Here is a 57671-nt window from a genome sequence, read left to right as displayed (position 1 = left end):
TAGAATACTTGTGAAGATCTGTCGCCAGGCCAGTAATAACCGAAAGTTCCAGACAACCCGTATCATAAAATTCATTTTCCAGAAGGCGAATCCAGTTATTCATAAACAAAACTGCATTAGCAGCATCTTTCGGACATATTCTGGTTGCAAGATATTCCAGTAACGTTACATACCACATAGAAGACAAATATCTGACTAAAAAATAATGTAATATCACACTTTTTTATTAAAAAAAATGCTATGCTTTTTTGATGGTCAGACAAGATATTTTTAAGGCTGCAATCTCTGTTAGCATTTCTGAACTTCTTTTGATTCCTAAAACGAAATGTCAACAGCCCCTAAAAAATAAATAAAATTTCACTTAAAATTTATAGAATTATTGACGGCAAATAAATTCCTGATATACTTCGCTTCCATTGATTGGAGAGATGGCCGAGTGGTCGAAGGCGCTCCCCTGCTAAGGGAGTATGGGAGAAATCCCATCGAGGGTTCGAATCCCTCTCTCTCCGCCAATCAACGCGCCCGTAGCTCAGTTGGATAGAGTATTTGGCTACGAACCAAAGGGTCGGAGGTTCGAATCCTTCCGGGCGCGCCATTTCAAATTACAAAGCTACTCGATACCTTGCACAAAGAACTCATAAACGGCGTCCCCACAGCACGAATTACCTCATGTATTTTACGCATTAAATCATGCTTTGTGCCGCAACAAAAATTCCGCTCCTTAACAGTCGCGGCTCGGTTTCCGGTGCACGATGAAGTATATACAAACGCACGGAAACCGAGCCGCGACCGTCAGGAAGCGGAACAGTTTAGACTGGCAGGAACTGTATTTCTGTCTTGAACCCTGGCTCCCTCGGACAAACCGAGGGAGCCAGATAGTGTTCTCAAAGGGCTGGTGCTTCAAGCCAGTTTCCCGGTTGCGAGCAACCGGGCTACATCGCTATTCAAGTTATTGCCTCGCATACCCCTTGCTGAATCTGCTCTTTTGTATGTTTTATCAATTCAGCCGGATTGTCCATGATTGAAACCTGCTGTAACTGATTTTCGGTAATAAAATGTTCTTCCGAACAAGTTCTTAGAAAATGAAATAAGTGATTGTAATACCCATTAATGTTCAGAAAACCCAATGGTTTGTCATGAATACCTATTTTCTTGGCACTCCAAACTTCAAACAGCTCTTCAAAAGTACCTAAACCACCCGGAAAAAATACAAAAGCATCTGCTAACTCAGACATTAACGCTTTTCTATCCTGCATGGATTCAACGACATGCAATTTGGTGAGTTGATCGTGATGCAATTCGCTGGCTAGAGAAGTTGGCATAACACCAATGGCTTTTCCTCCGGCATCTAACACAGCATCCGCGAGTACACCCATTAAACCATTACGAGCGCCACCATAAACCAGTGTACAATTCTGTTTTGCCAGTTCCAATCCTAATAATCTGGCATTGGAACGATAAACAGGACTCTTCCCTTCTTTTGCTCCCAAAAAAACGCAGATATATGTGGTTTCACTCATTTTTAAATCCTATACATTTAATATATGCTTTGTGTTAGAACATAGTATGAATAATTAAGCTTTACCGCCAGCATCGAGAATGGTACCTTCATAAATCAGTACTAATATTTCGCCTTGATGGTTCTCAATAGATAGGCCATTGTTTTTTGATAATCGTTACTGTCTTGCTCGGGTAAATGTATAAACGCTGTGTCCTGCAATCTGCTTGCAGCCAGGATCGAAGTGGAACCATCCCGGCTGCAAGCAGACCGGGCTACGCACTAAATCAGGCTCTGTCCTCAGCAAAAATTCCGCTTCCTGACGGTCGCGGCTCGGTTTTCGGTGCACGATGAAGTCAATACGAACGCACGAAAACCGAGCCGCGACCGTCAGGAAGCGGAACAGTTATGCTGGCAGGAACTGTGTTCTGCCCTCAAATTAGTCGGGCTTTACGGTTGTATCAATGCATATCGAAACGTATAAATCGTTTAAACGTCATTGGTGCTATCCAATTGGGACAAATTTCTGAAACGATTGCATCACAAGTTGATTGGGTCAGAGAAGTATTAATGATAGTTCTCCTGGCATCTATAGTAAGGTCTCGCTTACTATAGATGCGCAAAAGAACTAAATTGGAAGAACGTGATCCCCTGATTCGAATTAGTTAAATCGACGATACCTTGATGATGATAAAATCTCTCCTTTTTTTTCAGAGAAATTAAGAAAAAGTGGGAACTTAATTTCTCCGAACAAATGTGATTTAAGCATAATCAAATGGTAAGAAACCGAGGCAACTAATTTGCATACGAAAGAATGCTTTGTCTCCATAGGATTATTGGGTTCTGTCATAGAAATCTGGAAACTTTGATATGGTTTCCTGTCTTTAACAGAACCGCATATAAAGCTCAGACAGCAAATGCAAAATTCTGCTTTTTGTGAGCCCAATAATCATCGTCTTTTTGAATATCCTTAAACATTGCCCACATACTTCAAGCCAATGTAAGGGCCAGATGCTGCAAAATTAGTTTCGCCCAATACAGGGTCAATACTACCAGCCGCTACAGTTGTATGTAATGCATTAAAGTAGTTAAACCACATGTAACCAGCATCCAGGGTTAAATCTCCCTGAGCCATTGCATAGATATAGTTAATACCTAACTTGGCTTCAACCTCAGGTGTGATTGAATTTTTGGAACCATAGCTTGTTGGACGAGCTACACCAGCTACTGAGGCCACACCATCATTAAATTTGCTGGTGCCAACTAGAATAGCTGCTGCTCCTTTGGCATAGATACCAAAACCATTACCGAATACGTAATTCATATCCAGACCGGTACGTGGGCCAAAACCGCTGAATTCAGAAGAGAAACTATCAGCAAATGTTGTGCCTACATAATTGCTTACGTCAGTTTTGATACGAGCATATTGCACGCCGCCATGAAAACGCATTTTTTTGTTAGCGCTGAAATCTACGAATTGTCCCAATTCAACGTTAACAGCATCCCATTTATTGTTATGAACAAATCTTGCCTCAGGATCTTCAACAATAAAATAAGGCCCCTTTGTATCTGCATCCAGATGATACCAGCTAACGGTAAGATCATTACCAGTGTTAAAGTGGTATGAGCCTTCCACATTGAAACCCCAGTTCCAATCAAGATCCCAATCATAGTAATGATTTAATCCATTTAAAGGAGCTACGCTGTGATAGCCAGCAGCAGCGCTGTATTGGGGTTGTAAATAAAGTGCGCTAACACCTATATCCCATGCACTTCTTTCACAAGGTACAGTCACATTTCCCGGAGTACACACAGGTCCCATCGTACCTGCAAATACGGTACCACTTCCTAAAACAAGTACTGCTACGGCTGTTTTTTTTAAAAAAAACATTTTTTGGCCTCCACTAGATTCTTATTTGTTCCATTTATTTATAACTCATGCTTTGAGTTGTTAAATAAAGATGCTTGCATCGTTCAAACTGAACAATACGTACTGATAGTATTACCAGTGTTTTTGCATGTGTCAAGAATGATAGAAAATGAATATTTTCATGAAGATATATTTCATGATCAATATCTGCTTAGTGCTGTATGTGCTGTCACAAACATAAGTCGATAGTGACAGCAAATCCGGCATTATTACATGCAGTTTATTGCCAACCTGCTGTTTTTACTGTAAAAAGATCTTTTACTTTATCATGAGGATACTGTATGTACTTATTTGATGGTTCATTACAAAAAGGAATATTGCTTTTTTTATTAGCATCTAGCAGCTATGCTGCTGTGGATAAGTCAAAAGATGGCAATATAGAAAATAAAGTCAGTTCTTCCTGGCAATTCGATGCTGGAATCCGTTATTGGCTTAGTACCAGCAAATATGTATTTAATTTACATGATTTTACGGATCAGTTGATATCGAGAATAACTTATAGCGATGCAACAAGTAATGCTGCGGAGGGATTTTGGCGACTCAGTCATGAACAGGGCTTTTTTTTGAAGGGATATTTTGGCGGTGGTTCGATTAATAAGGGTTCGACAAGAGATGAAGATTTTCCTGTTGATATTTCCTATTCAGATACTTTAGGCCAACAGAAAAGTGGCGTCCTTAATTACGTAACTGTGGATTTAGGATATAATTTTTTAAATTATCAAAATTGGCAAGCTGGCGGCTTTATTGGGTATTTTCACTGGATGGAGCACTATAATGATTATGGCTGTTACCAGACAGCTGGGGGTGATTTCTGTGTGCCATCTATAGCTTCCGAAGTAAATGGAATGAACAATACTGCTGAATGGGATGCTTTACGTTTAGGTATAAACAGTACGATACATTTAACAGATAAGCATGCATTAAATACTGATGTAGCTTATATACGTAGTAATTTACGCGGCAATGACTATCATAATTTGCGTCCTGATATTCGCGGTTTTTTAAATGACGGCAAGGGCAATGGCGTACAACTGGATGCGATTTTAAATTGGAGCGTCACTCAGGACCTGGCGCTAGGTATAGGAGCACGCTGGTGGTATATTTTTACGAATGGATTTGCCCATTTTGAGGAAACTGCTGCTTTTGCGGGACAGGCACAACCTATAGATGTAAAGCAATATAGATACGGCCTCATATTGCAGGCAAATTATACATTTAATAACAATCCTGTTATAGCGGATACTAAAGATCCTGCCAATTTCTCCTGGACAGGATTTTATATTGGCGCGAACGCAGGCTATGGAACTAATTATGACATAGTGTCGATTGCCCCTGTATCATTCGCCGCCCAGGCATTACAAGACTTCACTCCTAATGCTTTAAATTTACAGAGAAGAGGTTTTATTGGTGGCGGTCAACTCGGATATAATTGGCAGAAAGACAGAGTTGTCGCGGGGATAGAGTCTGATTTAAGTTATGCACATATCAGTGGTTCAAATGGTGTGTCTTTAATCGTTGATTCCGATCCCGACTATTATAGCCAAATAACAACCAGTACAGATATAAATATCAGCCGCATGATGACCTTAAGAGGCCGTCTTGGAAAATTGGCCTGGAATGACTTTTTAATTTATGTTACTGCGGGCCCGGCCTGGGGTAAAACCAAATTTGCTTTTGATCAGAGGGAGATTTTTGGTGATTGTGATTCTGTCTGGTGTACACGAGCGAATTACAATAAAAATAAGTTTGGTTGGTCAGGCGGTGTGGGTTTGGAATATGCAGTAGATCAGCACGTCTCTTTTAAAGCAGAATACCTTTATGTTGATTTAGGCGCTATTAATATGGATTCAATCGGCAGATCCTATCTGGGTGCGCCAGTAAATTATCGAATTAATTCCCGTGTCAGTAGTAACATAATAAGAGCAGGCCTGAATTATAATTTTTAATTCTGGTTGAGCATAACAGGAATAATTATTTGATATAAAAACAGGTCAATGATAAGGTAATCAATTCTTAATAAAGTATTTTTTATAAATTATTTACATTATCAATAAACAAGGAGAGGATATGTCTGCTTTAAAGAAAACAACACTTAGTATTTTGGTCTTAAGCAACATAGGCACTATACAAATGGCGTGGGCAGGTGAAGCCTATGATAAGCATAAAGCAGACAAAGGGTATTTCATTGGAATTGATGCATTATATTTGCAACCACGTAATGGCGATTTGGATTTTGCATATGCCTTGCGTACCAGTCCAACTTCATATGCCGCATCAACAATCAATATAAATCCGGATTATAGCTGGGGGTTCAATCTTTTCGGTGGAATGAGTTTCAGCAATGATAATGAAATACGCCTTTCCTGGCAGCGTCTTCATACTAAAGATGCAAACAGCACTCCATTTGAAAGCGAACCCAGATGGGTTCCTGCTGATTGGCCATTTGTTAATGGACGTGTCAATTTTGATTATGATGAAGTGTCCGGCGTGTTTGCTCACACCCATATGGTGTCTGACAAATGGCGGGTAAGATACGGTGCGGGTATCAACTACGCTGAAATTAATTCAGATCTTACTGTTGCTGGCTTTCCAATACCAAACCGCTGGTACGAACGCACTGGCCATAGTGCTTTTCGAGGCGTTGGACCACGCGTTGAAGCGAATATATTTTATGATTTGACTCAGCATTTTACCTTATTTGCGGATGGAAACACGGCCTTACTTATTGGAAACAGAGATGTTTCTTTAGAGTCAACTGACTTTTCTTATACTTTTGCTGATCGGCATGTTACAGTCCCCAAGCTGGGCTTGCGACTTGGAATCAATTATACGAATAAAATGGGGCTTATTGGCGGAGAAGGAAGCACAACACTTTTTACTCTTGAAACTGGCTGGCAGGCTGAAACATATATTCATGCGATTGAGCGTCCCTTGCTTGTGGGGTCAGTAGGCGGCGAAGGTTTTGCAACGGCTAATGTGCTCTCTCAAAGCAGTAATTTTAGCAATCAAGGGCCATTTTTAGGTGTTAAAATGTTGACTGATTGCCTTTAATATTTTCTTCCACCAGAGCCAATACAGGCTTCTGGTGGACGTACCTCAATTTGTATCTCATAGAATGAACATAACATGAAAAACTTATTTCCTATCTCCATGCGCAGCACCATTCCGGGAATTGTTTGGCCAGAGATAATCAGTCCTATGGCTGCTCAACTTTATTACCAATTAGCCCATTTTGATGTAACCGAAAAACTGCCTGAGGCTAATATTAAGGAGTTCCAATTCAGGCAACTTACAACACTATTTAATTTTGCCCGCCAATTTGTTCCTTATTACCAGGAAAAATTCGCGCATTTGCCCTTTATCTCTGATTGGCACGATTTGGCAAACCTATGGGAAGAGTTGCCTATTTTAACTCGAACAGACATACAACAAGCAGATTCTGCCCTGTTTGCAGAAAAGGTTCCCCCTGGGCATGAACCATCCGAATTACTCTCTACCAGTGGATCCACCGGGCATCCTGTAACAATAAAAGGGAATGTTGCCACACAATTTTTCTGGAATGCGATTTCATTAAGAAATCATTTATGGCATAAAGATGAATTTAATAAATCGTTCGCAACAATTCGTTATGGTTTCTATGAAACGGCAAAAGATAATCCCGCGGCACCTCCACAGGGTACAAGTTATCAACATTGGAGTCCCGCTACATATGCTTTTGGCGAAACAGGAACATGCTATCATTTGTCTTTTTGTTCTGTTGAAGAGGAGGCAGAGTGGTTGTTGCGAGTCAATCCAGATTATTTAAATTGTAATCCATCAACCTTAAAAGCAATTATCGGTTATTTTGCCCAACATGGGAAAAAACCAGATAAATTAAAAAAAGTTCACACACACAGTGAAATTGTAGAGCCATCATTGCGTACCTTGGTGAAAGAGATTCTTGGGATCTCTCTCATTGATAACTATTCAGCGAAAGAAACAGGATATATCGCATTGCAATGTCCTGAAAGCGATCATTATCACATCCAGTCAGAAAATATTTTGGTAGAAATTCTCAATGATCAAGGTAAGCCCTGCGCGGTAAATGAGCCAGGAAAAGTGATTGTAACTCCATTACATAATTTTTCTTCACCACTAATACGTTATCAAATTGGGGATTATGCAATACCAGGCGAACCTTGCGTCTGCGGACGCACTTTACCCATCTTAAAACAGGTTTTGGGAAGACAGCGTAATATGCTCCACCTTCCTGATGGCAGACAGGTTTGGCCCTCTTTTGCCAACAATGGCGTACGCCTTATGGATTTATTTTCCAACAGGCAATTCCAGGTTGTTCAAAAATCACTAATGGAACTTGAAGTAAATCTTACTGGAAAGCATTTTACCTCACTCGAAGAAGATCAATTAAGAGAAAAACTGATGATGATTTTTGAACATCCATTTAATTTCATATTTAATTATGTCAATGAAATTCCTCGAAGCACAGGCGGCAAGTTCGAAGATTTTAAATCGGAATGCTGAATATGATGACTTTGGCAGATTATAAAAGCATTCAGGGTTTCGTGACACAATTAGAAACAATAATTAAGCTTTGCCGCCAGCATCGGTAATGGTACCTTCATAAATCAGTACTAATACTTCACCTTGATGGTTCTTAATTTCGACTTGCTCTGACACGGTTCGATTATAACAAGAGTTGTTACCGGGAAAAGTGAGTGGGCTGTTGTTTAGTTCCCATTTCAGGCCTTTGGAAGACACTATAGCAGCAGGAATTCCTAATAATGATATTTTTGTATGCTCTGTTAGCGAAAGGCTGATGCGCTTTTTCTCGTTCAAGACAAAGCCTTTTAATGGTGGCGCATATAAAAGGCAATTGCCGCCCATAAAAATATTAATGTTATTCAAAACGTGATCCAGATAGCCTCCATTTATTCCCACGATGATGCTGGGTAATAAATTGTTTTCATGCAGATAGGCCATTGTTTTTTGATAGTCGTTACTGTTTTGCTCGGGTAAATGTATAAACGCTGTGTCCTGCAATAAAGAAGGCAGAACTGAATCAAGATCACCAATAATAATATGAGGTTTAATGCCTAGCACATGCAAACTGTTTGCGGCGCCATCTGCAGCGACCACTGGCAGGTTTGTCGCTTTAAAAAAGCGGGCTTCGGGCAATTCGCCATTGAGACAGAGAATGGATTTATATCCTTTAAAGCTGGACAGTTCGAGAGTCATAGCGTCTTTTCAATATAATTAATAATAAACTTATAATCAGCCCTACTACATTAGAGCTTAAAACAAAAAAGGAATCGGTACTGCCGCCATAGACAATCCAGGCCAGAGAGCAGATCAGATAATTAATTAGCATGATCATGGAAATGTCCTGCGTGGATTTGGTTTTTATTGCCTTAAAAATTTGCGGCAGCAAACCTATGAAGGAAGTAATGAAGGCAATAGTGCCAGATATAAAAATCAGTGTCACAAGTTCTTCCTCAGAGAGTATCATTTTTTATATTTTAACATAATTATACGTTCTTGATGAATTATGCTAAATCAGGAACAACTCCTATAATTAAGGGATACAAATCAAAGTGCAATAATAATGGATCACTATCGTATCGAAACAATGAGTAAAGGGGAAGTGCAAACAGCTGTTGACTGGGCTGCCAGAGAGGGATGGAATCCAGGCTTGCAAGATGCTTATTGCTTTTACCAGACTGATCCTCATGGCTTTTTTGCAGGGAAACTCAATGGCCAAATCATTGCTGTTGGTTCTGCCGTTGTCTATGACGATGATTTTGCTTTTTGCGGCTTTTATATTGTTGATAAAGCCTATAGGGATAAGGGTTATGGATTGGAATTAACGGAACACAGGCTGGAGTATATAGGGCGCAGGAATGCAGGCATTGATGGCGTGATGACTATGTTGGATAAATATGCTCGTATTGGTTACCAATTTGCCCATAATAATGCCCGTTATCAACTGGATAGCCTGGATGAACCTGTTTTAGCTGACCCACATATTGTGCCACTTGATACAATTGATTTTAGCCAGCTATCCGCTTATGACCGATTGCATTTTCCTACATTGCGCCCCCAGTTTTTAAAGTGCTGGATACATCAAAAGCAAGGCCTGGCACTGGGCTATGTTGCAGAGAATCAGCTTAAGGGATATGGCGTAATCAGAGCCTGTCAGCAAGGCTTTAAAATTGGACCTTTATTTGCTGATAGCCCCAAAATCGCTAATATTCTGTTGAGTAATCTTGCTCATTACAGTAAAAGTAATGTGATTTTTCTGGATATTCCCGAGAATAATCCATCAGCGGTTGATTTGGTAAATCACTATAAAATGACTAAAGTGTTTGCCACTGCACGGATGTATCTCAAGGAAGAACCACGATTAGCCATAAAACAGATTTATGGCATCACTTCTTTTGAATTGGGATGATGAATGACCCGCGATCTCAAAGGATATGGATCTCATCCGCCACAAATTGAATGGCCCAATAAAGCCAGAATAGCCATTAATTTTGTTATCAATTATGAAGAGGGTTCCGAGCTATCTCCTGTCAATGGCGATTCAGAAGCAGAAACCTATGGCAGTGATTTTCCCTTTAGCAAAAAGCCCAAAGGGGAACGTAATTACAGCATGGAATCATTTTATGAGTATGGCAGTCGCGTGGGCATATGGCGCCTGCTGCGTTTGTTTGATTCCCATTATCTTCCCTTAACCTTTTTTGCCACTGGTTATGCTCTGACTCTTAATCCGGAATTTTCTGCCTATCTGACCGATTCCCGGCATGAGGTGGCAGGACATGGCTGGCGTTGGATCAATTATGACAAAGTACCCAGGTCTACAGAAAAAAAGCATATATACCGCTGCATTGACACTATAGAGCAATTAACAAACCAAAGACCCATAGGCTGGTATACAGGACGGCGCAGTAAACATACGCGTGATTTATTATTGGAAATTGGCGGTTTTCTTTATGATTCAGACAGTTATGCTGATGATTTGCCTTATAAAATAGGCCAGCATTTGGTTATCCCCTATTCGCTGGATTGCAATGATTTTCGTTTTACTACGTCCCCAGGTTTTGCCTCCGGTAATGACTTTTATCAGCATTTAAAAAGCACTTTTGATTATCTGTATCAGGAAAATCGCACTGCCATAATGACTATTGGGTTGCATCCCAGACTTAGCGGAAAAGCGGGAAATTGCATGGCCTTAAGTCAGTTTATAGCTTATATAATGCAATTCCAGAATATCTGGATAGCCAGACGTATGGATATAGCTCGGTATTGGTTGGAGAGTCGTCCGGAAGAACCATAGCCCGATCCCCGTCATCCTGAGCGCGTCTTTTTGCGTGAAGGATCTCCACACTGGCACCATGCCGCTTTCAGGAGATCCTTCGCGCAAAAAGACGCGCTCAGGACGACGTGGATCGAGGAATGGCTATGTACTCCATTTCAAAAAAAGCATAAAATGCTTTCGATGTTCCATTCGGGACTGTTCAAATCACACTATGGATATCTAAATGAGTCACTTGCTGGATCTGTCGCTGCTTAAAAAGAATCGCGATTTTCGCTTGCTTTATTTGGGGCAGTTCATCTCCTTTGCGGGCACGATGATTAGTTATGTTGCCCTTCCCTATCAGATATATCACATCACCCAGTCGACCATGATGGTGGGCTTACTCAGTTTGGTTCAACTGCTTCCTCTGTTGTTTACTGCATTGGTTGGCGGGGTAATGGCTGATCGTTACAACAGACGTGGGCTGATTATTCTGAGTGAATTATTACTGGCGGTAGGTTGTCTGGTATTGGCACTTAACTCCTTAACAGATGCTCCCAATGTCTATGTGATTTTCGCTGTAGCCATGCTGCTTTCAGCGATTACCGGATTACATCGCCCTGCTCTTGACAGTATTGTCCAACAAATAGTGAAACCAAAGGATTACAAAAACGTAGGTGCTCTTACCAGTTTTAAATTCAGCTTTTGTATGATTGTTGGCCCTGCAATTGCCGGTTTAATCATTGCACAACATGGGATCGTTATCACGTATCTTATTGATTTAACAACCTTTCTTATATCAATACTCTGTGTATGCCTCATGCACTCCATTCCTAAACCGGTTGTTGAAGAGCATCCATCTATTATGTCTTCTCTAAAAGAAGGTGTGCGTTTTGCCTTTAGCCGTCAGGAATTAATTGGCAGCTATTTTGTTGATTTCATTGCTATGGTTTTCGCTATGCCTAATGCGCTCCTACCCGCTATTGCACAGGTTTATGGTGGGGCGCAAACCTTAGGATTGCTCTATTCAGCACCCGCAGTGGGCTCACTGATTGTTTCTTTTGTCAGCGGCTGGACTTCAAAAGTTACCCAGGATGGAAAAGCAATCGCTATTGCTGCAGCGTTATGGGGAGCTTCTATCATTGGTTTTGGCCTGTCAAACTCCCTTTGGTTAGCTCTCTTTTTCCTGGCTTTATCAGGTGCTTTTGATGCAATTAGTGGGATTTTCAGGGTTGCATTATGGAATAGTACAATTCCTGTAGAATTACGTGGGCGTTTGGCTGGAATTGAAATGCTGAGTTATTTGAGTGGCCCACGGTTGGGCGATGCCAGAGCGGGATTTGTTGCTGCCGGATTCGGTATCAGTACGGCACTGATTTCAGGTGGGATTCTTTGTATTATTGGTGTTGGTTTGTCTTGTTATGCGTTGCCGAAATTCTGGAGTTATAAGAGCAGGTAATATTTTATCCCGGTTGCTTGCAACCGGGATGGAACGGGCTAGGGCTAATCCCCAATAATGCTTTCTTTTTTGTGATGGAGTGCCAGAGTCTCATCGAGGCTGGCTGCTTCTGTTAATGCCGCCACGTTTTCTTTGGTGAAAAAGCCATCAAAGCCGTGGCAACGCTCTACATATTCTGTAATTAACAAAGAATATTGGGAGTGTTTGGAAAAGATCTGTTTCAAATCAGGGGTGTCTGTACAGGCGCCAAATACTTGAGCCAGAAATTCAATATTCATATCATCCCGCAGAGTTTCTACGACATAATCTATGTTTTTTTTCCCAGAAGCATGATCACCGTCTTTTACTTCGTAGGCTATATGGTGCATTCTCCTGCCGTAATTGCGGACGAAGGTTTCTGTGGGCATGGGGAGGTTCTCAAAGGAATTCACCATAAAGGGGGTATTATTCGCAGTAAAGACTTTAGCTGGTGATCTGATGTCATGGCCATGCGGGTTGCGATTTACATTGGTTGATGAATTCATGTCATAAATATTATAAGCGCCCCAGAAATAATAGCGTGAGAGGCAGAGAAACTCTAAAATGGCGTCTTCACGTTCACCCGCCAGAATTCGGGTTGCCATGTGATCAATGCCTTTGAGCAAGCTTCTGGTACCATTATCATGACTGATTTTATCCTCTGCATCCAAAATGCGTTCTTGTTCTTTAGTCAGGTAAAAGCGCTGGCCAAGTTCAAGGCTATCGTAATCAAAAATGGAAGCGTCCATGTAACCGACACTGTTGTACGTAAAGTCAGATAAGCGGGTGAAATGAATGGCTTTACTGCAATAAAATTTGTTTTCAGTCATTCCTGGATCGGCAAAATAAAAATTATGTGAGGTTAAAATTTTGCGAATTTCATCTTTGTGTTTGCAATGGTAAATTTCCCCTACATAACGCGCATTAAATTTCTCTCTTGAATTAGGGTACATTTTGTTTAAACGCGTGATGTCATCACGAAAATTAGGGTCTAATGGTTCAAGGATGATGAAAGCTGGTGAATCTTTTGTATTTTCCAGACAGTAGAATTTATGCGTATCGCTAATGTAGCTTCGAGCGTAACGATAGGGAGTCATGTAATAGAGTTCTTTGAGATAATTAATCGCATCGCCGGTCTGTACTTGCACCAGCACCGCGCACATATCTCCATATAACTCTTCGAGTCCTGAGGCCAGGCGTCGTTCCAGAATTTTTGTTTTGTATTCATGAAAATATTCGGAATTCTGTTTATCACCTTTGGGTTTATATTTTAAGGGGTTAATCATGGTGTTCTCCGAAAACTTGCATTGGGTGAAGTCACTATTATTAATTATACACATTAACGTAAGTTCTGGATGAACTAACATTGTTGTATTTGCGAAATCCGTTCGTGCTGAGGCGGCGTGGCCTTTTTGCTCAGCCTCGAAGCATTGCAAAGTTTTTTGCCCTGAGTATGCTTCGAGACGGGGTTCCCACCCCTCCTCAGCACGAACGGGCCGGTGAGTGGGAGGGGCTAATAAAACCCTTATTTCCAATTCACATCTGTTCTGAACAACACCATAACTTTTTTTGCACTCGCACAATCCGTTCGTGCTGAGGAGGCGCGGCTTTTTGCGCCGTCTCGAAGCATTGGCACAGATTTTTTGCCTTGTGCCTGCTTCGAGACGGGGTTTCCACCCCTCCTCAGCACGAACGGGCCGGTGAGTGGGAGGGGCTAATAAAACCCTTATTTCCAATTCACATCTGTTCTGAACAACACCATAACTTTTTTTGCACTCGCACAATCCGTTCGTGCTGAGGAGGCGCGGCTTTTTGCGCCGTCTCGAAGCATTGGCAGAGGATTTTTGCCCTGAGTATGCTTCGAGACGGGGTTACCACCTGAGTGATCCTCTCATATTGAGTACCACTCAGACCTATGCAGGATCGCCTTCCCCTCTCCGGGGGAAGGTGCCCGACAGGGCGGATGGGGGGATCAAAAAAGGAGTTTCTATCAAATAGACCCTGTTATTTTAGACCTTTCTACCTTAAATAAGTTCTCTTTTTGATCCCCCCACCCGCCCTGTCGGGCACCCTCCCCCGGAGGTGGAGGGGCTACTTGCGATGATCATCCTGCTTATTTGCATCTTTTTACAGGTTAAAATTATGAGAGGATCACTCAGGGTTCCCCCCCTCCTCAGCACGAACGGGGCGGTGAGTGGGGTGGGATAATAAAACCCTTATTTTCGAGTTCACATCAGTTCTGAATAACACCATAACCTTATTTTCGTACATTTTTAGAGTATAATGAGTCTCAAATCACTTAAGCACATTATCAATGGAAGCATTTTTTATATCTGTCGGAGTAGTTGCCCTTGCTGAAATTGGCGACAAAACCCAATTACTTGCCTTTGTTCTTGCATCACGCTTTAAGCAGCCACTGCCCATCATTCTCGGGATTTTTCTTGCGACCTTGATTAATCACAGTCTGGCTGGAGCCGTAGGTTTGTGGATTACTACTTTGATTCATCCAGATCTGCTGCGCTGGCTATTGTCGGCTTCGTTTTTAGCCATGGCATTATGGATGCTGATACCTGACTCCATTGATGATGATAAAACCCACACTGGCAAAAATCTGGGTGTATTCGGCGCCACGTTCCTGACCTTCTTTCTGGCTGAAATGGGCGATAAAACCCAGATAGCGACTATAGCTCTTACCGCTCACTATGCAGCACCGCTGGCTGTTATTGCGGGAACTACCTTAGGCATGTTGCTGGCTGATGTACCTGCTGTCTTTTTTGGTAATAAATTAGCAGATAAAATACCAGTGAAATGGGTTCACTGGTGTTCTGCGTTCATCTTTCTGGTGATGGCTGTACTCAATCTCATTTTCAAACCGGAATTAGGCTAGCCTGGGGCTTTCCTGCAGTTGCTCAACCGGTTTATCATCTCTTATAGTTTTCAGTCTATCCTTATAACTTTGAGATGACTCTATATTCCCCATCTTCTGCTCCATCTTTATTTGATAATAGGCATCAACAATAGTCAGGTTTGTCTTGGCACTTCTGGCAATACAGGTAGTAAAACGCTCAACAAACTGAGTGAACCGTTTAAAGAAGCCTGTTCCCTCATCAGCAGAGCAGATTTTTTCCATAAACTCAGAATCACGCGGCAATCCCTTAACCTGTTTTGCCCTTAAGCCAATAGGTGTTTCAGAATCAGTCAGTTGAGTATTGAGATGACCGATGTAGTCTATTAAATCCTGATTTTTAGGTGGTAAGCCAAGGCTAAAGCGATTCAATTTATTGTATGCTTTATCTACAAGTAAATAATCGGCTATTTTTTGTTTTTCAGTAGATCGCAGCAATTCCAGCAGACTTAATCCGCTATCTTCCGTCGTAAGCAAATGACCTTTATTTTTTCTATAAACTTCTCTCATCTCTACTTCATATTGCTGAATCAAAGGTTGAGTCAGATAGGAGTTTTTCAGAATGGTTCTCAAATACACCTCAAACTGTGCGTCTAATAAAGTGCTTTTGATTTCCTCTGCATCCTGAAGTTTTTTGTGGCGAAGAGAGGTTAATTGCTCCTGCTTTGCACGGATTTTTAATTCTATATCTTTGTCTTCCGGATTTAATTCCTGCTCTTTTAACAATGCAACCAAATCCTGCTCTGCTTGCTTGAGAAGCATGCAGTCTTGCTGACGAAGATAAGTTAATTTATCTTGTTTTATAAGTATTTTTAATTCCAGATTTTTATCATTCGGATTTATTTCTTGCTCTTTTAACAAAGCTTGCAAATCCTGCTCGGATTGTTTGACAAGCATTTCAACAAAATGGGCGTCATCGAACAGATCGAGCTTTTGTTTAAAAGGCATTTCCAATTCCAGTGCAGCCGATACAAACAATTGATTTACCCCTAACATTCCCGGTTCCAGTAAGGTGCCAGGTTTAAGGCATAAATAATCTTCTTCTTGTGATAAAGGAATAATTAAGTCACGATAGGCGTTTTCTTTAATCTCAATGTAATTTTTCGTAAGAATCTGATTGGCCATATCCGCCAATTCACCAGCCTGAGCCCCCACTCGTAATAACTGTTTTCCAAGGTTAATCATAGCTTCCGGTTTATTCGTGTTAAAAACTGAACTGCCATCCAACAACTCATTTATACGATCTATTTCCTGACGCATAAATGCATCACTAGCTAATTCTTCACGATTAAACGAGCGAACCTCATTAGCCTGCTCTCCATAAGCATGGGGGTATCTCTTGATTAAATATTGTCTTGCCTGCTCCAGTGGTGGCGAAGCCAAATGTGCGTATTTAACTCCCAGCTTCAGTCCCCGCTCCCCTGTTTTTTCCAGCGGATCAAACTCCTCTTCGCTTGAAGAATTGCTATGGTCCCTTGAAGCATCTGGAATATCAGGAGGATTCTCCAGTTTTAATAATTGTCCCTTGGCATTTTTGAAAACCGATTTCAATTCTTCAGCATCAGACTTGTTGTATTCTACAGTCTGGATCATTTTGGTTAAATCCAATATCTGGTTGATAATAGGTGCATAATGCTGTTTTAATTCAGGGCTTAGTGCTTCAACAGACTCTTTTAATTCCTGAGCTTCACTGGCAATTTCTACTAAAGATCTCACCTGCTTTACCAGACTGTCCTCTTTTGACATGTGTTCAAAGCTCAGCAGTGCTGATTCCAGATGATGCAAACCATTTTCCACTTGTTTAATCTGACTAGGGATAGTGGGATCATCAGCTTTGATGTCATGTAAAATTTGTCCCTCCGGTTTTATTAAATAAGAAGCGACATGAGGAGACAGTTTGTTTTTTACTATGTCCTCTTCTTGCTTTATTAATTTAGTGACAGCAGAAGATAATTGCATTTCCTGAATCAGGGCTATATTGCCACGAATAGTATGCAACGATGATATTGCAACAGGCTGTAATTCAGCAGCAGGCTGTGACTCTTTCATTGCTTTATCACGCAGATATTTGTGTCTCACATTGGAAAGTTGTGCATCATCCAACAACATTCGCCTGTGTTTTGCATCAGTTCCCAAACGTTCAGGACGTATGTGTAACAAGGCTTCATCTATAATCCTGACTTTAAATAAATGAGAATTGCTTTCTTTTTTTAAATATGCCGAAGTGGGCTGTTCCAACTTTAACAGTCTGGCGCATGGCAAAGGATGCTCAAGAGGCATACCTTGCTCCAAATGCTTCAATGCACTGACCAGTTCATTGGTAGCATCCACATTCACGTCAGTCAGAACTCCCTGTATCTCTGCCAAATGTTTTTTAAGCAAGTTCCGATCAGCTGTTGACATGTCAGCTATAGTTTTACCTTCATATCGCTTTAAAATATCAAAAAAGCTGGTTGCTGTCTGTTCTTGATCCTGAACTCGGAAAAACCCCATTAAATGTTCACCCCTGATATTTCGCAGGTTTGACTCCCTGGCAGGCTTCACATCAACAGCCAGGACAATTTTCTCTGGACCCTCTGCTTCGTTGTTGGGTGGCTTTATGGATTCATTTAATTTACGATTGATTTTATCTACTTCCTTAATAACAGGATCAGATAAAGTTCCAGGCTTAAGGTAATTACGGGTTTCCAATTCGTCCATCATGCAAAGCAATTCAGGATAATTCTTTTTAAACCATTGCTGGTACGCCTCAAGACTTGAATCCTGTACACGGTAGCCTTCTGCTTTCATTTTGCCGATAAGTTCCAGCAATCCAACAATCGCGTGGGGTATTCTGCCGTAATTTTCGAGCGAATTCATATTTTCCAGAAATAATTCAGCCATGGCAGCGATTGAATCCATTTGTTCCTCTGTAATCTTTAACTCCTCTTGATCGAGTGCATGATTTTCATCCAGGTTTGCTGCAATAGAGTTAAGAAAAGCGGGTAATTCAGAGGCAAAGGCAACCAGGGTAGCTGACTGTGAGGCACCTGACGCATCGGGTTGAATCAGATTAAGTCCACGACCTCCTGCACTACCCACAACTTTGGTTGCATTTAACAAGCCTATCTCGTTGGTAAGCCCGTAATTGTCTGCCAGGGAGCGACCATAGCTGATGACGGGTTCAACCAAATCGTAATTTTCATGAATCAGGCTCTGTACTTCAGGAGTAGCACCACTAAACGATTCCAATGCCTTGTACACCTGAGATAAGGCAGCGGCTCTTCGATGCGCCAAGGCAATTTTATCAATGACTGACTCGGATGGCGCATCTGTACTCTGTAGTAATCGCGTAGCTGTTTCAGCATGATACATGCTGTTTATGAGCTTTTTTACAGCCTCCACCTGGGGTGGATCTTCATCCAGATGGACAAAAGGAACTCCCTGTTCTGCGGGCTTTAAGGCGTTAGCCAAAGGAGCAGAAGTGCTCTTCCTTACTCGATCCAATAAATCAATTCGAGCAGATTCAATGATTTTGGCGTAGTCAGTTTTGGGTGTCTCTGGCAGTGTTTCTTCATCCGACTCTGATTGCTGTAAATCGCTCTCTGCCTCTACAGCAACACGCAAATCTGCAGTCTCGTTTACTATCGCCACCTCTGTATGTAAAGACTTTAATTTTTCTAAATCAGACAAATCATCTGAGCGATAATCAATGTCTGACAAGCCTCTGCTGTACGCATTTGCCTGTTCAATTATCGGAGCCAAAACCCTTATTGCCTCAGGTGACAGTTTGTTTATATTTCCTTTCAGGTTATAAGCAGCTTTTGCCAGACTGATAAATGCCCAGGCTTGTTGGATGGTTCCCGCATTTTCGAGTTGTTCCAGATAATATAAGGCACTCTCAAGATTTCTCAGGCCATTTTCAACTTCTTTGATCTGTTTGACATGGTCGGGATCATTATCATTAATCTTATATGGAGGAGTTGAGAAATAAGCCCGATCTTCCGTTAAATGCCGATCGACCAGAATGGTCAGGCTTTCACGGGTATCGCGAACTTTATTGGATAACTTTAATTCTTGTACGTAACTTATATTCCCCTTGAAATTATTCAAACTGGACGCTTTAACAGGTTTCAAATCACCAGGAGCAATGTGCTTTTCAGCTGATTGCAGAGGAAATTGTCTTTTTAATTCACTAAAGCGTGCATCTGTCCTTTCTTCAATACTCATTTGCTTTTTCTTGTTATCTGCGGGAATAAGCAGTTCTCGTGATTTCTCAGACACTTCAAGTTTTAGTTTTTCTGCCGCTATTTGTTTTTCAAAAAATTGAGTTACAGACGTTTCAGTTGCCAGGGATTTATCTATTTCGCCGCTGACTACAAAGCCTGAAACATAGTTATAGGCTCCAACCGCACTGCCCCACCATGAATTATCGACAAGTTCCTCTTCCGGGCCTTTGACGTTTAAAACAGCAGTCAATTTATGTTCCAGGTCCAGATTCTGATGAGCAAAAGCTGACTGTAATTCCGGATATATTTGCCTCAAATGGATACGGTCTGTTTCCAGTATTTCATTAAAAGACTTGCCTTTATATTTGGCTAAAATAGCGTAAAATTGTTCTGCTTCGTTGATATGGGCTGTTGCTTTCTGAATCTGATGGACGTTTTTTATCTGGCTTTCAGTAATTTTTTGTTCGCGGGCTGCCGCTAAAGAGTCCGTTGTGACAAGGCGTCCTTTAAAATCATAGCTGGAATGTGCCAATTGCTCATTTACTTCTTTACTCAGCTTATCGACAGAGGAACATAATTCCCCGGAAAGAGTCCCCTGTTTCAGGTAATTTTGTCGTTCAAGCTGGTCTGCTGCCATCAGTAAGGCGGGTAAGTACTGATTGGTCCAGGAAATATAACGCTCCATGGAATCTCTGGTAAATTCAAGGTCGTCTTCCTGAATTGTTTTAAACCAGGCTAATAAATCATTTACCGCTTTTGATTCTTCAAGGGATCCCAGAGTAAATTTATGAAAAAACGCATTATTATCAAGCTCATCCAATATAGATAAAGCCCGGTCTTTAATTGCTTTTTTTTCTGCCGCAGTTAACTCACCCTTTTGTGAATCAGATAATGAGTTAATTAACTCGGAAATTTGAGTAAACGTAGCGATGAGCGGGTTCGATGCATTCCAGGCCTTTGGATCACGTCCTAATAAATCAGTCCCTTGTCCAATCAGGGTACTTGCTTTGTCGGTAACATTCATTTCGCCGAATTCACCAAGCCAACCTGATTTTTTGATTACCTCATAAGTGCTGGTGAATACAGGTTCAAGCAAGGCATAATTGTCTGTGACAATTGCTTGTATTTCAGGTGAGGCATCATTGAACATGGCAAGTGCTTTATACACCTGTGTTATCGCATAAACACCCTGAGCGGGACTGGTTAGGCTCGTATTCTCCCAATGATTCATGGCATGTTCTGCATGATAAAGACAATTAATTACTTTTTTAATTGCTTCAACCTGTGGCGGATCATTATCAAAGTGGGTAAAAGGAACGCCCTCAGCATTTGGAATCAGTTTACTGGTCAGAGAATCATCAAGTTGGGTTTGTAATGTTTGAAGTAAAAGAGTACGCGCTGTCGCTATCTTCTTGGACAAAACATCGGTGTTATCATCTGATTCTGGCATTTCTGGCCTCCCCTATGCTTATTAAAGTATAGTTCAGCGATAATCATATGATACATTAATGATCAAACTTTATCAATATAGGCCAAAAATTCAGAAACACCCTGTTATTTTTTCCTCTTATGATAGGCTACCAACAATAAAATAATTATTCCGGAAAGGATTGCTATCCACAGTAAAGCAGCATGATCACCAAGAAAGACCGTAGAGGCTGGCTCTATCGCAGGTGGCGCAATGACGTCAGCATGGGCTGTTAAAACGCAAACACCAAGAATGAACAACACGAACCTTTTTATAAAAGCCATAATAACAATTCTCCGAGTAAAATAGAGGTTCCATTAAGAACCAATGAATAGAACAATGCCTTGCGACCTGTTACCAACAGGATCATTCTGATTAATAACGCTTCGATTAAAATGACCAATAATTCGGTAATAATCCAACTGACTCCGAGAAGCATTTGGGTCGATAAAAAAGAATAAGCCATATTAGCCAGTGGATTAGTAAAAAGGTTTAGCCCTATAATAAAAACACCCCACAGTAAACGCTCATCCTTAGGTATGCTTTTTTTGATGAACAGCCAGTATGCCAATAACTCAAACAGTATTGTAAGAGTAAGTGCCATTGTCATTTTGATAAGTGCAGCTTCCATTGCCCCTTTAAGCTCCTATTTGATTTCTATCTGTTTTTTTGGTTTGCCGCATGTGCTTTATGAATTAAGTTATATTCGCAAAAACCTGTTGAGAATACTACCCCCGGCTTTTATCATAATCGTCATGACGCTCTTGTTGTTTCTTGTTCTGGTGCGAACGATAAACCTCATCAGCCCTACCCCTTACGTGTTGATTATCGAAGTATTCACTTTAATTTCATTACTTCTGACTTCCTTGTATTTCAGAATTAACTTAACCTTGGCCGCGATGGTTTTTCTTTTTTGCCTTGGCCTTATTTACAATCCCTTTATCTTGTTGCTTTGTCTGAGCTTTCTTCACAATTTAACCCCCTGGGGATTTCTTTCCCTGCAGGGTAAAGCCAAAAATGCCTGGATTATTTTTTTGTTTAATCCTGTGCTGGTGTTTATGCTGGCGTACTTCTTTGCTGTAGATCCGCACTATATTTCAGCAACAACGGCAAATACCTGTCTGTCACATTACCTGTTGTCACCGCAGATAAACGTGTGGAACAGCGCATTCTTTGCCTCTGCTGTTTATTTGCAAATGATTCATTATTATTTTGTGATTAAAGTACTTCCGGAACTTTCTTTAAAGCCGATACGTACCAATCGCTATCAATGGTTATTTTACATAGTTATTGGCTTTGCCTTTATTGCGTTTTTTAAAACCGGAAAACCGATATATGGAATCATTGCCCTGTTCCACGCTTATCTTGAAATTCCTATTCTTTTTTATTTGTTGGGATATAAAAGGTAACCAATTTCAGGAGATCCTTCGCGCAGGACGACGGGGAACCATTTACTTAACATACAAATCCAACCAATCTTTATATCGCTGTAATCTGTCCACTATATAACTGGGCACATCAAGAGAATGATATTGTTTTGGGTAAATAATCAGCTGCGTGGGAACATCCTGTGATTTCAAAGCCTGGTATAATTGTTCTGAACCACTGCAGGGAACATTAAAATCCAACTGGCCGCACATAAACAAGGTAGCGGTTTTAATGCGATCAGACTTCATAAAGGGATAACTTAATTTTAAGTAGATATCGGGTTTCAGCCAGGGCTTACCCAGTTCCAGTTCATATTCTACCGTATACTGATCTTCACCATAACTCGACAAAAAGTTAGCTGCTCCTGCACCTGACAAAGCTGCTTTAAAGCGACTATCCGTTGCAATGACATAATCCGTCAATATTCCCCCATAGCTCCAACCGCCAACAGCCAGTCTGTTGGGATCTGCTACCCCCATTTTAATCACATGATCCACAGCGGCAACTACGTCTTTAACATCAAGATTACCCCAATCGGCATAAATTGCTCGGGCAAAATCAAAACCTCGCCCTGAACTGCCACGTGGGTTGGGCGCAATAATTACATAGCCTTGAGCCGCCAACCACTGCAAATCAAAATCAAATTCATGACTGAATTGATAGACAGGACCACCATGCAGATACAAGAGAGCGGGATATTTTTTCCCTTCCTGATACTGTGGCGGCTTAATCAATAAACCGTCTATAGTGACATCCCCCTCACTTTTGAATTCTATGTCTTCTGCGGGCTGGAAGCTGACTTGTTGCAACAAGTCCTTATTATGCTGCGTCAGAGGAGTTATAGCCGAATCAACGACGAATAACTCGGCCGGATGCACGTCATCGGAACTGAGCAAAACAATCTGGTCATTACCCAAAGAAAAGTCCATATCAAGGCGTGGACCACTGGTCAGTGTCTTTATTGCCCCCGTCTCGGGATTAATCTGACTGAGATAAGTCACTCTGCTGTGTTCTATTAAAGCATAAATGCTCTTACCATCCCTGGACCATTTAGGTTTATAAAACCAACGATCCAAAGGAGCAACAATTCGCTCCTGATGATTCCTGATATCAACGACTGCTAATTGTGAAGGTGAATAGTAAATCCATTGGTCTTCGCGGCTGCGCAAATAAGCGATTTTGCTGCTATCCGGACTCCAGGATATGCCGGATTCAAAATCAGGATTCATATCACCGCCCTGATAATGGGTTAATTGCTGTTCTTTCTGGTCTGCATCAGGTTTGATGAGATAGATATCATAATTTAAATGCCTGTCTGAATCTTTGCCTCGCTTGGTTACATAAGCAATGTATTGGCCATCAGGTGACCAGGCCGGGGAAAACTCATCATGCTCCCCCGGGGTCAATAACATAGTGGATTCATTTCTGAAATTATAAACATACAGATGGTCGCGCGCATTGGTAAGATAACCCTGTCCATCAGCTTTAAATTGATAACGGTTAATGACTATGGGACGCAGTTCATCTCCTTCGCTTTTATCTTCACTCCCAATAAAAGCGATCTTTCGTGAATCAGGCGACCAGCTAAAGTCACTGATTTCGCCATAAAATTCCGTTAACTGTTCTGCTTTGTCGCCTTTGGTGGGGATTAACCAGATTTGGGTAGAGCCGTCTTCTCCCGCATCAGAAAGATAGGCTATCCACTGTCCATCCGGACTCCATTTAGGCAGAGAGTTTGAATTTTGTCTGGAATAAGTAAGCTGCTGTTTTTTCTTACCATCAAGGGAAGCAATCCAGATATTACTCATGGATGTGTTTTCCTCTTTATTCAGCTGAAATACAGAATAGGCAACCCACTTGCCATCAGGAGATACCTCTGGTTCGCTGACATCGTAGATGCGATAAAGATCATCTAGCTCAGGTAATCGCTTTTCAGCCCACCCTTGTCCATAAACCACAAAGCACAGAAGAATACTGATTAAAATATGTTTCATTCAGCGTCCCGAGTCCCTGGAGTCATTTTTTAATCATTGTAGGTAAAAATAGTATAGAACATGAAGAGGTGTTTTACTTGGAGGGTGGGAGTTTCGTCTAAGTATCCACAGCCCTCGACTCAGATCCCGGCTGCAAGCAGACCGGGCTACGGACCCTGCCAGGATTCCATATATAACGGGCTCGCTGTCCCTACCCCGATCTACGTCGTCCTGAGCGCGTCTTTTTGCGCGAAGGATCTCCCAATACTGGCACCATGCCACCTTTCGGGAGATCCTTCGCGCAAAAAGACGCGCTCAGGACGACGTAGGCATGCCGTTCGGAAAGCCCTTGCAACAACAAGCATCGGGATATACGCTAGTTGAAGTATCAATTCAAGGATTAACGGAAAAAACATGCTCTCCTTTTTACGCGGTATGTGGTATATGGTTCGTGGCTTTCGCGCTCTTTCAACTTCTGGATTGAAACGATATATTATTTTACCGATACTGATAAACGTTTTTCTCTTTACCGGATTATTCTATTTTTCCTATCATTATCTGTCCCCCTATGCACACTACTATCTCGATAAATTACCCTCCTGGTTGAGTTTTCTCAGTGGCGTATTTTTTATCCTCTTTATCATTTGCTGCTTTTTATTATTCTTATCCCTCTTTACCGTGGTTTTTAATATTATCGCCGCTCCCTTTAATTCCCTTCTCGCTGAAAAAGCTCAGACAGTTCTTTATAAGCTACCAATACCTTCACAATCCTTTCACGAAATGGCCATTCGCAGCATGAAGCGCCAGGGACAATTTCTCATTTATTATTTGATTCGCCTGCTAATCGTTGGCTTATTGTTTTTTGTACCCTTTATCCAACCCATTTATCCCTTTATCTGGTTTTTGTTTACCGCCTGGATAATCAGCATTCAATATCAGGATTTTGCTATGGACAATAATCTGATCAGCTTTAAAGAAATGCAGGAACATGTAAAAGACAATAAGATGCGTTCTCTAGGATTTGGTACACTGATTAACCTGACCAGTTTTATCCCAATCCTGAATCTTCTCATCATGCCTGCAGCGGTGATTGGCAGTATTATGATGTATTGCGACAGGAGAATAGTCGCCCCTGCGTAGACAACAAATCTCATCCCGAATGCGTAGTCCGGTCTGCTCCGATCCACGTCGTCCTGAGCGCGTCTTTTTGCGCGAAGGATCTCCTGAAATGGGCACAGTGCAAAGTATTTGGAGATCCTTCGCGCAAAAAGACGCGCTCAGGACGACGTAGATCGGGGAATGGGTCGGATATGTAGAAGAGACAGACCGGGCTACAAGACCCCATTGTTCGCGTTCCGTACAAAAATGTCCGATTATAACCAAATAATGTCCGATTACAACCGAGCCCAAAGTGATCACTTAAAGTACAATTAGCCAGCTTAATTGACCACTATTAACCGATCAAAGCCAAATAATTGTATTTATACACAAAAAGCAATCAACCTAATGGAGTATATGAATGACACGCGATGAATTTATATCTTGTTTTCAAATTAAAGAAGCCCCTTTACAGCAATTGGTAAATGATTTGATGGCTCAACCTGACACCCCAAATAACAGATATATGTTGCACAAAGCATTAAGAGGTGTTTATTCAGCCGAATTTAATACCTTTATATTAGCTCTCGATTCACGTAGTCGAGTCAGCGCAGATTCTCTGCTGCTTGCGCATTTAAGAATTATTATGAAAACAGAACCTCAGTATGATGCGCTGCATCAAAAAGCTAGTAATAAAGGATACAAACATACCCACGGTGCCACCAAGATCAAAGATTACGAAGATTCAGAAGAATTCGCTAATGCTGCAACAGTAGCAAAACCTGCACGTATATCACGTGAACAATTTTTAGCGCCTTACAGTTCGCCTGAAAAAGGATATAACAATCTGATAAGAGACTTGCTATCTCTCCCAGCAACAGAGGTGAACTACACATTGCTGGAAGAGTGTGTTAGAGGCCAATTTTCAGATTTTCACAGTGACACTCTGCCTAGCGCGGCACTCATAGAATTATTGGGTATCGCCAAAGAGGATGATCCTGCTTATGAGCCATTAGTTCTAAAAGCAATCACAGGTGGATACGACCATAACTATAGTCCTTTAAAAAATGGGGAGCGTCAGAACCCTCTCACCATGGATGATGTTGTGAACTCCGCCAGAGAATGGATAAAACGCGATATGGAAAAAGAAGCTGAGGCCGAAATGGATGAAGAAGGACCAAGCCCTGGCTTCTTCTAATAATTCATTAAGCTTTACCTGGTTTGAATATTAACTCCTACGTTCCTCGGCTTGTCCGAGGAATCCAGGAGACGAATGTTATAAACAGCCAGGCTCCACTATACGTCCAACCAGGAAGAAATAATGAAAGACAATGCAATCAAGCTCGAACAGCAATGGGAACAATTTGGCCTGCTTTATGAACACACAAAAAGTGCTGTAGTTAAAACCAAAGATCCGGAAGGAGTGCTTAATCTCCAACGCTTTCTCGATAAAAAGCAAGATTGCTTTGACTTATTAAATATTTCAACTCAGAAGAAGAAAAAATCTTTAGTAATTAATGCCTGGATGCTTTTATTCCGTAGTGAGAATTATGATGGGTCAGGTGCAGAATGGAGGCTGCGAGAACGCCTGGAAGGATTATTAAAACAGGGATTCGAACTGTATGTTTCTACCAATAATGGATTGATTAAAGCAACCAGTGAGGATCATTTAAAAATTCTTTTAGATGATTTCAAACCTATATCCAATACTAAAGCAGAACAGTTAGCTTACAGTCATAATTTAGCGGAGGGAACGTTTAAAGTCTTTGATAGTCCGCTATTGCATGCGTACTCAGGAGATTATTATTGTGAAAAAATTGATTTTCCTCTGTTTCCTAGCAAATATTCTGAACATGAAATGCAGTTGCTTATCGAAAGCATAGGACCTGATGAAAAAATCACCTTAACCATGGATCTTCACAATAAAGTGCATTTCGGGAAAGAATGGTTACAAATGGCAAAACGCGCACACCCTCTGTTTAATCAATTAAACAGGCATTTTGCAGGCTTATGCATTCATAATGTTTTTCCTGAACCCCAGGTCATCAGCGGCATCATTGAATCAGCCCCCAATATGGAAGCCATACAGGTTAACAATAGTTCTGAGTGGTTTTCAAGGAAAGAGAAACTGCACGTTAGTAATCTAAGCTCTTTAAAATTACGTTCTCTGCAGCTTAATGGACTTGCTTTGTCACCAGATTTTCTGATTCAAGCGATAAAAAGTAATACTATAGAAACGATGGAATTGGGCAACTGCATGCTTTCTGATGAGGAGTTTCGTCAAGTACTGCATAGTGTCGATACCCATGATTTTCTCACCCTGAAAAATCTCTCGCTTAAAAATATAGAAATGACTTCAGACTCAATTTCCCTGCTTTTAAGTAAAACAGAACATCTTGAAACATTGAGCATTAGAGGCTGCAAAGATCTGGACAAATTGGTACTGACACTGAAACCAGACCAATTATCTCATGTAAAGCAATTAAACTTGAGCAATCTGCCTATTACAGCACAGCAACTACAGATTCTCTTACAGGCATGTCCTAATCTTGAGAATCTTAGTGTCTATGATTGCAAGAACATAAACACCTTACCATTCAGCCTGAAACCTAATTCATTGGCCCATCTTAAAAGCATGTATTTGAGCGAATCTTCTATCACGCCAAAACAGTTTGAGATTTTAGCCCAAGCTGCACCTGGCATAAAAAAAATAGATTTACGTAAGTGTCATTCATTTGATGACACAACCATTGATACGCTTAACCTATCCAAGCTTGAAGAACTACAAATAGAAAGCATGAGCCTGACACGACAACAGTTTAACAGCATTCTCGCTAATGCTGACAGTTGCCATGAGATTCATCTTGATGGCGTCAGGGGTTTAAACAAGGGTAACGGTAATTTGGCAAAAAGCGCTTTACCCAACTTAAATAAACTTAGAATACACCACACAGATTTACCTTTTGATGGATTAATCAATTTACTGCACGCAGCAGATAATCTGGAAAGCGTGGATGGGTGGGCGAATACAGGGCTAATTCAGGGAACAACACCATTGCCTGCATTGAGCCACAGTCATTTAAAAACATTAAAATTAAATGAGTCGAATCTGGATGCAGCAGCGCTAACGACCCTGATTCATTCCTGTCCTCAGTTGAACCAGTTATCTATTGAAGAATGTGACAATTTAACCGGAGATTTGCACGAGCTTAGGCCTCATGCACTGGCACAACTTAAGGAATTGCGTGTTGGATCAAAGTCAACCCATCCTGATGCGCTGAACCATCTAATAAATGCTTCACCACACTTGCAATCACTTTATGTTAAAAACATCGATCTGACTAAGGCAGAGCTTAAGCTTAAATCGAATCTGAACTTGAAAAGGCTGTGGATTGATAAAGCAAAAATTAATTCAAAGAATTTAAATCTGTTAGTAAATCATGCCTCTAATGTGGGCGAGCTGTTCCTGATGGATAATGAAATTCTCAATGATCAAGAGCCATCATTAGTTCCTTTAAATCAGCTGACCCGGTTATGTATGAGTAAAAATACTCAATACATCAATGCTGCGCTTAATAATGCTCCCAATCTCATAGAATTGAGTATGTCATTTATGAGAGACTGGTCTGATATTCGAATAACGGTAACCCCTGATTCACTTCCAAAACTCAATAAACTGGATTTGGGATGTACCCATATCAGTTCAGAACAATTAAGTGCTCTGTTAAATGCAGCGCCTAATGCCAGATCACTTAAAAACTCATTGAATAGTGCGTTAGGTAAAAAGGAACTAACCTTGTTGCCCAGTGCCTTGAAAGAAATGAAAAAGATAGAGCTAGGAGCACGTGATGTGACGGTGCAGCAAGCTCAAGCCATTTTAGAGCAGGCTCCAAAACTTAAAACACTTCAGTTGGACATTCAATCGACTCTCACTTCATCCGAATTAGCCTACCTGCAACAACAATATCCCAAAGTAAAGATAATTAAGGAGGATTTCAGTTTGGATTATTTGCCATCTATTATTTTGGATGGTGATATTACCTGGACAGAAAAAACTGACAAACACGTCAGGGAACTTTTTAAAGGACACGTACAAAATCCAGGCGCGGATAAATACATCCTGAAAACACTTCATTGGGAACATGGAGAGTTTAAACCGGTCACAGCAAAGCAAACCGTAAAAATCAAGCCTGAATCCTTTGCAACAGCGGAACAATTGGCGCTTGCCTTTGAACATTCTCCAGGTTTTGCTGATGAATCCATCCATTATGGGCAGTGTTCTTTAAAAGGATTTTATCGGGATAAAAAATATTTGCTGCCAGCCTTGGGACAAGGGGATGAAGTTCTGGCAGTAAATCAGTCGGATAAAGTGGAAATTCATCTGGATCAACAATCAGGTCTTTACTATGTTGTTCCAGTCAAAGAGCTTAAAGACAATGATGTCCTGCACTTTATCGTAAAGAAAAACCCGGCAAATTTAGCGATTCCAACTCCTAAGCAAAATTACAGATCAACCATTCAGCAACTCCGCTTCAACGAGTCAGGTCAACTTTCTAAAAACGAAGCATATAATAAGCTTATGAGTTTGCCTGTACCGGAACGAATAGCTGCTCTTGCCTGGTTTTGCTGTTTTTCTCAAGTGCATGGTGACAAAATTGGATCAAAATCAACTGCTGAATTATTCAATGGCCTCATCACAAAACGTACAGGATTGAGTCAACATCGTGCTTCGCTCTTTACTGCTCTTGCAACAGAACTAGGCATTAACGCTTTGTTAGTCAAAAACGAGGCGTCCTGCTTTGCCAGCGTAACCTATGAAGGAAAGTCCACCAATATCGATTTGGGCGGCCACCATTATAATTTAAAGACGGTTCCAATGAGTACAACGGAACCCGATAAAACAGTGCCACAAATCTTTTTACAACCCAGTGCTGAAGAGCAGGCAGCTCCTCAATCGTACCAAGTCTGTATGGAACAGGAACCTAAATCTTTAGTCCCCTATCAGGCACAGAACTATGGCACAGCAAGACAAGTGTATGAGTTGGTTCTTAATCATCCTGAAGAGAACGTGCATTATGCTCAGGCTGACTTGAGTCAGGTACCGCTTCGTACCTGGTGGCAGATTCCGGCATTAACCCATAAAGATGAATTGCTCGCTCTTTCTTTGAACGCAGAAGATTATGAATTGGCGCGTGATAATGACAGCGGTTATTATTTTCTAAAACTAAATAGCTTACCGCCACAACAGATACTGCATTATGCGGTTCAATCACCTGAAGGATTAATTATTAATCATGAGCAAGGCACTGCTAATCTGTTCTCGGCGAATACTAAATATATTGGCCAATTGCGTTTTCATGATGACGGCCAGCTCATAGGTCAAATGCGCAGCAAATTAGAGGTTCTGCCTCCAAAAGACCTTATTGCGGCCATAGTCAGTTATTGCAACTTCTCTGATGCACGGGTATTGTCGACTAAAAATATGACCGAAAGTGAACAATTAAACCACTTCATTGAGACCAGACAAGGGAATGCAAACCAACGCCTGAAGCTTGCGCAAGCACTGTGTGAAGGATTTGGAATCAGCAGCAAAATCGTTAAGAGTTATACCAATAATTACCTTTGTGTCACCCAGCAGGGAAAAAGGACCTTTTATAATCTTGGGGCAAACCTTCCTCCGCTGAAAATGAAACCTATCGCGGATTTACCCCTGCCCAAGCAAGCAGATGTTGGCGATGAAATCATGCTTGATGTGAACAATCCTTTCCAAACATGGAACTCGCATCCGCTGACAAGCACCATAGCCCAAAACCTCCTGACGGAAATCACTTCAGCTGACAGCCCTGCTCGTCGCCTGGTAAGCATTAAGACCAAGGATGCAGCACTGATTAATGAGCGTGCCAGTGGTAATCCTGCCATGCATGTCACTACAAGTCTTGCTGAATTATCGCTGACGTCCCTGCACATCGCCTCTGGAACCTGGCATTCAGTACCAAGCCCCATTGCGAGATTTTTAGAGCAAGCAGCTCAAAATCCCCAGCAACCTTTCCATTGGATTATCAATTGGAGCGACTCAGGAATTAATGATACGCCCTACAACAGCATCATTGATGACCTCGATCGCAATCTTTTTGGCATGCCTGTTCCTGCCAATGTTCGTATTGTGGTCTTATCTGATGAACACACTTTAAAGAATAAAAAGGAGGATTTTTATTCCCGATTTGATGCGGTCAGTATCTGTCCAAAGCTTGCTGAAACAGCAGTACCTTTAGTTGCGTCCAAGGCAATGATTCAGCCCTTTGATGCCGTTCTGTCTCCGAATCAGGAATGGCAGAGTGATTTGTTTGGCCAATACCGTATGGAAAACCAGCATTTTTATGTGACTCAAGGTGAATTGGCAAAAGCCATTGAAGCCGGCGTGCAGGAATTTACCATTCATAATCCACCGTTGCATGATCCGGAATTTGTGCTTGCCTACAAACAATTGGTGAATCATAAACGTTATTATTTTAATGGTGAATGGCATCAATTACCTAATAATTTCAAGGTACATCTTGGTGATCCTGTTTATAACATTCCCATGTTGCGTCAGTCTGAGCTGAACGCTGGTGAACAGCTCCTGCTGAACACAGCAAGCCTGCCTAACTTTTTTGAAAAGCAGGTTGTTCTACCCGATGGCAGTATTGCATTGGATAAAGGTTTTTTTGCACGCTTCCCTGCAATCAATTTAATCGTTACCAAAACCATTTCTGATGCGGACTGGTATAAATTGACCATGGAAGCTGCGAAGTATGATTGTGCATTGAGCATTCAAACTGTAGGTGAGGTCACTGTTCCCGAAGTAATGAAAACTTGGAACTGTGGTAAAATCGCTCTTGAAAAACCTGCATCTATCGATTTTGTGGTTAGTAATGATGTCGATAAAACTCTGGAGCAACTTGACAGGCGTTGTGTTATCACCGTGAAACCAGAAACGCAAATAACCAGCTTGTTCTATCAATTTAAAGCCGGTGATTTGCATTTCGATGTAACACATACTGACTTGCTCAAAGCTCTGGAACAAGGGCAGGATATTGTCTTCAAAGGTCAATTCTCGCCAAGATTCCTGCAACAACTGCACTCATTATTAATGAAGCCGCCCTATTTACTGATTAATGGTCAAAAAACCATTATACACAGCAAAATAACCGTCATCGCTGAACATGAAGCACAGTTATCAGGCATCCCCTATCGCGTGGAACAACATGATACAGAACAATATTATAATGCTCTGCCCAAAGCCGCTGCTAAACGTTTGAAGGATTGTTACGATAAACTGGCTATGAAACCTGCATACAGCCATTTCATAGGCAAACCAACGGATCCGGCACAGGCAGAAGCCTGGGTTGACGACACGGTAAGGCAGCTTGAATTAAGCCAGGGCTTAGTCAAGAGCGGTTTGGAACCAACGACTGTTGAGACGGTTCTTCAGGCACTGCAACATCGCCGTTTCGTCTTTTTGCTCAGTGATACCGGTGAAGGAAAAAGTTACTTTGTAACCCATACCTTGAAAGAGCATTTTTTACGCCAACACAAATCCTTTGAACTCTATCAAGGGATGAAATCGCTGGTTGATGCCTTGCAATCTGACAACCCCTCTGCTTTTCTTTTCATCGACGAAGCAAACCTCAGTGATGAAGACTATGCGCTGCTTGACCGGATTGCTAGTGGTGAGCCTGATGTGTGGATAGATGGTATGAATTATCCTGTCAAACCGGGACTGCGAATTATTTTTGCTGGTAACCCTCCCCAGTATCAGGGAAGAAATAATCCGGAACTGTTTAAACGCTTCCCTTATTATCTGCAGTTCTCGGGTCAGCCTTTGGATAAAATTTTAGCGCCTTTGCTAGCGAAATTCCGCATGTCACACGAGCTTTTGTCTCATATCAAGAGCTACATGGAAAAAGCTAAAGAAGCAGGTGTGGTCATTACACCACGTAATGCTCAATCTATATTGGTTCGTACCCTTAATTATACCCGTAATCCATCTCTTGCTGAGTTAAGTGAATTGAGTCTGTTGCGCGTTGCTATAGCACAGGAACTGAAATCGATGTTGGTTGATAAGAAGGCTATTCAGGATATCGTGCATGAACTGAAATATTCTGAACCAGCTCCTGGCAAGAAGCACCGGGACAAGAAACCCAAAATGGTTCCCACCTATGCTATGTGGAAGCAAATAGGACATGAAGAAATACAGCATTTAAAGCAGGATCTGACTGCTGAAAACCACGATTTTATCTGGACCCCTTCCAGACTGAAAATCGCTCACAAACTGGATGAGTTTTTTAATGGATTACGGCTTAAACAAACCCAGGAAGTCAGTCAGGATGCCGGCATTAATGGACTGGTTTTAGAGGGAGAACCGGGTGTCGGCAAGAGCCGTTTGTTAGTGAGCTATCTCAAGGCGCGTCACATTGAGTATGTTGTTGTGAACCCGTCAAGACCACAGGAAATGCGCAATAAGCTCATACTGGCAGCTAAAAAAGGTTGCCCGGTTTTAGTCGATGAGTTCAACTCCAATGCTGACGAAATTGCCTTGAATGAACTGTTGTCGGGTACTGTTTTTGATGCAAACATGCAGGTAACTCCGGGCTTTTGCATACTGGGAACTCAAAATCCGATTTCATTCAGCAAGCGCCAATCTTTCTCTAAAGCATTGGGCAACCGTTTGATGAAGATTGTTGTTAAAGAGTATGATAAAGGCGAGTATCCTGAAATTCTTGTCGATAAATTCCATCTTAAAGAGCAGCAAGCAAACACATTGGTTGAGGATTATTTCGAAGCGAAGACTGTCGCAAAACAAAAATTCTTCAGCCCTGCACCCTCACCACGTAATTTGTTTGCAGAGGCGGGCAAGCAAGAAGGCATGAAGATGGAGACTGATTGTATTCTTTATTAAGGAATGTAGCCCGGTTGCTTGCAACCGGGATCGAAGTGGCAATCAACTTTATAAGAGGTACCTGTATCAAAGTCCGGAGCAAGAACCCCCTTGCCGGGCTTGGCTTTTAGGGAAACCTGCATCCATGCGGTCGATGTGCGCGTCCCTGCGCACAACGCCCTAAAAGCCAAGCCCGGCAGGGGGTTCCGAGAGATTGTGCCAGATTGGCAAAGACCGTACCCACTGAATTCTGGCACGGTTTGTAGCCAGGCTAAAAGCAACTGGCTCTTTTCACATCATTGTATTACCCCGATCTACGTCGTCCTGAGCGCGTCTTTTTGCGCGAAGGATCTCCTGAAAGCGGCATGGTGCCAGTATTTGGAGATCCTTCGCGCAAAAAGACGCGCTCAGGACGACGTAGATCGGGGAGGGGCATAGATCGGGGTAATACAATGATGTGTTAACGTGAACAATCCCGGTTGCAAGCAACCGGGCTACGAATCCGTGGTTAGAATGTGTTGCAAAGAGGCGTAAACCGGCTCAATTTCAGTATATTTCTGTTCCTTAGCCAACATATTTGCCAAAGTCGTTGGAATTGGAATACTAATATCCAACAAATCTTCAATCAGTTCATTAAACTTCACAGGATGAGCGGTTGCGGCAATGATCCATGGCTTTGTCTTATCCACAGAATGCAAACGATGATACGCAGTCGCGGTATGCGGACAAAGTATGTAATTGTATTTTTTGTAACAATCAATTAGTGCCGTTTTTATCTCCTCATCCTGAACGGACTCCACATCCATATTATTTTTAAATGCTACAAATGAAGGAAACAAATGAATCAACCGCTCAAGATTACTGGGATCGCCTACATCCATTGCATTAGCCAGGGTTTTTACACTGGGCGCAGGGTGATAAACCCCGCTGCTCAGATAATCTGACAATACCTTGTTGGCATTATTGGCGATGTGTATTTCATCTATAGGAAAACCGGCTTCTTTAGCCCAATAGCAGGCTGTGACGTTCCCCAAATTTCCGCTGGGGACTATGAAATTGGCCGGCTTTTTATGTAACTTCACCATTTGAATACTGGTATAAGCATAAAAAACCATTTGCGGTAACAAACGAGCTATATTAATGCTGTTTGCCGTTGTCAAAATATCTTGATTCTCAGTCTGTGCAAAAGCCTGTTTTACCAATTGCTGGCATTGATCAAAATTGCCGCTTATCGCAATGGCATGAATGTTATCGCCCCAACAGGTAATTTGCGATTGTTGTCTGAGACTGATCTTGTCTTTGGGAAATAAAATAATACCCCGTATGCCTTTTTTATTATGCAAAGCACTGGCCACAGCACTTCCCGTATCGCCTGAGGTAGCCACCAAAACCGTTGTTGGTTTTTGTAGTAAATGCTGCAGGCAATGGGCAAAAAAACGTGCACCGAAATCTTTAAAAGAGAGAGTTGGGCCATGAAACAATTCCAGGATATAAGTGTTTTCTGATAAAGAGTACAAAGGCATGGGAAAAGAAAATACCTGTTGGCAAAAGTTCCTGTCAATCAGCAAACTGCTTTCTTGAAAAAATGGAGCCAGCAAAGGTGCGGCAAAATCCGCCAGGTTTTCATGCTGATAAAATTCATCAACTGCATATTGAGGAAAACCTTCAGGAACATAAAGTCCGCCATCACGTGCCAAACCCAACCTAATGGCTTCATCTATGGATGCACTATCCTGTACTCTGGTGCTTATCAACTTACTCTTCATCAATCACCCTCGCTCATGAGGTATCCCCTCATAATTTTAATACGGTAAAAAAGATGTAAATAAACATGATGATCTTCGCAAGTAGCCCCTCCACCTCCGGGGGAGGGTGCCCGACAGGGCGGGTGGGGGGATCAAAAAGCAAACAACATAACCTATTGATAAAAGACTCCTTTGGATCCCCCCATCCGCCCTGTCGGGCACCTTCCCCCGTAGAGGGGAAGGCGATCCTGCATAGTTCAGAGTGTTTATCAATTATCAGGGGATACCTCCGCCCTCGTTCCGACTACCATGTAGCGCTTACTTAATATCAGTGACCCTTGCCCCTTCTGCTGAAATGCGTGTCAGGATGGCATCACAGGGTATGCCTGCCTTTTTAAATTCCAGGCTCATATGCTGAGCTACCCGCTCCGCTATACCTCTGGTTTTAGTGATAGCAAACAGTGTAGGACCCGAGCCGGAAATGGAGCACGCCAATGCGCCATACTGATAGGCTGCAGCCTTTACTTCATAGAATTGCGGTATTAAATGCGCTCGCATGGGTTCAATGAGTTCATCCACACAGGCTGATTCAAATCGTTCATAATTCTGTTCGTATAAAGCGCTGACAAGCGCTGCAATACGTGCATTTTGTTTGACAAATAAATCAAGCGTGACATGACGCTTTAACGCCGCCCTCGCCTCACGGGTATCCAAATGCAAATGCGGATGAATCAAAACGATATGTAAGGGTATTAAAGGCAACTGAATAATACGAACAGGTGACAAAGACTGCAGCAAAGTCATTCCGCCAAATAAACAGGGAATCACGTTATCTCCGTGTTTGGCGCCACATGCAGTCTGCTCGCCCTGCAAAGCAAATTCGATTAATTGATCTTTGCCCAGAGGACGAGTCAGAAAGTGGTTTAAGGCAGTCAAAGCAGCCACACTGCTGGCAGCAGAGCCACCGAGCCCTGAACTGACAGGGATGTTTTTCTTAATCAGTACTTTAAAACCTTGTTTGATGTTTAAGTAATCCAGCATGGCTTGCAGAGCCACTGTCGCAGTGTTCTTGGTAATGCCCAGGGGAATGGTTCCACTCTTGCCCACCTCTTCAATCACTAAGGTTTCGTCATTGGTTTTTATCAGAGTTAATTCATCGCCCAGGCCTTCTACAGCAAAACCCAGGATATCAAAACCCACAGCCATATTGGCGCTGGTGGCCGGAGCAAAAACACGGACGGAATGTAGATGATTGATCATAACATGGACGCCAATTTTAAAAGGTCTGCGAAAACGCCGGCAGCAGTGACATCTTGACCTGCTCCAGGCCCCTGGATAATTAACGGCTGTTTGTCGTAACGCCTGCTTTGAATCAGTAAAATGTTGTCGGTTCCAGTGGTGTTGGCAAAAGGATGGGATGCAGGGTAAGCATTTAATTGAATCATTATTTTGCCATTCTCGATAATACCGACATAAGCGACAGCTGCATTGTCCTGCACTAATTTTTTAATTTTATCTTCTATGGATTTTTGATGTTCGGGCAGTTTATTCAGGAAGTCTGTAATGGATACATCCTTTAACTCTTTTGGCACCATATTTAATAAAGTCACATCTTCCAATGCCGCATCGTAGCCCAGTTCACGTGCCAGGCAGACAAATTTTCTGGCCACATCAAGCCCGTTTAAATCTTCTCTGGGGTCAGGTTCGGTATAACCCAAATCATAGGCTTGCTTTACACTGTCTGCAAATGAAATGCCTCGCGCGCACTGATGAAATATATACGATAAAGTACCTGAAACAATGCCTTCAATACGCTTGACTGTATCACCTGTTGCGAGTAAATCCTGTATGGTTTTTATTACTGGCAAACCGGCGCAGACTGTTGTTTCATACAGATAATGACGATTGTTTGCTTGGACATGGCTTTTTAACTTTTTGTATTCCTCCAAATCAGAGGAATTAGCCTTTTTATTGGGGGTTACAATATGACAGCCCTGATCGATAAAGCTTTGGTATTGTTTAGCCACATCTGCTGATGAAGTACAATCAATGATAACTGCATGGGGAATTTCCGGGCTGGCCACATGATGGATAAAATCCTTGATGTTCTTACCCGTAGAATCAGTCGCCATGCTTGCTTGCCAGTCGTAAAGGTCAAAGGCTGTATCATAAAGCAGCATGGATTTGGAGTTCATAATTCCCCTCACTTTTAAATCCACATTTAATTCACTCTTTAACCGCAAACAATTCTTTTTGATTTGATCCAGAAATTCAGCGCCCACACCTCCTGGCCCAATCAATCCTATAGATAAGGTTTTCCTGGAAAGGTAAAAACCACCATGTAATACCTGCAAGGCACGCTGGGTTACTTTCTGATCAATGACGGCCGAGAGGCTGCGTTGCGAAGATCCCTGAGCGATGGCCAGAATATTGATATTTGCCTTATGAAGCATTTCAAAAAATTTGGCGGCAACGCCAGGCGTTCCACACATGCGATCACCAACAGCCGAAACAACAGTGCATTGATTCAGTAACGCTACATTCTGGATAATTCCATGTGCCAGCTCAAAATCGAATTCGTGTTTGATTTGTTGTACTGCATCTTCGCCCTGCTCTTCTTTGACCACAATACTGATGGAATGTTCCGAACTGGCCTGGCTTATCAAAATGACGGAAATATCTGCCTTGGCCAAAGACTGAAACAGGCGTCCGGCAACACCGCAAAGCCCCACTAAACCTGTTCCCTCTATGTTAATTAAAGCCAAATCACAAATGGAACTTAATCCTTTGATGATGATTGGTGTTTTTTCTGGCGTAGAACTGATTACCGTGCCAGGACTGTCCATCTTAAAATAATTTTTGATGTGGATGGGGATGTTCGCTTCTATTGCCGGTTGGACTGATTGAGGATGCAAGACTGATGCACCAAAATAGGCAAGCTCCGCTGCTTCCTGATAACTTAAATCCGGGATGGCAAATGCCGATTTAACCAGTTTGGGATCTGCAGAATAGATGCCATCTATATCCGTCCATTTGCAGAAATGCTTTGCTTTTATTAGTTTGGCAATGATGGCTGCGGTGAAGTCTGAGCCGTTAAAGCCGAGTAAAGCCCTTAATCCTCTGTTGTCGCGAGCGACAAAACCTGGTAGCACCAAAACCGGAGCATTAATGCCTTTCAAGGCTTTGTTCCATCGCTTTCTGGTTTCTTTCCAATCAATATGAACCACTCCTTCATGGAGTTTGACAGTAATAATTTGCCCTGCATCTATCCATGGAGCGGCTAATAATCCTGCGATGATCTTGCTGGACCAGTATTCGCCATAGCCTAATAGCCAGTTCTTTTGTTCTTCTGAATAGTCTCCTAACAAGGTGATGCTATGCAGAAGGGATATGATGTCTTCTTTGTCTTTGAGTATTGAATTCTGGATCTGTTCGTCATTGGTTAATTGCTGGTTTAATAGATAATGGGATTGGATCACTTCATCAAGATAAGGCATGTAGTTTTGGCGTTTGCTGGCAATACTTAAGCAATCGTAGAGTTTTCTTGTTGTTCCATTGGAAGCAGAAACTACCAAAATGCAGGGGGTATCCCTGACGATGCGATGAATTTGTAAATAATCGTCAACTGAGCGCAAACAACTCCCACCAAGTTTGTTGACCACAGTCATAGCATTGCTCAAATAATATCAGTTATTTAAGTTTAGCTTATTTAATAAATTACGGTATGTGTTGTAGCCCGGTCTGCTTGCAGCCGGGATCAAAGTGGTAATGAGCCCAGACATAACCCCAAGAGGATCCAGAGCGAAAGTCCGGAGCAAAAAATAAAGTACGTGCCAGTATAACTGTTCCGCTTCCTGACGGTCGCGGCTCGGTTTTCGTGCGTTCGCAGATGCTTCATCGTGCATCGGAAACCGAGCCGCGACCGTCAGGAAGCGGAACTTTTGTTGCAGCACAGAACCACTGTAGCCCGGTCTGCTTGCAGCCGGGATCGAAGTGGCAATGAACCCTGACATAACCCCAAGAGGCTCCAAGCGAAAGTCCGGAGCAAGAAATAAAGCACGTGACCGTATAACTGTTCCGCTTCCTAACGGTCGCGGCTCGGTTTTCGTGCGTTCGCCGATGCTTCATCGTGCATCGAAAACCGAGCCGCGACCGTCAGGAAGCGGAACTTTTGTTGCAGCACAGAACCACTGTAGCCGGGGCATCCTTCATTGTCCCCGATCTACATCGATCCCGGCTGCAAGCAGACCGGGCTACGCTGCAATCAATCGCTCACCAAAGGCTTTAAATACTCCATTGCCTTCTGAGCATATTCCAAAGGGGGGGCTTTGGCTGGATCCTGTTCTGCTTCTACGATCATCCATCCTTTATACTGATATTCCCTGAGCGCATTCAAAACAGGGGCAAAATCGATACAACCATCACCTGGAACGGTAAACACCCCGGCCCTGACTGCATCCATAAAATTCATCTGCTCACTTTCTACCTGTTGTAATACCTCAGCACGAATGTCTTTAAGATGGACATAACGAATTCGCTCACCGTATTTTCTGACCAAACTCAAGGGATCAACTCCCGCAAAAACAGCATGTCCTGTGTCAAGCAACAGGGAGAGCAAAGCTGGGCTAGTATGTTCCATGAGATAATCAATTTCATTTTCTGAATACACCCCGGTTCCGGCATGATAGTGATACACAAGGTTCATCTGATGATCATGAGCTATTCGTCCCAAAGTATGTATGCCCTGAATAAGACTACGCCATTGCGTTTCAGAAAATTCAGGCTTATGCGGACTTATAACGGGTAAATCAGCTCCCTGAATAGCATGTCCACATTCGCAAATATTAATAAACTCAGCCCCCATAGCCTTCATAAAACTCAAATGTTCAAGAAAACGTGACAAAGTTTCATCATGTCGTTCGGATTCAGTAAAATAAGTACTGAACCAGGCACTGGATAACTGCAAACCCTGATAACTTAATGCTTCTTTCAATACGGATATTTCGCGCGGATATTTATTACCTAACTCAGTTCCTGTATACCCGGCCCTAGCCATTTCACTGATGCATTGTTCAAAACTGATTTCTTTACCCAGGTTTGGATCATCATCATTGCACCAGTTAATAGGTGCTATTCCCAGTTTTATATCCATCATTATTCCTTAATACATTTTCGTATATTTAACCTGCTCTTCCATTGCCTCATGAGCAGCAAGCACCGCGTCTGATTTAGACACCTCAGCAACCCCAACCCGCCACCAGGTCTGATAACCATGACTCATGGTTTTCGGTAAAACAGGTACCACAATCACCGAGGTTTGTTCCTGCGCTTGTGCCTGTTCCAGAGCAGAACCCAATTGTTCATAAGATTCAGCTAAAAAGGTTTTTGCCCCAAGGCCTGCAGCATAAAGACAAAAATCTACAGGCAAGTAATTACCGGTTAACCTGTTCGTCTGGGCGTGCCTGTAACGAAACTCATTGCCAAAGCCCTGACTGCCATTTCCTTCCTGTAAATTGCGGATACACTGAAAGCCATGGTTATCAAAAATCACTACTGTTATTTTCTTATGTTCCTGAATACTGGTTAACAGTTCAGAGTGCATCATGACAAAACTGCCATCACCGACCAAAACATAAACCTCTCCGGGCGAGTTGCCTTTGGCCAGACGAACGCCTAAACCTGCGGCTACTTCATAGCCCATGCAGGAATAGGCATATTCCAGATGATAATCTTTGGGCTTTTTCGATTTCCATAAACGATGCAAATCACCAGGTAAGCTCCCTGCAGCACCAATGACTACATCATCAGGTTTTGCAAACTGGTTGATCATCTCTAAAACAGCTGTTTGATGCAAACCCGTACTTTCTTTCGGGGGCGAACATACCTTGGCTCTCTCCAGAGACCATTCGCGCTGATATTGTTGAATCAAGTGTTGATAAGATACCGGAGTCTGATACGTCCCAAGTTTCAGGGAAATCTGCTCAAGCCCTGTTTTTGCATCGCCTTTCAGCATCAAGGCATTCATTTTCATTGCATCCAGACGTGACACATTAAGATGAATGATCTGACATTCGGGATTTTTAAACCCCCATTTCGAAGCGGTGGTAAAATCCTGCAGTCTTGAGCCTACGACAAGTAATACATCAGCCTGTGCAGCCAGGCAATTGGCTACTTCAGATCCTGTAACACCAATGCCACCTGCATTCAGAGGATGCTCCGCAGACAAGCTGCTTTTACCTGCCTGAGTTTCTGCAACGGGAATAGCATGACGTGTTGCAAAATCCGCCAGACACTCCGTAGCAAAAGAATAATGCACCCCACCGCCAGCAATGATCAAAGGTTTTTGGGCATGGCGCAACAAGTGAACTGCTGCCGCTACGGCACGCTCACTTAAGGCATCCCTTTCGATATGCCAAACCCTTTTTGCAAAAAAGGAACTGTCGTATTCAAAAGATTCGGCCTGAACATCCTGAGGCAGGCACAGGGTCACAGCTCCTGTTTCTGCCGGATCAGTTAATACTCTCATAGCCTGCATACAGGCTGTCACTAATTGTTCAGGGCGACTGATTCGGTCCCAATATTTACTTACGGGTTTAAAACAATCATTGACTGATATTGAATAATCATGAGGAACTTCAAGTTGTTGAAGAACAGGGTCTGGCTGTCTGCTGCTGAAGATATCGCCGGGTAATAAAAGTAATGGAATACGATTGGTGGTCGCTGTGGCTGCAGCCGTGATCATATTGGTAGCACCTGGTCCTATTGATGAAGTGCAGGCCAGGATACCTAATCTGTTTTTTTGTTTTGCATAAGCAGTAGCGGCATGGGCCATTCCCTGTTCATTATGTCCCTGATAAAAAATCAGGCCATTACTATCGTATTCAAGAGCTTCACCTAAACCCGTTACATTGCCATGGCCAAAAATACCAAAAACACCGTGAACAAATTGCTGCTCTTGTCCGTCTATAGCCACATATTGATTAGCGAGAAATTTTAACAAGGCCTGAGCCATGGTAAGTTTTATTTTCATTACAGCCGCTCCGTTATGTTACATATTAAAAATCCAGTTTAAATCTCTTTCGATTCAACTGCGTTGTGCGATTGGGCTTCGTACTGCAAAAAAGTTCCGCTTCCTGACGGATCCGCGTCGTCCTGAGCGCGTCTTTTTGCGCGAAGGATCTCCAAATACCGGTAATGTGCCAATTTCAGGAGATCCTTCGCGCAAAAAGACGCGCTCAGGACGACGCGGATCCGTCAGGGAGCGGAACAGTTAAGCTTTCTTACAATTACACCACAGATGAAATATTGAAAACCCTTTTGTTTGCTTTGACTGTGCGGGTCCATTCATGTTCCTTTTTAAAGGTAGGGACCAAATAAGGATTATCCTGTAAGTGGCGGATAAACCAGAGCGTATAAAGCGCATAACCCGGAGCTGCGCAGTGGGCGTGTTCAAGGCCTTTGCCAATTTGATAGGTATCGTAATGCTCTATTCTTAACACTTCTTTGCCCTGCTCACCAAAGGCATAACCTTGCGGTTCCGAAAAGCGGTAATGATAAATTTCCGGTTGCTCGTGCTGATGTGATGGATAACTTGACCAACGCCCCTGGAAGGTGATGATTTCGCCGACCACCAGATTGGACTCAGGCCTGTTACGTTTGTCAAAAACGGTTCTCACAATGCGGTACGAAGTGTCATCCAGCAGATCTTTACCCCTGTTATCCAGCTCGACAAGATTAAACTCATTAAATAGCATTGGTTTAAATTGTTTCTCATTCGCTGTTTCAATCACTAAAACCTCACAATCAGTCAAGGCACTGACTGACGCAATTTGGCCTTCCGGACAATGCAGCACTATAGGTGACTGGGAAAAATAATCACAGCGCTGTGCCTCAATGCTTTGCCCATCAAAATCAAACAAAACTTTGCCCGTCATCAATAAAGCCGCAAACTCATATTCTTTGGTGAAAAAATGCTTTTGTCCCATGGCCAGTTTCAGAGAACTGAAATTCATCCCCACATCCGGCAGGGAATGCTCCATACTGACTATTGCATTCAAGCCTTCTGCAAAACCCTGCGGATTTTTAATCAGAGCCTGAGGTTTTATTGGAGCAGTACCCTGCTCATGCAATCGGTTAAGACGGGTACTGTTCCAGACGTCAGGATTCTGATCATAGTGCTCAATAAAATAATCGAGTTCCTTTTTAAAGGGAATGGCGGGCGCGCAACCATGGCGGGTTACTACCAAAGCACCGCAAGCATTGGCATAGGTTGTCGCTAGCTCCCAGGATTTGCCTTGCAGTAAACCGGATAATAAACCGGACATGAAGCCATCCCCTGCTCCCAGCACATTTAAAACAGGCACCGGATAGGGTTTAGCTTGCAAAGAGGGTTTGCCATTGCCAAAACACACTCGAGCCCCCTTTTCGCCGGATTTAATTACCAAGGGCACAGAAGTAAGCTTTCTGATATTAGCCAAAGACTGTTCAATATCATCAGAGCCGCCGGCAATACACAGTTCTTCTTCAGTTCCTACTAGCAAATCACAAAAAGGCAAAATCTCCTGATAACTCTGACTCACTCGCGGGCTGTGGCAGTAACGGGATTCGCCATTACCCGCAGCAGTTAGCCCCCAAAGTACGGGACGAAAATCCAAATCAAGTATTACTGCAGTTTCAGCCTTTCTCGCAGCCTGTACCAAACTTAATGTGGTCTCTTTCATTGCCTCTGTAGACAGACCAGTACCAGTAATCAAAAATGCTTTACTGCTACGTAACGTATCCGGACTGATTTGCTCTGCCTTTAATTGCATGTCAGCACAGTCTTTACGATAAAACATCAAAGGGAATTGATCAGGCGGTTTAATACCCAATAAAACAAGGCCAGTCAAATGGTTCGCTGTTTCATACAACAACTCGGTATTAACCCCCTCACGCGCCAGTTCCGCCTTTAAAAACATCCCCATTTCATCCTGCCCAACACAGGAAAACATCATGGTGTTCAAACCAAGGCGTGCGGTGCCTACTGCAATGTTTCCCGCACAGCCTCCCAGATATTTTTTAAAGCTCTGGACGTCTCTTAAATTGCTTCCTACCTGCTCAGCATAAAGATCTACGGCGACTCGTCCCATGCAAATTAAATCAATAGGACGTTGCTCGTCATAATAAAATACAGGATGGTTCATACACACCTCAATTCACTGCGACAGGTAAACCGCTTTCCAGCGAACGCTTTGCCGCTTTGGCAATACGCAAGGCTTGCAAACCATCCTCACCCGATACAGGGCTTGCTTTATTATTTGCCCAAGCATCATAGAATGAATGCAGTTCAGTCAGATAAGCCTGCTGATAACGTTCCAGGAAAAAATACTGTGGATTGGCCTGAGCCGTAGTCTGTGATGAATAGTGCATTACAGAATGTTGCAATTGATTTGCGGCCAGCAACATACCTTTCTGGCCAAAGACTTCAACACGTTGATCATAGCCATAAACAGCCTGTCTGCTGTTATCGATAATCCCCAAAGCACCATTGGCAAAACGCAGTTGAATCAGTGCGGTATCCACATCATTAAAGGCTTCAAAATCGGGATTAATTAATACAGCACCGGTTGCATATACTTCAACGACTTCAGACTGAGTAACAAATCGTGCCATATCAAAATCATGTATGGTCATGTCCATGAAGATACCGCCCGATGTTGCACAATACTCCTTGCTTGGGCAAGCAGGATCACGAGAAGTGATTTTAACGATATGAGGTGCACCCAATTCACCTTCCTGTACCCTCTTTTGCAAATTGGCAAAACTGGGATCGAAACGGCGATTAAATCCTAATTGCAACAGCGTTTTGTTAGCCTCAACAACCTGCAATGCGGAAACAATTTCCTCTTCATCAAGACCTATAGGCTTTTCACAGAAAATGGCTTTGCCCGATTCACTTGCCGCCTTGATTTGTTCCAAATGCAAATGCGAAGGAGATGCAATAATTACGGCATCCAAATCAGGGTGAAATAAAACGTCTTCAACTTTAGTGGATAAACAGGAAACAGACAACTTATCGCCCCACTGTTGGTCCAGTTGCGGATCCGCTACGACCCGTAAATCAAACTGTGGCAAATGATACTTGATATTCTCAGCGTGCAGCTTGCCAATTCGTCCTGCACCCACTATTCCTATACGACATGTTTTATTATTCATTTTTTAATCCATAATAAGTTCAAATTCTTTTGTTTTTGCTGACGTGGATAAAGGTTTTCCTATATCCCTGATTTTTTTACCGGCCATTAAATTTGCTTCAATTTTCTCCAGAGACACTCCTGTGGTTTCAGGAATAAAATAATAAACAAAGACAAAAGCCAGGAAGCACAGCAGGCCAAACAGGGAAAAGGTAATGACTTGTCCATAAGACTGATAAATGGAAAGAAAAGAAAGGGACACGATAAAATTGGCCGCCCATTGCATGACCGTTGCAATACTCATCGCCATTCCACGCACCTGTAAGGGATAAATTTCCGAGATTAAAACCCAGAACAGAGAGCCTACGCTGATGCAATAACCCAGAACGTACACAGAAAAAGAAGCCAATATCCAGAATTTTTGCCCGTGTACTGGATGATTGAATAATAAGCTGACCATAAACAGGCTGATTGCTGCAATTGCAGTTCCGCTTAATAATAAAAATCGTCTTCCCAGTTTATCAATGTAAAATAAAGTTACTATGGTGAAGAGGAAATTAATCACGCCCATGCAAAACGTTGCGAGAATCGCATTTTTTACTGGGGAAAAACCTGCCGATTCAAAAATCACTGGACCGTAATACATCACGACATTAATACCTGAAAACTGCTGGAACAGGCCAAGGATAATGCCTACCAGCAATACAGAAAGAATAGGTATTTTAAACAGCAGACGGTAACCGGTTTTGCCAGTGTTTAAAGTGGCGTCTATCTCATCCAGTTCGTGATGAAGGTTATAATGTTCCGGTCGGATTTTCTTTAATGCCTTTAGAGCTTCGTCTCGGCCTTTATGCTTCATAATCCAGCGCGGAGAATGGGGTACAAAATACATTCCTAAAAATAAAACCAAAGCAGGTACACTTCCAATCCAGAAGAGAAAGCGCCAGCTGGTTGCCGAATAATCATGAAACAGATAACCAATCAGATAAGCAATGGCTTGCCCCAGTGTGATGGTTAAACCATTAATTAAAATAAGCGTCCCCCTGCGATCGGGCGGAGCTATTTCCGCTATAAATAAAGGAGCGATATAAGAGGCAATGCCTATGCAAATGCCAATGATAAAACGGCCTGATAACAAGGTGTAAAATTCCTGAGCCAGGGCGCATAAAGTAGTGCCGGCGATAAAACCCAAAGCCACTGATTTTAATAAAAAGCGTCGGCTAAGCCGGTCGGCAAACAAGCCACTTAGAGGAATACCCAAAACACAACCCAGTATGCTGATACTGACTACCTCAGCCCACTGCCACTCGGAAAGATTAAGCTGCGTCACCACCTGATCTTTCACATCAGCAATCACGCTGGAATCAAAGCCAAAAAGAAACCCGCCAAATCCGGCAATCAGTGCAACGAGTAATACAAAAGAGTTCATTCCCTTATTCATATAACCTTCTATCCCTGAAATACGACAAAGCGGGAGGATGTTATCACTGTCTATTGTTAAAATGAATGGGATTATGGATATTTCCCGTATTACGCTATCGCTACCACGTTGTCCTGGGAACTGAGATCGGAGTGAGTTCTCTGGATCCCGCGGACAAGCCGCGGGACGGCGGAGTATCGGGTTATGCTTTTCCCGGATTCACGTCGTCCTGAGCACGTCTTTTGGTGCGAAGGAGCTCCAAATACTGACACCATGCCACTTTCAGGAGATCCTTCGCGCAAAAAGACGCGCTCAGGACGACGTGGATCGGGGAATGGCAAGATGTGTAGAACAGGCGGTAGCCCGGTCTGCTTGCAGCCGTGATTGGGCGTACTCCGATCCCGGCTGCGAGCAGACCGGGCTACAGACTGTGCCGGAATTCAGATTTACGCTCTCTGCAACGTTGGCACAATCTCTCGGAAAGCCCTTGACCTAAGCGTGTCTTTTAGGGCGTTGTGCGCAGGGACGCGCACACCGACCGCATGGATGCAGGTTTCCCTAAAAGACACGCTTAGGTTAAGGGGTTTCTTGCGCAGGACTTTTGCATTGGTACTTCTTATAAAGTTCATTGCCACTTCAATCCCGGCCGCAAGCAGACCGGGCTACCGCCTCGTCCAAGACCTTGAGAATTTTATCCTGTTAGTGATTTAAGTGGGCAAGTCACTCCTACTGCTGCAAAGGCCTCGATAACACTGCGTTTATCGTATTTTCTGTCTGCCGTTGCCTGGATTACACCACAGGCGGCGGGGTCAAAGTGGGTGGCGGGTGTCCAGTATTTTATGTTGGCGTCGACCATCACCTGAAAAGCTTTTCGTACCGACCAACCCGGCTTGTTTGCTAATAAGTAAAAGGCTTTATTGAATACGCCGCTGGAATGATGGACGTTTAATCCTTCATAATAAGAACTGGCATTATCAATGGACTCTCCATCTTGCGTGGGGTTATCCATATAACGTATGGCCTTACTGCCGATCATTGCTTCACGCCCTATAGACCAGTCACGACCGTCCCAATACCAGGGAAATTCCTGGCGCAAATAATCCTGCATTGCAATGGATGCCATATCGGAAAAAGATTCATTAATTCCACCTGAATGCCCCTCATAAACCAAATTGGAATGCAGACGAGTAAAGTTATGTGATAACTCATGAGCAAGGGTTCCCTGCGCTGGCGCGGTTAAAAAAGTATCGCCATCACCAATTACTATTTGCTGATGCATAATGTAGATGCCTTTTATTTTAATTGACGGCACTGCAAAGGCATTATCAAAATGTTTAATGTGAGTGTAAGCGCGTAAAGGTAAATCATTCCCCAATGGCTTGGCTATGCCATAGTGTTTCTTGTACATATCCAAAGTAACGCCTGCGAAATACATGGTGTCGTTTATTGCTGAAAAACTGAAATTCGCAGGCGCACTTCCTCCGTCATTACGATTCACGTAATGAGTTTGCTCACTACAAGGATAAGAAAAAACCGGTGGTCGTTTAAAAAATTCCACGACACTTAAAATGGGGAATGAACCTTTATCAATATCCGTTTGTTCCGTATTAATAACTTTTATTTCAGGAGTTTCTACATAACAGGTAGTACCGCTGACCCTGACATCAAACTTGCCCAAAGCGGGAATTTCTCCCTGAGAAGTACCGTGTTGGAACAAGCCGCCACGATATGGCAGTACAAACACATTCCCGCCAAGACCTTGCCCTATCCTTTTATGATTTAAATCATCCCACTGCTTGAGGATTTCACCCGAATCCGCATCAATAATATAATTGGGTGAAGCAACAAAAGTGTCGGGACTATTAGTATAGATCCGCAAGTGATACGCCAGATGTGCTTTTTTATTCGTATCAATATAAATCACTTTTTCTATATTTTTATAAATAATTGTATCGTGAATAGTGGCTAATATCTTTTTCTCTACTTCATCAGCAGAGCGTTTCCCTTCCAGACTGTGAATGTCCTTTTCAATTTCCAGAATATCCACACCAGTGAAAAAGTCACTTTTATCCTTTTCCTTATGCAGGATAAGCTGACGTCCCCAAATGGGAATATCTTTATAATAAATTTGATAACGGACTGCTCGCGGATCAGTATCAGACGCAGATTCCACAGGTTTCAATTGATAGTTTTGCGACACTGGAACAGCGGCCTGGATTAACGTTTTTCCCGAAGCCTTGGCATCTGTTAATGAAAACAGACGAGATTTTCCCCAGACCATCCGCTCTGATACAGCCAATGCATTACAGCTGACCAGAGATAACATGAATAATGGAACAATTTTTTTATTCATAAGAGCCATCCCTGTTGTTTAAAATTATTTGACCTGCGCCATATAAGCAGACACCGCTTCCGCCATAGCTTTGGCCGAATGTTCCTCTCTTCTGAACCAAAGCTCAGGTTCTATCATTTCCAGTTCTGACAGACACAGTTTGCCCTGATTATCCCACATCACATCAGCACGGGCATACACTGGCAAGACATCACATTGCGCTATTGCATGTTCAACAAACTCTCTTTCTTCTTTCGATGCAGTATAGTCGTGCAAAGTGCCACCAAAATCATCCTGAACCCTGAAGTCGCCTGATTTTACTTTCTTTAAAACCGCATGGCTGTATTTACCGCCAAAGACCATAAAAGACACTTCGCCTTTAGACACAATCTGCTCCTGAAACTCCTGAAGCAACATGGATTCACTGCTGATTAATTGTTGAAATACATCCTGATACTGATCTGCTGAAGCAGCATCCAAAAGATAAGTATGGCGAGCTGCTCCCGCAATAGCCGGTTTTAATATGGCTTTATTCCAACCGGTTTGCAGAACCCTATCTTTCAAACTGCTCAGCTCACCTTTCTCCAAAAAAACGGTAGGAGGAATATTCACTCCTTTTGCGCGCAAGTCGCCGAGGTAATGCTTATCCATATTCCATTGAATAACAGAATAAGGATTTATAAAGTGAATCTGGTCTTTTTGATTGTTTAGCCAATGATGAAACTCATTAAAACGATGAAAATAATCCCAGGTAGCGCGAAACAAGGCAAAATCCGCATTACTCCAGTCAAACTGACTATCATCCCATGAGGTACGAGCCACCTTAAATCCCTTTTGCTCGAGAGCAGCGGTTAACAGGCGGTCTTCTGTCAATATATTATCTATGTATGCTTCTACATGGTGAGGATTCACATATTCCTTCTGAGTCAGAAGTACTATGTCATAATGAGGTGAAGGCATGAGATAAAATCCATTTTTAACCGGGCAATGAGTTTAAGAATACTGATCTTTCTAACTCAAATCCATAGGTACAGCACAGATAATCACCCTTATAACAATTAATAGCCACTCTGTTTAATATGTTGAGAAATATGATAAGATAATTTTATTTTCTGACGAGATTAAATTTATGTTTCAAAATGCCATAGTACGCACACCCGCCTCATCGTTGATTCATGGGTTAACTACCTCGTCAACACTTGGCACACCGGACTATGGCAAGGCACTGATCCAGCATCAGCACTATATTGATGCCCTAACGCGATGTGGTGTGGAAGTGACCGTATTGCCCGCCCTTGAAAATTACCCTGACTCCTGCTTTGTTGAAGACGTCAGTTTGCTGACCAGCAAATTTGCTCTGCTCACCCGACCAGGCGCACCCACCAGACAAGGTGAAGTCAGAGAAATTGAAACAACAATCCAACATTTTTTCCGTGACCACATCTCGCGTATTACCGCTCCAGGCACTTTAGAAGCAGGCGATGTTCTGCAAGTGGAGAATCACTTTTACATAGGCTTGTCCGCCAGAACCAATTCCCAGGGTGCAGAGCAAATGATTCGGGCGGTTACCCAATACGGTTATACTGCTTCTACGGTATCTTTAAATGAGTTTTTGCATCTTAAAACGGGCGTAAGCTATTTAGGTGAAGGTTATGCTTTGGTTAGTGGCGAGCTCGTTGACCATCCGGATCTTGGCCAGTTAAAACAAATAATAGTTCCTGCTCAGGAAATGTATGCAGCCAATTGCATTGTCATCAATGGAACCGTACTTTTGCCTCAAGGCTATCCGCAAACTCTGAAAGAGATAAGCGCGCGAGGCTTTCCAGTGATAGAGCTGGACGTGAGCGAGTTTAAAAAAATTGATGGCGGTTTAAGTTGCCTGTCTTTGAGATTCTAAATGAGAAAATATTTATCGGTATTTAGCCTAACCCTGATTACTGTCTGCTCCGTAGACAGCATACGTAATTTGCCGGCAGCAGCTTTGGCTGGCAGTCAGTTGTTTCATTATTTTAGCCTCGCCCTGATTTTTTTCCTTTTGCCCTGCGCCATTGTTTCGATCTGGTTTTCCAGTCAATCGCAACAAGGAGTTTATGGCTGGGTAAAAAAAGGAATGGGGAAGAATTCAGCCTTTATGGCCATATGGTTTCAATGCGTACAAAATGTATTGATTTATCCAACCTTACTAAGCTTTATTGCAGGCACCCTTTTATACAGCATCTCGCCTGCCCTGGCTGAAAATAAACTGTGGCTTTTTACTATTATCCTGACTTTAATCTGGGGGTTAACCTGGATCAATTTGAAAGGAATTCAGCTTTCCAGCCGCTTTAATTCCTTTTGCTCTATTACCGGATTATTAGTCCCTTTCACTATTATTATAGTGATGGGATTTTATTGGTGGCTTACCCAGACAACAGACAATCAAACCATTCTTCCTCAGGCTTCCTCTTATTCCTGGACTTCTCTGACAGCAATTATCCTGTCTTTTTGCGGGATAGAACTGGCAGCGGTGCATGCTGAAGAGAGTCAGCCGGGGGCTTTTGCCAAGGCGGTTATTATTTCTGTCTTTTTAATATTTTTTTCCATGTTGTTTGGTTCTATCATTCTGGCCATGATTATTCCGCCTCAGCATTTAAGTTTTATTAGCAGTATTCCGCAATTAATCCAACTGTTTTTTACAAAAATGCATTGCGAACATTTTGCGTTTATTATTAATGGACTCATTGCCATTGGTTGCATAGGTGCTGCGAATAATTGGCTTATCGCCCCAATTAAAGGGCTTGGTTTTGCTGCTGGTGAAGGGTTTATTGATGTAAGCCTGACCCGACTCAATAAGAATAAAGCTCCAGCCAGACTGCTGGTTTTGCAGGCAATTTGCGTGTCAGTAATCAGTACTTTGTTTTTGATCATCCCAACCATCAATGCGTCTTACTGGATCATGCTTAATGCCGCCACCCAAATTAATTTATTGATGTATCTTTTGCTCTTTATCAGTGCAATTAAACTGGTATGGTCGAGCACCCTTTCAACGCGAGTCAAGATATTAATTCCATCGGGACTTGGCGTGTTTGGTGTTATGGTTGCATTATTAGTGAGTTTGACGCCTCCACCTTCCTTACAATTTGAATCCAAGGTAGCTTATGCCCTGTGGGGTGGTTTGTTTTTATTGGCTATGACCTTGATTCCGTTATGGGGGCAGAGAAGGGTTACGGAAGTAACAACGTAGAGTTGATAGTGCCGGGGGATCCGCCAGGAATAAGCGATTGATTTATCCAGTCGTTACTTCGCTGCCGTTCGGGCTGAGGAGAGGCGGTAGCCTCGTCTCGAAATCTTAGCACCGTGCCAAGGCTTCGAGACAGCGCTATCGCGCTTCCTCAGCCCGAACGGATCGAAGTAAACACTAGCTCAAAAAACTTTCTTATCCGAAACTCACGTTAACTTAATTGCAGTGCCGCTCAGGAAGAAAGCCCCTCAAATACAAGCTTCCTCAGCTCGACTATACTCATATTAAGAACCCGTCCGGAGTTATGATGAAATTTTCTCGTGCCATGATGGATAAAGCGGTTGCAGAACACATTATTACCGAAGAGCAAGCCAATAATCTTATTCAGTTTTTAAAAAACGAGCCCGGACAGGAGCCGGGATTCAATCTGACCAATGTGCTGTATTATTTCGGCGGCCTGGTAGCCATTGGTGCAATGACTTTGTTTATGAACCTGGGTTGGGAAATGTATGGCGGTTGGGGGATATTATTTCTTTCTGTGGCCTATGGAATTCTTGGCCTTGGTCTGAGTCATCAACTAGATCAAAAGGGATACATCATCCCTGCGGGTATCTGTGCCACTTTTGTAATTTGCCTTACCCCTTTGGCGATTTATGGATTTCAACAAGGCATGGGCTGGTGGCCAGACAATACGGTCTATCAAAACTATCACACTTATATAAAATGGCACTGGATTTTCATGGAGTTTGGGACACTGATAGTCGGTATCATTTTAGCCTGGATTTATCGTTACCCATTTATGATTATGCCTATTGCTGTAACCTTGTGGTATATGTCTATGGATCTGGCTTATATGATAGGTGATGGCCATTATAGTTATGAACTGGGCGCTATAGTGTCTATGTATTTTGGATTAATCACTGTGCTCATTGCCTTTTGGGTTGATGTACGTTCCAGTAATTCAGCAGATTATGCCTTTTGGCTTTACATCTTTGGAGTAATGGCATTTTGGGGTGGCATGTCGTCACAAAATTCAGACAGCGAGTTATCCAAGTTTTTCTATCTGTGTATTAACCTGGTCATGATCCTGGTTGGGGTTCTTTTGAGCAGAAAAGTATTTGTTATTTTTGGTGCTTTAGGCTCTTGTTTTTATCTGGGTCATCTGGCGTTTAAAGTTTTTGCATCAAGCTATTTCTTCCCGGTTGCTTTAACCGCTATAGGTTTTGGTATTATTTATCTGGGTATTTTATGGCAAAAAAATGAAGCCTGGTTAACCCATAAAATCCGCTCGATACTGCCACAGCCTTTGCAAGATCTGTTACAAAACAGAGACAGTATGGAATAGGAGCACAGAGGACATGAATGAGTTTAAAAACTTTAAAGAATTTTACTCTTTTTATTTGTCACAGCACCGCAATCCTGTTTGCATAAGGCTGCATGTCATTGGTACTTCTCTGGTGATTATCAGCCTGTTTCTCTTTTTGGTGACCCAAAACTTCTGGTGGCTGATACTAGCCCCCGTGTTTGGCTATGGCTTCGCCTGGGTTGGTCATTTTGTTTATGAAAAGAATAGGCCTGCGACTTTTAAATATCCTCTCTACAGTTTGCTTGCCGATTTTGTGCTGTTCAAAGAATTTTTCTGGGGGAAATAGCTGCTGTTGTTATGCTCACGGCAAGACAAAAAATCTGTGCCAGTGCTTCGAGACGGCGCAAAAAGACGCGCCTCCTCAGCACGAACGGATTGTGCGAGGGCGAAAAAAGTTACGGTTTTATTCAGAACTGATGTTCACTCGAAAATAAGGGTTTTATTATCTCATCCCACCCACCGGACCGTTCGTGCTGAGGAGGGGTGGGAACCCTGAGTGATCCTCTCATATTGAGTACCACTCAGAACTATGCAGGATCGCCTTCCCCTCTCCGGGGGAAGGTGCCCGACAGGGCGGATGGGGGGATCAAAAAAGGAGTTTCTATCAAATAGACCATGTTGTTTTAGACCTTTTTACCTTAAATAAGTTCTCTTTTTGATCCCCCCACCCACCCTGTCGGGCACCCTCCCCCGGAGGTGGAGGGGCTACTTGCGATGATCATCCTGTTTATTTACATCTTTTTACGAGATTAAAATTATGAGAGGAGCACTCAGGGTGGGAACCCCGTCTCGAAGCATACATCAGGGCAAAAATCTGTGCCAATGCTTCCGTCCTCCTCAGCACGAACGGATCGTGCATGCTCAAGAAGTTCCTTTATTATTCAAATTTGACGTCAAGTATGTATATTGGCACTATAAAAATGTAAAATGAGAAAACACTTATCCATTTATACGAGTACCTTTGTTCTCTTTTAAAATAGCTCTTTTTGCAGGCAATGATTTATCTACCATGGTATGGCTCAATCATTTTATGAAGTTGAAGCCGGAACATTGGCAAATCAACATCTACTCAACAGGTACGCCGGTTACAAAGCGTTGTGCCTTGCTGCGTCAGTACCATTATTTTGAACGCGATATTTTGCCGGAATTACACGCACGGTTTGATAAAAGACCGCTTGTAGAAGATGCCATGTGCGTTTCACCTTATCATTTGTCTCGCTTACATCATGTATCCTGGAAGGTAGTGAATAATCTCAATACCCCCTCTTTTTTAGATGAAATAAAAAGCGAGGAATTTCATGGCGCGCTCTCGGTACGCTTCCTGAAAATATTCAAACCTGATTTTATAGGTCTGTTTCAGGACAAATTCTTATGGAATCTGCATGCCGGAGCATTGCCGCAATTTCGCGGCGTGATGCCACTATTTCGGACTATGAATCAAGGCTTGCCGCAGACTACCTTAACCCTGCATCAGATTGATAAAGGTATTGATACAGGCTCTGTAGTCACTTCCATGTCCTTTTCAAGAGATAATAGCCTCTCTCTTCTTGAATCCACCTGCGTTAACGCGATTAAGGGTGCGGAGATGGTGTTAGACACCCTCGAAAAGCGGGTGCAGGGAACTTTAGAATTAAATCCTCAGCCGGTATCAATTGGCACTTATCCTTATAATACATACCCTACTCATGAGGAAATTGTCGGTTTCAAAAATTCGGGGTTAAAAATGCTTCCTCAGTCTCCACTGGCCTTTATTTTAAAGCAATACGGCTTTTCTAAAACGGAATTGGGGTTGGGTGATACTAAGTATTCATTATTTGACACAAGGAGAAGATGCTCTCTTGAGTTCGAGTCGCTGTTTCCTCAATACAAAGCGTGAACGCTTGCTTTCCAGGCCTCCGGGACACTGCGCTACTCCACCGTACCGCGGCTTGTCCGCGGTATCCAGAGATCTAAGTTCGGAGTGAGATTCCTGGATCCCGCGGACAAGCCGCGGGACGGCAGAACTTAATGGCAGAGACCTCCAGGGATAGACCGTGTCGAAATAAAATTTTCTGATCTATTTACTTCCAAATCGTCTCAGATCAGTGTTAGATTGATAGGGTATTGTTCAAATGGATTTGAGGAGTAATGATGCGCACTATAACTTATGATCGATGCCTTCAAGCGACAAAAAATGGAGTATTTCGTTTTGCTGAGCTCAGCACTGGCTCACTCACATATGATGATCTGTTATTCGTAGCAGACTATTTACGAAGGACAGATGTAAATGCCATAGACGTATCCATGGTTATCACTAAAGAAAATGTTTTAGGGCTACAGGCATTAAGCCAGGTCATTTCACAAAAAGAGCACTTAACCCATCTGACCTTCAGAGCGTTTCATACCGAGCTTCATCTGGAACGCAGTGAAAATATTCTTGAAAGCATCATTAATTATTTCAGTAACAAGTCGGTTAAAAAATTTAATAAATTGATTTATGAAGCCATGCTGACCATGGTGGATAATAAACCACATCTGCAAGGCCTGAACATCGATTTAATGCCAGTTGAAACTCCGCTTGATAAAAAGAAAGTTTATAAATTTGCCAAATGCATTCAAAATTACCCTCTCTCTTCGCTGAGTTTGAATTTTATGGTCGCAGAAAATGCAAAACTGCCTTTGTTGAAAAAGGGAGCCAACCAAACCCTGACCCATCTCAAATTACAAAGAATGGCATTTGGCCGTGATGTGTTTAACGTGCTGCAACAGACCAATGCACTGCAAAGCCTGGTCATTGAAGACATGAAGTTCCAGGAAAAAGATTTTCAAAAAATAGATACCCTCCTTAAAAGAAATAAAAAACTCGAACGTTTGACATTATCCCAGACAAACCTTGGACAAATAGACTGCAGCCCTCTTTTTGACTCGCTTAAAGAGTGCACTGCACTTCGTAAACTGACTTTAGCTGAGAATAATTTAAGCTTCTTAAACAGTACGGAGTTATGTAATTATCTCGCCGCAGCACCCAATCTTGCAGAACTGGATCTGCATGGCAATGCCTATATGGCACCTGATGCCATACGCATAGCGCACTCATTGGCAGGAAGTACCCAAATCAGTCGATTAATTGTCGATGGGAACTACATTGAGGATGATGGATTACGGGCGATAATTGACATGGTGCATGCAAAAAAACAATTTAGCGCGCTGTCTATATCGCATACGTTCCGTTACCAGCCTT

The 57671-nt window shown here is 42.5% G+C and carries 37 protein-coding genes and 2 tRNA genes (2 of these 39 cut by a window edge); 19 read left to right on the top strand and 20 right to left on the bottom strand.

Annotation, left to right across the window (positions count from 1 at the left end):
* Nucleotides 1-178, bottom strand: the beginning of a protein-coding gene (locus B094_RS0112750; RefSeq protein WP_018578199.1) for a hypothetical protein. The gene continues 992 nt to the left of window position 1, outside the view; the window shows 178 of its 1170 coding nt (coding positions 1-178); the start codon lies at nt 176-178; its stop codon lies beyond the left edge, outside the window.
* Between the two features lie 244 nt (nt 179-422).
* Between B094_RS0112750 and B094_RS0112745 the strand changes: the two genes are divergently transcribed.
* Together B094_RS0112745 and B094_RS0112740 are read left to right on the top strand one after the other, a co-directional pair.
* Nucleotides 423-512: transfer RNA gene (locus B094_RS0112745), tRNA-Ser, on the top strand.
* A gap of 6 nt (nt 513-518) precedes the next feature.
* Nucleotides 519-595, top strand: a tRNA-Arg gene (locus tag B094_RS0112740).
* Between the two features lie 349 nt (nt 596-944).
* Here the strand turns inward: B094_RS0112740 and B094_RS0112735 are convergent.
* Together B094_RS0112735 and B094_RS0112730 are read right to left on the bottom strand one after the other, a co-directional pair.
* On the bottom strand, nt 945-1520 hold the full coding sequence (locus tag B094_RS0112735; protein WP_018578198.1) for an LOG family protein: 576 nt from the start codon (nt 1518-1520) through the stop codon (nt 945-947).
* A gap of 948 nt (nt 1521-2468) precedes the next feature.
* Nucleotides 2469-3389 carry an Lpg1974 family pore-forming outer membrane protein gene (locus tag B094_RS0112730; RefSeq protein WP_018578197.1) on the bottom strand — a complete coding sequence of 307 codons (921 nt, stop codon included), beginning with the start codon at nt 3387-3389 and terminating at the stop codon, nt 2469-2471.
* A 320-nt stretch (nt 3390-3709) separates the two neighbouring features.
* Between B094_RS0112730 and B094_RS0112725 the strand changes: the two genes are divergently transcribed.
* From B094_RS0112725 to B094_RS0112715, 3 genes are all read left to right on the top strand, one after another.
* The gene (locus tag B094_RS0112725) at nt 3710-5374 is read left to right on the top strand and encodes an outer membrane protein (RefSeq protein ID WP_018578196.1); all 1665 of its coding nucleotides are present in this window, start codon (nt 3710-3712) and stop codon (nt 5372-5374) included.
* 121 nt (nt 5375-5495) lie between these two features.
* Nucleotides 5496-6479 (top strand): Lpg1974 family pore-forming outer membrane protein, encoded by a 984-nt coding sequence (locus B094_RS0112720; protein ID WP_018578195.1) that lies wholly within the window; start codon nt 5496-5498, stop codon nt 6477-6479.
* 75 nt (nt 6480-6554) lie between these two features.
* Nucleotides 6555-7949: a phenylacetate--CoA ligase family protein gene (locus B094_RS0112715; protein ID WP_018578194.1), complete on the top strand. Its 1395-nt coding sequence runs from the start codon at nt 6555-6557 to the stop codon at nt 7947-7949.
* A 63-nt stretch (nt 7950-8012) separates the two neighbouring features.
* Here B094_RS0112715 and B094_RS0112710 read toward each other — a convergent pair whose 3' ends face one another.
* Together B094_RS0112710 and B094_RS0112705 are read right to left on the bottom strand one after the other, a co-directional pair.
* A complete protein-coding gene (locus B094_RS0112710; protein WP_018578193.1) occupies nt 8013-8663 on the bottom strand; it encodes a thiamine diphosphokinase in 651 nt (216 codons plus the stop codon).
* Nucleotides 8638-8934, bottom strand: coding sequence for a SemiSWEET family sugar transporter (locus B094_RS0112705; RefSeq protein ID WP_040524314.1), 297 nt, complete (start codon nt 8932-8934; stop codon nt 8638-8640). The genes B094_RS0112710 and B094_RS0112705 overlap by 26 nt, the downstream gene beginning before the upstream one ends.
* A gap of 96 nt (nt 8935-9030) precedes the next feature.
* Here B094_RS0112705 and B094_RS0112700 point away from each other — a divergent pair, with 96 nt between their 5' ends.
* The 3 genes from B094_RS0112700 to B094_RS0112690 all read left to right on the top strand — a co-directional run bounded on the left by B094_RS0112700 (nt 9031) and on the right by B094_RS0112690 (nt 12181).
* Nucleotides 9031-9876, top strand: a complete 846-nt coding sequence (locus tag B094_RS0112700; protein ID WP_040524312.1) for a GNAT family N-acetyltransferase — start codon at nt 9031-9033, stop codon at nt 9874-9876.
* Between the two features lie 3 nt (nt 9877-9879).
* Complete coding sequence (locus B094_RS0112695; protein WP_018578190.1) at nt 9880-10761, top strand: polysaccharide deacetylase family protein; 882 nt, start codon at nt 9880-9882, stop codon at nt 10759-10761.
* 205 nt (nt 10762-10966) lie between these two features.
* On the top strand, nt 10967-12181 hold the full coding sequence (locus B094_RS0112690; RefSeq protein WP_018578189.1) for an MFS transporter: 1215 nt from the start codon (nt 10967-10969) through the stop codon (nt 12179-12181).
* Nucleotides 12182-12225: 44 nt separating this feature from the next.
* Here the strand turns inward: B094_RS0112690 and B094_RS0112685 are convergent, their stop codons facing one another.
* Complete coding sequence (locus tag B094_RS0112685) at nt 12226-13485, bottom strand: hypothetical protein (protein ID WP_018578188.1); 1260 nt, start codon at nt 13483-13485, stop codon at nt 12226-12228.
* Between the two features lie 1028 nt (nt 13486-14513).
* Between B094_RS0112685 and B094_RS0112680 the strand changes: the two genes are divergently transcribed.
* A complete protein-coding gene (locus tag B094_RS0112680; protein WP_018578187.1) occupies nt 14514-15086 on the top strand; it encodes a TMEM165/GDT1 family protein in 573 nt (190 codons plus the stop codon).
* Here the strand turns inward: B094_RS0112680 and B094_RS16255 are convergent.
* From B094_RS16255 to B094_RS0112665, 3 genes are all read right to left on the bottom strand, one after another.
* Nucleotides 15078-20762, bottom strand: coding sequence for a hypothetical protein (locus tag B094_RS16255; RefSeq protein ID WP_018578186.1), 5685 nt, complete (start codon nt 20760-20762; stop codon nt 15078-15080). The two genes, B094_RS0112680 and B094_RS16255, sit on opposite strands and share 9 nt — an antisense overlap.
* A 104-nt stretch (nt 20763-20866) precedes the next feature.
* Nucleotides 20867-21064, bottom strand: a complete 198-nt coding sequence (locus B094_RS0112670) for a hypothetical protein (protein ID WP_018578185.1) — start codon at nt 21062-21064, stop codon at nt 20867-20869.
* The gene (locus B094_RS0112665) at nt 21052-21411 is read right to left on the bottom strand and encodes a hypothetical protein (RefSeq protein WP_018578184.1); all 360 of its coding nucleotides are present in this window, start codon (nt 21409-21411) and stop codon (nt 21052-21054) included. Before B094_RS0112665 ends, B094_RS0112670 begins: the two co-directional genes overlap by 13 nt.
* Before the next feature lie 52 nt (nt 21412-21463).
* On the opposite strand from B094_RS0112665, the gene B094_RS0112660 reads away from it, so the two are divergent.
* A complete protein-coding gene (locus B094_RS0112660; RefSeq protein ID WP_162263936.1) occupies nt 21464-22189 on the top strand; it encodes a hypothetical protein in 726 nt (241 codons plus the stop codon).
* A gap of 42 nt (nt 22190-22231) precedes the next feature.
* Here B094_RS0112660 and B094_RS0112655 read toward each other — a convergent pair whose 3' ends face one another.
* On the bottom strand, nt 22232-24202 hold the full coding sequence (locus tag B094_RS0112655) for a S9 family peptidase (protein WP_018578182.1): 1971 nt from the start codon (nt 24200-24202) through the stop codon (nt 22232-22234).
* 393 nt (nt 24203-24595) lie between these two features.
* On the opposite strand from B094_RS0112655, the gene cysZ reads away from it, so the two are divergent.
* The 3 genes from cysZ (at nt 24596) to B094_RS0112635 (ending at nt 34217) form a co-directional block, all read left to right on the top strand.
* Complete coding sequence (cysZ, locus tag B094_RS0112645) at nt 24596-25321, top strand: sulfate transporter CysZ (RefSeq protein WP_018578180.1); 726 nt, start codon at nt 24596-24598, stop codon at nt 25319-25321.
* A 379-nt stretch (nt 25322-25700) separates the two neighbouring features.
* On the top strand, nt 25701-26477 hold the full coding sequence (locus B094_RS0112640) for a hypothetical protein (RefSeq protein ID WP_018578179.1): 777 nt from the start codon (nt 25701-25703) through the stop codon (nt 26475-26477).
* A gap of 123 nt (nt 26478-26600) precedes the next feature.
* A complete protein-coding gene (locus B094_RS0112635) occupies nt 26601-34217 on the top strand; it encodes a hypothetical protein (protein ID WP_018578178.1) in 7617 nt (2538 codons plus the stop codon).
* Nucleotides 34218-34690: 473 nt separating this feature from the next.
* Here B094_RS0112635 and thrC read toward each other — a convergent pair whose 3' ends face one another.
* From thrC to B094_RS0112570, 10 genes are all read right to left on the bottom strand, one after another.
* Nucleotides 34691-35962: a threonine synthase gene (gene thrC / locus B094_RS0112625; protein ID WP_018578176.1), complete on the bottom strand. Its 1272-nt coding sequence runs from the start codon at nt 35960-35962 to the stop codon at nt 34691-34693.
* Nucleotides 35963-36259: 297 nt separating this feature from the next.
* On the bottom strand, nt 36260-37201 hold the full coding sequence (locus B094_RS0112620) for a homoserine kinase (protein ID WP_018578175.1): 942 nt from the start codon (nt 37199-37201) through the stop codon (nt 36260-36262).
* Complete coding sequence (gene thrA, locus B094_RS0112615; RefSeq protein ID WP_018578174.1) at nt 37198-39609, bottom strand: bifunctional aspartate kinase/homoserine dehydrogenase I; 2412 nt, start codon at nt 39607-39609, stop codon at nt 37198-37200. The genes B094_RS0112620 and thrA overlap by 4 nt, the downstream gene beginning before the upstream one ends.
* Before the next feature lie 596 nt (nt 39610-40205).
* Nucleotides 40206-41093 (bottom strand): myo-inosose-2 dehydratase, encoded by an 888-nt coding sequence (gene iolE, locus B094_RS0112605; RefSeq protein ID WP_018578172.1) that lies wholly within the window; start codon nt 41091-41093, stop codon nt 40206-40208.
* A 9-nt stretch (nt 41094-41102) separates the two neighbouring features.
* Nucleotides 41103-42971, bottom strand: a complete 1869-nt coding sequence (iolD, locus tag B094_RS0112600; RefSeq protein ID WP_018578171.1) for a 3D-(3,5/4)-trihydroxycyclohexane-1,2-dione acylhydrolase (decyclizing) — start codon at nt 42969-42971, stop codon at nt 41103-41105.
* Nucleotides 42972-43227: 256 nt separating this feature from the next.
* Entirely contained in the window at nt 43228-45123 is a 1896-nt protein-coding gene (iolC, locus tag B094_RS0112590) for a 5-dehydro-2-deoxygluconokinase (RefSeq protein WP_018578169.1), read from the bottom strand.
* A 7-nt stretch (nt 45124-45130) separates the two neighbouring features.
* Nucleotides 45131-46135, bottom strand: a complete 1005-nt coding sequence (gene iolG, locus B094_RS0112585) for an inositol 2-dehydrogenase (protein ID WP_018578168.1) — start codon at nt 46133-46135, stop codon at nt 45131-45133.
* Between the two features lie 3 nt (nt 46136-46138).
* Nucleotides 46139-47554: a sugar porter family MFS transporter gene (locus B094_RS0112580; protein WP_018578167.1), complete on the bottom strand. Its 1416-nt coding sequence runs from the start codon at nt 47552-47554 to the stop codon at nt 46139-46141.
* A gap of 670 nt (nt 47555-48224) precedes the next feature.
* A complete protein-coding gene (locus tag B094_RS0112575) occupies nt 48225-49886 on the bottom strand; it encodes a M4 family metallopeptidase (protein ID WP_018578166.1) in 1662 nt (553 codons plus the stop codon).
* Between the two features lie 24 nt (nt 49887-49910).
* Nucleotides 49911-50825, bottom strand: coding sequence for an ATP-grasp domain-containing protein (locus B094_RS0112570; RefSeq protein WP_018578165.1), 915 nt, complete (start codon nt 50823-50825; stop codon nt 49911-49913).
* A 169-nt stretch (nt 50826-50994) separates the two neighbouring features.
* Here B094_RS0112570 and B094_RS0112565 point away from each other — a divergent pair, with 169 nt between their 5' ends.
* From B094_RS0112565 to B094_RS0112540, 6 genes are all read left to right on the top strand, one after another.
* On the top strand, nt 50995-51762 hold the full coding sequence (locus B094_RS0112565) for a dimethylarginine dimethylaminohydrolase family protein (RefSeq protein WP_018578164.1): 768 nt from the start codon (nt 50995-50997) through the stop codon (nt 51760-51762).
* Nucleotides 51763-53088, top strand: a complete 1326-nt coding sequence (locus tag B094_RS0112560; protein WP_018578163.1) for an APC family permease — start codon at nt 51763-51765, stop codon at nt 53086-53088.
* A 304-nt stretch (nt 53089-53392) separates the two neighbouring features.
* The gene (locus B094_RS0112555; protein WP_018578162.1) at nt 53393-54430 is read left to right on the top strand and encodes a hypothetical protein; all 1038 of its coding nucleotides are present in this window, start codon (nt 53393-53395) and stop codon (nt 54428-54430) included.
* Nucleotides 54431-54443: 13 nt separating this feature from the next.
* A complete protein-coding gene (locus tag B094_RS0112550) occupies nt 54444-54737 on the top strand; it encodes an Mpo1-like protein (RefSeq protein ID WP_018578161.1) in 294 nt (97 codons plus the stop codon).
* Nucleotides 54738-55412: 675 nt separating this feature from the next.
* On the top strand, nt 55413-56327 hold the full coding sequence (locus B094_RS0112545; protein ID WP_018578160.1) for a formyltransferase family protein: 915 nt from the start codon (nt 55413-55415) through the stop codon (nt 56325-56327).
* 251 nt (nt 56328-56578) lie between these two features.
* Nucleotides 56579-57671, top strand: partial view of a leucine-rich repeat domain-containing protein gene (locus B094_RS0112540; protein WP_155823883.1) — the 5' portion only. It continues 410 nt past the right edge of the window; only the first 1093 of its 1503 coding nucleotides appear in the window; its start codon is at nt 56579-56581; its stop codon lies off the right edge, out of view.

This window comes from Legionella shakespearei DSM 23087, from assembly GCF_000373765.1.
Classification (GTDB): domain Bacteria; phylum Pseudomonadota; class Gammaproteobacteria; order Legionellales; family Legionellaceae; genus Legionella; species Legionella shakespearei.
Note: the sequence above shows the minus strand (reverse complement) of the source record. Positions and strands in the feature narration are given on the sequence as shown.

Bases quoted from the DNA above. Each gene is read 5' to 3' on its own strand.
- B094_RS0112565 (WP_018578164.1), top strand. From the start codon at position 50,995: ATGTTTCAAAATGCCATAGTACGCACACCCGCCTCATCGTTGATTCAT.
- B094_RS0112720 (WP_018578195.1), top strand. From the start codon at position 5,496: ATGTCTGCTTTAAAGAAAACAACACTTAGTATTTTGGTCTTAAGCAAC.
- cysZ (WP_018578180.1), top strand. From the start codon at position 24,596: ATGCTCTCCTTTTTACGCGGTATGTGGTATATGGTTCGTGGCTTTCGC.
- thrA (WP_018578174.1), bottom strand. From the start codon at position 39,609: ATGACTGTGGTCAACAAACTTGGTGGGAGTTGTTTGCGCTCAGTTGAC.
- B094_RS0112705 (WP_040524314.1), bottom strand. From the start codon at position 8,934: ATGATACTCTCTGAGGAAGAACTTGTGACACTGATTTTTATATCTGGC.
- B094_RS0112620 (WP_018578175.1), bottom strand. From the start codon at position 37,201: ATGATCAATCATCTACATTCCGTCCGTGTTTTTGCTCCGGCCACCAGC.
- B094_RS0112560 (WP_018578163.1), top strand. From the start codon at position 51,763: ATGAGAAAATATTTATCGGTATTTAGCCTAACCCTGATTACTGTCTGC.
- iolC (WP_018578169.1), bottom strand. From the start codon at position 45,123: ATGAACCATCCTGTATTTTATTATGACGAGCAACGTCCTATTGATTTA.
- B094_RS0112725 (WP_018578196.1), top strand. From the start codon at position 3,710: ATGTACTTATTTGATGGTTCATTACAAAAAGGAATATTGCTTTTTTTA.
- B094_RS0112695 (WP_018578190.1), top strand. From the start codon at position 9,880: ATGACCCGCGATCTCAAAGGATATGGATCTCATCCGCCACAAATTGAA.
- iolD (WP_018578171.1), bottom strand. From the start codon at position 42,971: ATGAAAATAAAACTTACCATGGCTCAGGCCTTGTTAAAATTTCTCGCT.
- thrC (WP_018578176.1), bottom strand. From the start codon at position 35,962: ATGAAGAGTAAGTTGATAAGCACCAGAGTACAGGATAGTGCATCCATA.
- B094_RS0112670 (WP_018578185.1), bottom strand. From the start codon at position 21,064: ATGGCTTTTATAAAAAGGTTCGTGTTGTTCATTCTTGGTGTTTGCGTT.
- B094_RS0112570 (WP_018578165.1), bottom strand. From the start codon at position 50,825: ATGCCTTCACCTCATTATGACATAGTACTTCTGACTCAGAAGGAATAT.
- B094_RS0112580 (WP_018578167.1), bottom strand. From the start codon at position 47,554: ATGAATAAGGGAATGAACTCTTTTGTATTACTCGTTGCACTGATTGCC.
- B094_RS0112730 (WP_018578197.1), bottom strand. From the start codon at position 3,389: ATGTTTTTTTTAAAAAAAACAGCCGTAGCAGTACTTGTTTTAGGAAGT.
- iolE (WP_018578172.1), bottom strand. From the start codon at position 41,093: ATGGATATAAAACTGGGAATAGCACCTATTAACTGGTGCAATGATGAT.
- B094_RS0112690 (WP_018578189.1), top strand. From the start codon at position 10,967: ATGAGTCACTTGCTGGATCTGTCGCTGCTTAAAAAGAATCGCGATTTT.
- B094_RS0112700 (WP_040524312.1), top strand. From the start codon at position 9,031: ATGGATCACTATCGTATCGAAACAATGAGTAAAGGGGAAGTGCAAACA.
- B094_RS0112735 (WP_018578198.1), bottom strand. From the start codon at position 1,520: ATGAGTGAAACCACATATATCTGCGTTTTTTTGGGAGCAAAAGAAGGG.
- B094_RS0112680 (WP_018578187.1), top strand. From the start codon at position 14,514: ATGGAAGCATTTTTTATATCTGTCGGAGTAGTTGCCCTTGCTGAAATT.
- B094_RS0112710 (WP_018578193.1), bottom strand. From the start codon at position 8,663: ATGACTCTCGAACTGTCCAGCTTTAAAGGATATAAATCCATTCTCTGT.
- B094_RS0112635 (WP_018578178.1), top strand. From the start codon at position 26,601: ATGAAAGACAATGCAATCAAGCTCGAACAGCAATGGGAACAATTTGGC.
- B094_RS0112555 (WP_018578162.1), top strand. From the start codon at position 53,393: ATGAAATTTTCTCGTGCCATGATGGATAAAGCGGTTGCAGAACACATT.
- B094_RS0112655 (WP_018578182.1), bottom strand. From the start codon at position 24,202: ATGAAACATATTTTAATCAGTATTCTTCTGTGCTTTGTGGTTTATGGA.
- B094_RS0112550 (WP_018578161.1), top strand. From the start codon at position 54,444: ATGAATGAGTTTAAAAACTTTAAAGAATTTTACTCTTTTTATTTGTCA.
- B094_RS0112715 (WP_018578194.1), top strand. From the start codon at position 6,555: ATGAAAAACTTATTTCCTATCTCCATGCGCAGCACCATTCCGGGAATT.
- B094_RS16255 (WP_018578186.1), bottom strand. From the start codon at position 20,762: ATGCCAGAATCAGATGATAACACCGATGTTTTGTCCAAGAAGATAGCG.
- B094_RS0112685 (WP_018578188.1), bottom strand. From the start codon at position 13,485: ATGATTAACCCCTTAAAATATAAACCCAAAGGTGATAAACAGAATTCC.
- B094_RS0112575 (WP_018578166.1), bottom strand. From the start codon at position 49,886: ATGAATAAAAAAATTGTTCCATTATTCATGTTATCTCTGGTCAGCTGT.
- B094_RS0112640 (WP_018578179.1), top strand. From the start codon at position 25,701: ATGACACGCGATGAATTTATATCTTGTTTTCAAATTAAAGAAGCCCCT.
- B094_RS0112665 (WP_018578184.1), bottom strand. From the start codon at position 21,411: ATGGAAGCTGCACTTATCAAAATGACAATGGCACTTACTCTTACAATA.
- iolG (WP_018578168.1), bottom strand. From the start codon at position 46,135: ATGAATAATAAAACATGTCGTATAGGAATAGTGGGTGCAGGACGAATT.